46 protein-coding genes and 5 pseudogenes (1 of these 51 running past the window's edge) are annotated in these 57,671 nt (G+C 68.7%); 29 read left to right on the forward strand and 22 right to left on the reverse strand.

Annotated elements, in window-relative coordinates; all coding sequences use genetic code 11:
• Positions 1 to 194 precede the first annotated feature (194 nt).
• Positions 195 to 668 (reverse strand): annotated as a pseudogene (locus PV410_RS26925) (3'-5' exonuclease); the annotation flags it as partial.
• Positions 669 to 1,012: 344 nt separating this feature from the next.
• Entirely contained in the window at positions 1,013 to 1,411 is a 399-nt protein-coding gene (locus PV410_RS26930) for a DUF6083 domain-containing protein (protein ID WP_500328206.1), read from the reverse strand.
• 25 nt (positions 1,412 to 1,436) lie between these two features.
• Here PV410_RS26930 and PV410_RS26935 point away from each other — a divergent pair.
• A pseudogene (locus PV410_RS26935) lies at positions 1,437 to 2,041 on the forward strand (HAD family hydrolase).
• 545 nt (positions 2,042 to 2,586) lie between these two features.
• Here the strand turns inward: PV410_RS26935 and PV410_RS26940 are convergent.
• Together PV410_RS26940 and PV410_RS26945 are read right to left on the reverse strand one after the other, a co-directional pair.
• Positions 2,587 to 3,930: an MFS transporter gene (locus tag PV410_RS26940; protein ID WP_500328208.1), complete on the reverse strand. Its 1,344-nt coding sequence runs from the start codon at positions 3,928 to 3,930 to the stop codon at positions 2,587 to 2,589.
• Between the two features lie 137 nt (positions 3,931 to 4,067).
• The gene (locus PV410_RS26945) at positions 4,068 to 4,733 is read right to left on the reverse strand and encodes a TetR family transcriptional regulator (RefSeq protein ID WP_500328209.1); all 666 of its coding nucleotides are present in this window, start codon (positions 4,731 to 4,733) and stop codon (positions 4,068 to 4,070) included.
• A 129-nt stretch (positions 4,734 to 4,862) separates the two neighbouring features.
• Here PV410_RS26945 and PV410_RS26950 point away from each other — a divergent pair, with 129 nt between their 5' ends.
• Positions 4,863 to 5,741: a shikimate dehydrogenase gene (locus PV410_RS26950; RefSeq protein ID WP_500328210.1), complete on the forward strand. Its 879-nt coding sequence runs from the start codon at positions 4,863 to 4,865 to the stop codon at positions 5,739 to 5,741.
• Positions 5,742 to 5,778: 37 nt separating this feature from the next.
• On the forward strand, positions 5,779 to 7,584 hold the full coding sequence (locus PV410_RS26955; RefSeq protein WP_500328212.1) for a bifunctional sugar phosphate isomerase/epimerase/4-hydroxyphenylpyruvate dioxygenase family protein: 1,806 nt from the start codon (positions 5,779 to 5,781) through the stop codon (positions 7,582 to 7,584).
• A 166-nt stretch (positions 7,585 to 7,750) separates the two neighbouring features.
• Here PV410_RS26955 and PV410_RS26960 read toward each other — a convergent pair whose 3' ends face one another.
• The 10 genes from PV410_RS26960 to PV410_RS27005 all read right to left on the reverse strand — a co-directional run bounded on the left by PV410_RS26960 (position 7,751) and on the right by PV410_RS27005 (position 19,272).
• Positions 7,751 to 8,362 carry a hypothetical protein gene (locus PV410_RS26960; RefSeq protein ID WP_500328213.1) on the reverse strand — a complete coding sequence of 204 codons (612 nt, stop codon included), beginning with the start codon at positions 8,360 to 8,362 and terminating at the stop codon, positions 7,751 to 7,753.
• A 74-nt stretch (positions 8,363 to 8,436) separates the two neighbouring features.
• Positions 8,437 to 9,369, reverse strand: a complete 933-nt coding sequence (locus PV410_RS26965) for a shikimate dehydrogenase (protein WP_500328214.1) — start codon at positions 9,367 to 9,369, stop codon at positions 8,437 to 8,439.
• 261 nt (positions 9,370 to 9,630) lie between these two features.
• Entirely contained in the window at positions 9,631 to 10,323 is a 693-nt protein-coding gene (locus PV410_RS26970) for a TetR family transcriptional regulator (protein WP_500328215.1), read from the reverse strand.
• Between the two features lie 14 nt (positions 10,324 to 10,337).
• Complete coding sequence (locus PV410_RS26975; RefSeq protein WP_500328216.1) at positions 10,338 to 11,237, reverse strand: shikimate dehydrogenase; 900 nt, start codon at positions 11,235 to 11,237, stop codon at positions 10,338 to 10,340.
• A gap of 142 nt (positions 11,238 to 11,379) precedes the next feature.
• Positions 11,380 to 12,114 carry an ABC transporter ATP-binding protein gene (locus PV410_RS26980; RefSeq protein WP_500328217.1) on the reverse strand — a complete coding sequence of 245 codons (735 nt, stop codon included), beginning with the start codon at positions 12,112 to 12,114 and terminating at the stop codon, positions 11,380 to 11,382.
• Complete coding sequence (locus PV410_RS26985; RefSeq protein ID WP_500328218.1) at positions 12,111 to 13,946, reverse strand: branched-chain amino acid ABC transporter ATP-binding protein/permease; 1,836 nt, start codon at positions 13,944 to 13,946, stop codon at positions 12,111 to 12,113. Before PV410_RS26985 ends, PV410_RS26980 begins: the two co-directional genes overlap by 4 nt.
• On the reverse strand, positions 13,943 to 14,812 hold the full coding sequence (locus tag PV410_RS26990) for a branched-chain amino acid ABC transporter permease (RefSeq protein WP_500328219.1): 870 nt from the start codon (positions 14,810 to 14,812) through the stop codon (positions 13,943 to 13,945). The genes PV410_RS26985 and PV410_RS26990 overlap by 4 nt, the downstream gene beginning before the upstream one ends.
• Positions 14,813 to 14,858: 46 nt before the next feature.
• Entirely contained in the window at positions 14,859 to 16,016 is a 1,158-nt protein-coding gene (locus PV410_RS26995) for an ABC transporter substrate-binding protein (protein WP_500328221.1), read from the reverse strand.
• 5 nt (positions 16,017 to 16,021) lie between these two features.
• Complete coding sequence (locus PV410_RS27000) at positions 16,022 to 17,767, reverse strand: thiamine pyrophosphate-binding protein (RefSeq protein ID WP_500328222.1); 1,746 nt, start codon at positions 17,765 to 17,767, stop codon at positions 16,022 to 16,024.
• Positions 17,764 to 19,272: an aldehyde dehydrogenase family protein gene (locus PV410_RS27005; protein WP_500328223.1), complete on the reverse strand. Its 1,509-nt coding sequence runs from the start codon at positions 19,270 to 19,272 to the stop codon at positions 17,764 to 17,766. Before PV410_RS27005 ends, PV410_RS27000 begins: the two co-directional genes overlap by 4 nt.
• Positions 19,273 to 19,482: 210 nt before the next feature.
• Here PV410_RS27005 and PV410_RS27010 point away from each other — a divergent pair, with 210 nt between their 5' ends.
• From PV410_RS27010 to PV410_RS27070, 13 genes and pseudogenes are all read left to right on the forward strand, one after another.
• Entirely contained in the window at positions 19,483 to 20,250 is a 768-nt protein-coding gene (locus PV410_RS27010; RefSeq protein WP_500328224.1) for an IclR family transcriptional regulator, read from the forward strand.
• A 72-nt stretch (positions 20,251 to 20,322) separates the two neighbouring features.
• Positions 20,323 to 21,528, forward strand: a complete 1,206-nt coding sequence (locus PV410_RS27015; RefSeq protein ID WP_500328226.1) for a CaiB/BaiF CoA transferase family protein — start codon at positions 20,323 to 20,325, stop codon at positions 21,526 to 21,528.
• Positions 21,525 to 22,373, forward strand: a complete 849-nt coding sequence (locus PV410_RS27020; RefSeq protein WP_500328227.1) for a citryl-CoA lyase — start codon at positions 21,525 to 21,527, stop codon at positions 22,371 to 22,373. Before PV410_RS27015 ends, PV410_RS27020 begins: the two co-directional genes overlap by 4 nt.
• Before the next feature lie 471 nt (positions 22,374 to 22,844).
• The gene (locus PV410_RS27025; protein ID WP_500328229.1) at positions 22,845 to 24,212 is read left to right on the forward strand and encodes an outer membrane protein assembly factor BamB family protein; all 1,368 of its coding nucleotides are present in this window, start codon (positions 22,845 to 22,847) and stop codon (positions 24,210 to 24,212) included.
• A 77-nt stretch (positions 24,213 to 24,289) separates the two neighbouring features.
• The gene (locus tag PV410_RS27030) at positions 24,290 to 24,997 is read left to right on the forward strand and encodes a cupredoxin domain-containing protein (RefSeq protein WP_500328365.1); all 708 of its coding nucleotides are present in this window, start codon (positions 24,290 to 24,292) and stop codon (positions 24,995 to 24,997) included.
• A gap of 322 nt (positions 24,998 to 25,319) precedes the next feature.
• Complete coding sequence (locus PV410_RS27035) at positions 25,320 to 26,312, forward strand: ThuA domain-containing protein (RefSeq protein WP_500328230.1); 993 nt, start codon at positions 25,320 to 25,322, stop codon at positions 26,310 to 26,312.
• A 270-nt stretch (positions 26,313 to 26,582) separates the two neighbouring features.
• A complete protein-coding gene (pqqA, locus tag PV410_RS27040; RefSeq protein ID WP_500328231.1) occupies positions 26,583 to 26,714 on the forward strand; it encodes a pyrroloquinoline quinone precursor peptide PqqA in 132 nt (43 codons plus the stop codon).
• Between the two features lie 9 nt (positions 26,715 to 26,723).
• Positions 26,724 to 27,623, forward strand: coding sequence for a pyrroloquinoline quinone biosynthesis protein PqqB (gene pqqB / locus PV410_RS27045; RefSeq protein ID WP_500328233.1), 900 nt, complete (start codon positions 26,724 to 26,726; stop codon positions 27,621 to 27,623).
• A complete protein-coding gene (gene pqqC / locus PV410_RS27050) occupies positions 27,620 to 28,351 on the forward strand; it encodes a pyrroloquinoline-quinone synthase PqqC (RefSeq protein WP_500328234.1) in 732 nt (243 codons plus the stop codon). The genes pqqB and pqqC overlap by 4 nt, the downstream gene beginning before the upstream one ends.
• Positions 28,348 to 28,620: a pyrroloquinoline quinone biosynthesis peptide chaperone PqqD gene (gene pqqD, locus PV410_RS27055; protein ID WP_500328235.1), complete on the forward strand. Its 273-nt coding sequence runs from the start codon at positions 28,348 to 28,350 to the stop codon at positions 28,618 to 28,620. Before pqqC ends, pqqD begins: the two co-directional genes overlap by 4 nt.
• Complete coding sequence (pqqE, locus tag PV410_RS27060) at positions 28,617 to 29,726, forward strand: pyrroloquinoline quinone biosynthesis protein PqqE (protein ID WP_500328236.1); 1,110 nt, start codon at positions 28,617 to 28,619, stop codon at positions 29,724 to 29,726. The genes pqqD and pqqE overlap by 4 nt, the downstream gene beginning before the upstream one ends.
• Before the next feature lie 229 nt (positions 29,727 to 29,955).
• Positions 29,956 to 30,312, forward strand: a pseudogene (locus PV410_RS27065) (transposase); the annotation flags it as partial.
• A 13-nt stretch (positions 30,313 to 30,325) separates the two neighbouring features.
• Complete coding sequence (locus PV410_RS27070; protein WP_500328238.1) at positions 30,326 to 30,646, forward strand: DUF302 domain-containing protein; 321 nt, start codon at positions 30,326 to 30,328, stop codon at positions 30,644 to 30,646.
• Between the two features lie 792 nt (positions 30,647 to 31,438).
• Here PV410_RS27070 and PV410_RS27075 read toward each other — a convergent pair.
• From PV410_RS27075 to PV410_RS27085, 3 genes are all read right to left on the reverse strand, one after another.
• Positions 31,439 to 32,107 carry a hemerythrin domain-containing protein gene (locus tag PV410_RS27075; protein ID WP_500328239.1) on the reverse strand — a complete coding sequence of 223 codons (669 nt, stop codon included), beginning with the start codon at positions 32,105 to 32,107 and terminating at the stop codon, positions 31,439 to 31,441.
• 132 nt (positions 32,108 to 32,239) lie between these two features.
• On the reverse strand, positions 32,240 to 32,614 hold the full coding sequence (locus PV410_RS27080) for an AMP-binding enzyme (RefSeq protein WP_500328240.1): 375 nt from the start codon (positions 32,612 to 32,614) through the stop codon (positions 32,240 to 32,242).
• A 533-nt stretch (positions 32,615 to 33,147) separates the two neighbouring features.
• Positions 33,148 to 33,987 (reverse strand): oxidoreductase, encoded by an 840-nt coding sequence (locus PV410_RS27085; protein ID WP_500328242.1) that lies wholly within the window; start codon positions 33,985 to 33,987, stop codon positions 33,148 to 33,150.
• A 515-nt stretch (positions 33,988 to 34,502) separates the two neighbouring features.
• Between PV410_RS27085 and PV410_RS27090 the strand changes: the two are divergent.
• Positions 34,503 to 35,087, forward strand: a pseudogene (locus PV410_RS27090) (transposase); the annotation flags it as partial.
• A gap of 583 nt (positions 35,088 to 35,670) precedes the next feature.
• Here PV410_RS27090 and PV410_RS27095 read toward each other — a convergent pair.
• The 3 genes from PV410_RS27095 to PV410_RS27105 form a co-directional block, all read right to left on the reverse strand.
• Positions 35,671 to 36,423, reverse strand: a complete 753-nt coding sequence (locus tag PV410_RS27095) for a GNAT family N-acetyltransferase (protein WP_500328243.1) — start codon at positions 36,421 to 36,423, stop codon at positions 35,671 to 35,673.
• 200 nt (positions 36,424 to 36,623) lie between these two features.
• Positions 36,624 to 38,057 carry an aldehyde dehydrogenase gene (locus tag PV410_RS27100; RefSeq protein WP_500328244.1) on the reverse strand — a complete coding sequence of 478 codons (1,434 nt, stop codon included), beginning with the start codon at positions 38,055 to 38,057 and terminating at the stop codon, positions 36,624 to 36,626.
• Positions 38,058 to 38,365: 308 nt separating this feature from the next.
• On the reverse strand, positions 38,366 to 38,824 hold the full coding sequence (locus tag PV410_RS27105; RefSeq protein ID WP_500328245.1) for a nuclear transport factor 2 family protein: 459 nt from the start codon (positions 38,822 to 38,824) through the stop codon (positions 38,366 to 38,368).
• A 664-nt stretch (positions 38,825 to 39,488) separates the two neighbouring features.
• Here PV410_RS27105 and PV410_RS27110 point away from each other — a divergent pair.
• From PV410_RS27110 to PV410_RS27130, 5 genes and pseudogenes are all read left to right on the forward strand, one after another.
• A complete protein-coding gene (locus PV410_RS27110; RefSeq protein WP_500328246.1) occupies positions 39,489 to 40,391 on the forward strand; it encodes a LysR family transcriptional regulator in 903 nt (300 codons plus the stop codon).
• Between the two features lie 1,071 nt (positions 40,392 to 41,462).
• Positions 41,463 to 41,936 (forward strand): annotated as a pseudogene (locus PV410_RS27115) (VOC family protein).
• 252 nt (positions 41,937 to 42,188) lie between these two features.
• On the forward strand, positions 42,189 to 43,679 hold the full coding sequence (locus tag PV410_RS27120) for a dihydrolipoyl dehydrogenase family protein (RefSeq protein ID WP_500328248.1): 1,491 nt from the start codon (positions 42,189 to 42,191) through the stop codon (positions 43,677 to 43,679).
• Positions 43,680 to 44,103: 424 nt separating this feature from the next.
• On the forward strand, positions 44,104 to 45,300 hold the full coding sequence (locus PV410_RS27125) for an epoxide hydrolase family protein (protein ID WP_500328249.1): 1,197 nt from the start codon (positions 44,104 to 44,106) through the stop codon (positions 45,298 to 45,300).
• 493 nt (positions 45,301 to 45,793) lie between these two features.
• Positions 45,794 to 46,402: an RNA polymerase sigma factor gene (locus PV410_RS27130; protein WP_500328250.1), complete on the forward strand. Its 609-nt coding sequence runs from the start codon at positions 45,794 to 45,796 to the stop codon at positions 46,400 to 46,402.
• 17 nt (positions 46,403 to 46,419) lie between these two features.
• Here PV410_RS27130 and PV410_RS27135 read toward each other — a convergent pair whose 3' ends face one another.
• Positions 46,420 to 46,899, reverse strand: a complete 480-nt coding sequence (locus PV410_RS27135; protein WP_500328251.1) for a MarR family winged helix-turn-helix transcriptional regulator — start codon at positions 46,897 to 46,899, stop codon at positions 46,420 to 46,422.
• Between the two features lie 417 nt (positions 46,900 to 47,316).
• On the opposite strand from PV410_RS27135, the gene PV410_RS27140 reads away from it, so the two are divergent.
• The 4 genes from PV410_RS27140 (at position 47,317) to PV410_RS27155 (ending at position 53,635) form a co-directional block, all read left to right on the forward strand.
• Entirely contained in the window at positions 47,317 to 48,291 is a 975-nt protein-coding gene (locus tag PV410_RS27140) for an alpha/beta hydrolase (protein ID WP_500328252.1), read from the forward strand.
• Positions 48,292 to 49,292: 1,001 nt separating this feature from the next.
• On the forward strand, positions 49,293 to 52,073 hold the full coding sequence (locus tag PV410_RS27145) for an ATP-binding protein (protein ID WP_500328253.1): 2,781 nt from the start codon (positions 49,293 to 49,295) through the stop codon (positions 52,071 to 52,073).
• Between the two features lie 86 nt (positions 52,074 to 52,159).
• Positions 52,160 to 52,876 carry an alpha/beta hydrolase gene (locus PV410_RS27150; protein WP_500328254.1) on the forward strand — a complete coding sequence of 239 codons (717 nt, stop codon included), beginning with the start codon at positions 52,160 to 52,162 and terminating at the stop codon, positions 52,874 to 52,876.
• Between the two features lie 285 nt (positions 52,877 to 53,161).
• On the forward strand, positions 53,162 to 53,635 hold the full coding sequence (locus tag PV410_RS27155) for a hypothetical protein (protein WP_500328255.1): 474 nt from the start codon (positions 53,162 to 53,164) through the stop codon (positions 53,633 to 53,635).
• 355 nt (positions 53,636 to 53,990) lie between these two features.
• Here the strand turns inward: PV410_RS27155 and PV410_RS27160 are convergent, their stop codons facing one another.
• A complete protein-coding gene (locus PV410_RS27160) occupies positions 53,991 to 54,254 on the reverse strand; it encodes a hypothetical protein (RefSeq protein WP_500328256.1) in 264 nt (87 codons plus the stop codon).
• 472 nt (positions 54,255 to 54,726) lie between these two features.
• Between PV410_RS27160 and PV410_RS27165 the strand changes: the two genes are divergently transcribed.
• From PV410_RS27165 to PV410_RS27175, 3 genes are all read left to right on the forward strand, one after another.
• Complete coding sequence (locus PV410_RS27165; RefSeq protein ID WP_500328257.1) at positions 54,727 to 55,401, forward strand: hypothetical protein; 675 nt, start codon at positions 54,727 to 54,729, stop codon at positions 55,399 to 55,401.
• A 269-nt stretch (positions 55,402 to 55,670) separates the two neighbouring features.
• Positions 55,671 to 56,696: a helix-turn-helix domain-containing protein gene (locus tag PV410_RS27170; RefSeq protein WP_500328258.1), complete on the forward strand. Its 1,026-nt coding sequence runs from the start codon at positions 55,671 to 55,673 to the stop codon at positions 56,694 to 56,696.
• 573 nt (positions 56,697 to 57,269) lie between these two features.
• Positions 57,270 to 57,671: the start of a helix-turn-helix domain-containing protein gene (locus PV410_RS27175; protein ID WP_500328259.1), read on the forward strand. 615 nt of this gene lie beyond the right edge of the window; the window shows 402 of its 1,017 coding nt (coding positions 1-402); it begins with the start codon at positions 57,270 to 57,272; its stop codon lies beyond the right edge, outside the window.

Consider the following 57,671-nt stretch of genomic DNA (forward strand, 5'->3'; position numbering starts at 1 on the left):
TGCCCTTCCAGGGCGGCCCACTCGGCGACGTCGAAGGGCCAGCGCGTGTCGGCATAGGCGATGACGACGTGGCGGCCGTCCTGCCGGACGGTGTGCTGCGAGTCACCTGGCGTCGGCTGGCACCCCCACGACCTTCGCTGAGCAGCTCAACGACAAAGCCCTCAAGCGAGCCGGGACCGGCAGCCCGTAACTGCTCAGCCTGCAACAGCGACCAGGTCGTCGGTTGGCCAGGGATGTGACGCCGGTGGGTTTCCGTCGGGGTGGTCGTGGATCCATTCCAGGCTGCCGAGGTCCAGGCGAGTGCGTGCGCGGGTGACGGCAACGTAGGCAAGGCGGGCGTCGGCGTCGTCGATCGGCCCAGGCACAGGGTTTCCGTGCTCGTCCTTCTCGTCGCTGTCCTTGGGCGGGTAGAAGTCGTCGGCAATCTCGACCTGGGGGCATTCGCGGCCCTTGGATTTGTGCGCGGTGGAGATCGTCACCTGGGCGTCCTCCTCGCGGACGAGACGGTTGACCGCGGCCAGGACGGCGCCTGTGCCGTGGTGGTCGACGAGGTCGACCAGGGGCTGCGGGTCACTGCCGGCGGGGTCGTGCTCGGCGTAGTCCTGCAGCTGGCCCCAAGAAGTGAACAGCACCAGCTCCGGATGGGAGGTCCGGCGCCCGTCCTGCAGCCGCCATCAGGTACGTACTGAGCGTAGGACAGCGGAGCACTGCTACCAGAACCACGCGTTCGGCATGCTCATCACACAGGGCAGGCCCAGGCGGGGGCTGATCAGGCTCGGGAGTACCGACCAAGGTCTTGGACATGTGCGCCTCACAGATGGGCGGAGAACGGACTCGACAGCTACGAATGAGGCTGCTGGAGCGGCAGCGTCGACCGCAGCGGGACGCCGGTGGCCGCGCCTTCAGGCAGAGCGGCGGTTCCTAGGGATCGGGGAGCCGGTCGCGGACGTAATGGCGGTGGCGCGCCGGGTCGAAGGGCTCCCAGTCGGTGCGCGTGTGGTCCGCGGCGGCGTCATTGCCGGCGTGCGTCCACGAGCTCCAGCCGCCACATACCTGGCACAGCCCCGGTGTCCAGGACCGGCAGGCAGCAGCGACGGCGGGCGCGGGTCCGGGCCATACACTGCAGGTCCTCGACAGGACCGGGAGCCAGATAGCGCGCGCCGATGATGCGCACGACCGGCCGGACAGGCGCATCCGGCGCGGCCTGGGCTGGCTGCTCGGACCGGGGTGTGAAGAGGCCCGCATCTTGCAGGCGGCGGGAGTTCAGCGCGAGGGCCCGGCACATCTCCTCCAGCAGCGGGCTGCGGTTGGCCGCCGCACCGGCCGGGCACAGGGCGTGATGCCGCACCCGGCACCACGCGCTCCCGTCATGGGAAGCATGCGCGACACGCGTGCACGGCTGGCTGCTCATCACGCTCCGGAGGTGGCCCCGTAGGATGCCGTGCATCATTCGCGCAGTAGCGTTCGACGTCGGTGAGACCCTGATCCGAGACGACCGCAGCTGGGCTTCCTGGGCGGACTGGCTGGGAGTACCCGGCACACCATGTCCGCCCTTGTCGGATCCGTCGTAGCTCAAGGACGCGACAATGCCGACGCTCTGCGACTGGTGCGGCCCGGTCTGGAGGTTTCCGTCGAGTACGCGGCGCGGGAGCGCGCCGGTTACGGGGAACAGCTCGACGAACATGACCTATACGAGGATGTCCGCCCAGCCCTGTCCAGGCTTCTGGAGGCCGGGTTCCGAGTCATTATCGCGGGCAATCAGACCCGCGGAGCCGGCGAGTTGTTGCGTGCGCTCGACTTGCCCTCAGGCGTCATCGCGACGAGCGGCGACTGGGGTGTGGCTAAGCCCGAGGCCGCCTTCTTCGAGCGCCTCGTCGAGGCGGCCGACAGCACCCCTGAAGAGATCGTGTACGTCGGCGATCACCCCGCCAACGATGTCTTCCCAGTCCGTGCAGCCGGGTTGCGGGCAGCACACCTTCGACGCGGCCCGTGGGGATATCTGTGGGCCGACAGTCCAGAAGTTGTCGCGGCGGCGGATTGACGTATCAACTCCCTTACAGAGCTGGTCGATATGCTGACCCGCAGCCCACTGTCCGTCCTGCACCATCTGCAGCACGTCGAACGCGACGCGCGACACTGGCGCAGCCGAGCCGTTCTGTGGCACCTGGGCCAGTGGCCCTCTGAGCGCACGCCGCGTAGTCGCAGGCGACGACCGATCGAGCCCTGCCACACTGGCTGTGGGCGCAGTCCCGGACGACGAGGTTGCCCATGGTGGTCACGATCGATGTCGTTCACCGGGCCTGCCGGCTCGCTCGTCCGTGCCGTTATCGAAGTCGATCGCCGAGGCCGTCCAGCACCTTGAGGCGCAGCGAACACCCCGAGCCCAGAGCAGGTGCCGGCATGCCGGATAGCCGACGACGTATCCGGCATCCACGAGGCCAGCCTCGTCACCGGGCGCGTCATGAACCTGTCGGCGATTGGCATGAAGTGGGTTGGGTTCTCTGTCTTGGAGGTGCGGTGGCTGCCGTTCCCAGTGGCGGAGCACGGGCGGAGATTTGCCTGCCCTCCGGGTGGAGGGCAGGCGGGTCAGACCTCGACCGTCATCCGGCTGGACACAGGGTGGGCGTCGTGCAACCCGAGTCGTTCGGTCGGCACCTTGTGGGTCTCGCGGGCGGTGAGGGCGGCGAGCACCGGGGGTACGCAGAGGGCGGCGGTGAACAGGGCGACAGCGCCCCAGTCGTCGCCGTCGGGGCCGGCGATCTTGGCGGCGAAGGTGACCGCGAACCCCGCGATGGCGAAGCCGATCTGGGTTCCGATCGCCATGCCCGACAGGCGCACGCGGGTGGGGAACATCTCGCCGTAGAAGGACGGCCACACGCCGTTGGCGGCACTGTAGACGACACCGAAGGCGAGCACGCCGAAGAGCACGACTAGCGGGTACGAGCCGGTGGAGATGGCCCACAGGTAGGCGGCCATCATCACGGCGCTGCCGGCCGCGCCGGCCAGGTAGACGGGACGCCGGCCGACGCGGTCCGAGAGGTGGGCCCACAGCGGGATGGCGCCGAGGGCTACGAGATTGGCCAGGGCGCCGACCCACAGCATGTCGGAGCGGTCCAGGCCCACGGCGTCACCGGTCGCGTAGGCCAGCGCCCACACGGTGAAGATGGTGCTCACGGAGGCGACGAGGGCACCGGCGATCACCCGCAGGACGTTCGCCCAGTGGTCGCGGAGCAGGACGAGCAGCGGCAGCTTGGCGACGCCCTCTGCCGCCGCGGCCTGCTGCACGAAGGCGGGGGTCTCCTCGACGTCGCGGCGGATGAACCAGCCGACGACGGCGACCGCGACGCTCAGCCAGAACGGTATCCGCCAGCCCCAGGTCAGGAGTTGGTCCTCGGGCAGGGAGGCGACGGGGATGAAGACGAGGGTGGCGAGGAGCTGTCCGGCCTGGGTGCCGTTGAGGGTGAAGCTGGTGAAGTAGCCGCGGCGGTGCGGCGGTGCGTGTTCCAGCGTCATCGAGTTGGCGCTGGCCTGCTCCCCGGCGGCGGAGATCCCCTGCAGGACGCGGAGCAGGACGAGGAGCACCGGGGCCGCGCCGCCGATCTGCGCACGCGTGGGCAGGCAGCCGATGAGGAAGGTCGACAGGCCCATCAGCAGCAGCGTGAAGAGCATGATCCGCTTGCGTCCTAGGCGGTCCCCGAAGTGACCGAGGAAGAGCGCGCCGAAGGGGCGGGCGGCGTAGGCGACTCCGAACGTGGCGAGTGACAGCAGGGTCGCAGTGGCCGGGTCGGACTCGTCGAAGAAGACCTTCGGGAAGATCAGCGCGGCGGCGCTGCCGTAGATGAAGAAGTCGTAGTACTCCAGCGCGCTGCCGATCCAGGCCGCGAGTGCGGCCTTGCGCGGCTGGCCCTGATGGGCTGCGGGGACGGTCACGGCGGGGCTCCTTCGGGAGGGACCGGCCGGGGCGCGGACGAAGACCCCGGCTAATTAACCCACTGGATAGTTAATAGCGGGTGGCTACGGATGTTGGGGCAGCCTCTCCCGGGTGTCAAGGGGTCGCGCAGGGACGATCAGCCGGCCGGCTGTTCCGCCGTCAGATAGGCGACCACCATGTCGCCGAGCATCGTCCGGTAGTGCTCCCGGCGGTCGGCGGCGACCAAGTCGCGGTCGAACAGTGCGCCGAAGGTGTGCCGGTTGGCGACCCGGAAGAAGCAGAAGGAGCTGATCATCGCGTGCAGGTCGACGGCGTCGATGTCGGCCGTGAACACACCGGACCTACGGCCGGCCGCCAGGATCCGGCGGAGCACGTCGATGGCGGGCGAACTGAGGGCGCTGAGCTGTTCCGAGGCGGCCATGTGCTCGGCCTCGTGGATGTTTTCGATGCTGACCAGCCGGATGAAGTCCGGGTGCGCCTCGTGGTGGTCGAAGGTGAGTTCGGCGAGCCTGCGGATGGCGGCCACCGGGGCGAGGTGGTCGACGTCGAGGTCCTGTTCGGCCTGCCGGATCACGGAGTACGCGCGCTCCAGCACGGCGGTGAACAACTGCTCCTTGCCGCCGAAGTAGTAGTAGATCATCCGCTTGGTGGTGCGGGTGCGGGCGGCGATCTCGTCGACCCGGGCGCCGGCGTAACCGGCGCGGGCGAACTCCTCGGTGGCCACGTCGAGGATCTCGGCCTGGGTGCGGGCGGCGTCGCGCGCGCGTCCGCCCGTCCGCGCCGGCTGTTCGGCAGTGGCCATCCGCTTCCTTCCCTCGGTCTTGTGTTCGCGATTGTAGGGGGCCACCAGACGGCCGGTCTTCCCACTGCCGCCCCCTCCTGATATTACTAACGAACCAGTCCGTACATTAGCGGGAAAGTAGGAGCCCCGGTGCCCCAAGACTCGTATCTCGTCGGCCTGATCGGCTCCGGCATCGGCCCCTCGCTTAGCCCCGCGCTCCACGAGCGCGAGGCGGACCGCCAGGGCCTGCGCCTGGTCTACCGGCTGCTCGACCTCGACGTGCTCGGCGTCCCGCCCTCCGCGGTCGGCCGCCTGGTAAGCGCCGCGCGGGACACCGGATATAACGGGCTGAACATCACCCACCCCTGCAAGCAGCTGGTCGTCGACCATCTCGACGCGGTGTCCCCGCAGGCCGAGGCGCTCGGCGCGGTGAATACCGTGGTGTTCGAGGACGGCCGCGCCACCGGCCACAACACCGACGTGACCGGCTTTGCGTCCTCCTTCGCGCGCGGCCTGCCCGACGCCGCCATGGAACGCGTCGTACAGCTCGGCGCGGGGGGAGCCGGCGCCGCCGTCGCCCATGCCCTGCTCACCCTCGGCACCGAACGCCTCACCGTCGTGGACGCGCTCGCCGACCGCGCGGCGGACCTCGCCGCCTCACTCAACCGGCACTTCGGCCACGGCCGTTCGGTCGCCGCCGCACCCGGCGCGCTGCCCGCGCTCATGCCCGGCGCCGACGGCCTGGTGCACGCCACCCCCACCGGCATGGCCGCCCACCCCGGACTGCCGCTCCCGGCACGGCTGCTGCGCCCGGCACTGTGGGTCGCCGAGGTGGTCTACCGGCCGTTGGAGACCGAACTGCTGCGCACCGCCCGCGCGCTGGGCTGCCTCACGCTCGACGGAGGCGGCATGGCGGTCTTCCAGGCCGCGGACGCCTTCCGGCTCTTCACCGGCCGCGAACCCGACAGCGCCCGGATGCTCGCTGACATCACGGACCTGACGGCCGGCACGGCAGACACCAGGAACTGAGAGACCCGGGACACCACAGGCACCCAGGAGAAGCCCCATGCGCACGTCCATCGCCACCGTCTCGCTCAGCGGCCCCCTCACCGAGAAGCTCAGCGCGGCCGCCCGCGCCGGATTCAACGGTGTGGAGATCTTCGAGAACGACCTGCTCGCCGCCCCTCTCTCCCCCGCAGAAATCCGGTCCCGCGCCGCCGACCTGGGCTTGTCCATCGACCTCTACCAGCCCATGCGCGACATCGAGGCGGTGCCCGAGGACACCTTCACCCGGAACCTGCGCCGCGCCGAGCACAAGTTCCAGCTCATGCGGCAGCTCGGCACCGACACGATCCTGGTCTGCTCCAGCGTCTCCCCGCTCGCCGCGGACGACGACGCGCTCGCCGCCGCCCAGTTGCGCAGGCTCGCGGAGTCGGCGCATGAGCACGGCATCAAGGTCGCCTACGAAGCCCTGGCGTGGGGACGTCACGTCAACACCTACGACCACGCCTGGCGCATCGTCCAGGCCGCCGATCACCCCGCGCTCGGCGTTTGCCTGGACAGCTTCCACATCCTGGCCAAAGGCTCCGACCCCCAGGGCATCGAGGACATCCCCGGCGGGAAGATCTTCTTCCTCCAGCTCGCGGACGCCCCGCTCATGGCGATGGACGCTCTCCAGTGGAGTCGCCACCACCGGTGCTTTCCCGGCCAGGGTGGCTTCGACATCCCCGGCCTGGTCGGGCACGTCCTGCGCGCGGGGTACCAGGGCCCGCTCTCCCTGGAGGTCTTCAACGACGTCTTCCGCCAGGCCGACGCGGGCCGCACCGCCGTCGACGCCCAGCGCTCACTGCGACTGCTGCAGGAGACCGTCGGCACCGCCTCCCCGCCCGCACCCCCAGCCCCCACAGGCGTGGCCTTCGCCGAACTCGTCACCCCCGACACGGAACCGGTCGCCGCACTGCTGGGCACGCTCGGCTTCACCCGTACCGCACGTCACCGCGGCAAACCCGTCGAACTGTGGCAGCAGGGCGAGGCCCGTATCCTGCTCAACACCGCCTCCGCGGCGGGCCGGGAGGGCCAGGGCCCCACGCTCGCCGCCATCGGCCTGGAGAGTCCCGACCCCGCCCGCGCCGCCGCGCGCGCCGAGGCCATGCTCGCTCCCGTCCTGCCGCGCCGCCGCGCCCCCGAGGACGCACCGCTCGACGCGGTGGCCGCGCCCGACGGCACCGAGTTGTTCTTCGCGGCCACCGACCCCGCTGGCACCCACGGCTGGCTCGCGGACTTCCCGCCGCTCGACGCAGTCGAGGACAAGGGCACAGGCATCCGGCGCATCGACCACCTCGCGCTGACACAGCCGTGGCACCGCTTCGACGAGGCCGCGCTCTTCCACCGCAGCGTCCTCAGCCTCCACCCGCAAGAAAGCATCGACGTCGCCGACCCCTACGGCCTGCTTCGCAGCCGCGCCGTCACCACCACGGACGGCACCGTCCGCATCGTGCTCAGCGTCGGGCCCACCCCCGCCGACGACCGCACCGCCCATGCCCAGCACATCGCCCTCGGCACGGACGACCTGCTCACCACGGCCCACCACATCCGCACCGCGGGCGGCCGCCTCCTGGCCGTCCCGGCGAACTACTACGACGACCTCGCGGCCCGCTTCGGCCTCTCCCCCGACGAACTGGCGACCTACCGCGAACTGGGCATCCTCTATGACCGCGACGCCCACGGCACCTTCCTGCACTGCTACACCGAAACGGTGGGACGCGTCTTCTTCGAGATCGTCCAACGCGGCGCCTACCGCGGCTACGGCGCCCCCAACGCCCCCATCCGTCTCGCCGCTCAACACGCGGGCCGCCTTCTCCCCCCGAGCTGACGCTGACGACTGCGCGCTGCCTACCCGTGAGGAAGTATCCGAATCCTTGTGTGCGGACTGGTGTTGGGCTCTTCGTCTGCCCCTGACCTGATGCAGCCGAGCGAGTTCGCTCCGCACATAACCATCGGACGGCGCTCGGGCGAGGGCATGCCTGGAAGATGGCGGGTCAAGTTGGAGGCATTGGCCGACCGAGAGTATCCCGCCCGGCGTGCATGAATAGCCGAAGCTTTTCTTGAGCGTCATTGAAGTGGACGTCGATTTGCTCATTCATCGACGCGGCAGCCCCTGATCCCAACCCTTCTGAAGAGGCGATCGTTTCATGCCTTTCCGCACAGTTCAATAGATCACGTAGGCTGGCAATACAGTCGTGGGATCTGTCAAACACCTCATCAGGCCCTTGCAGCCCCACGCCGTAGGAAGCCATCACGGCGTCTCTGTACGCCTTCCGTCCCGCCATCCGCAGGCCGGCTACGTACTCCGACTCAAGAGGCACTTGAACGCAAGCCCTGTGGTAGTCCAGGGCCGCTCCGCGCGCCATCAGAACCTTGCCGGCGAACTCCTGGTAGATCACCATTCTGTGATCTCTGCTCCACCGGTGGTGTTCCAGGCGGAGGTCAAGTTCCCGTTGGCCCGCTTGCCTGTGGGACTGCCGTTCTTCATGTCGTTCCAGAGCCTGCTGTTTCCCACGTTCCGAGCGGAGGGCGAGGAACCCGGTAAGACCACTGCCGATCAAGGTTCCGAGGATTCCTGTGAGTGAGAGAAGCAGCGAGTCCGCCATGCTTCATATCTGCGTCGGATGCCATGCCGTTATGCCTTCGCAGCTGCTCGGCAACGCGTCAGGGGAGGCCGGGGTCAGAAAGTTGGCCTGGTGGCCGATGGGCTGATGCTCTCCCTCTCAGATGTGTCCGTGACCTCTACCTTTCGGCAACGCTCGCGGAGGAGGACGTCGACGTCGGCAAGCATGCGGCCGGCACGGGGTTCCAGACCCGAGAGGAGACGAAGGCTGTCGGATGCCTGGAAGGCGGCCGTATGGCCGCCGTGCAGGACGCGGCAGCCCGCCTCGCAGGCCGCGCGCAGTAGCGCTGTCGCCTGTGTGTGGTGCGCCGGTTCGGCCACCCACAGGCTCGGGCGAAGCGGCCCCTTGTGCCAGGTGACAGCGGGATCGGCATTCGCAGGCTCGGCGTTGACCACGCCGTCGGCACGGGCAAGGGCGCCGGCGAGGTCATCGGGGCGAGCTGCCGCGGCGCGCTCATTGCCGAAGTCCTGGTTGAGCTTGCGGGTGAGCGCGATGGCACGCGCGGGGTCGCTGTCGACGACGGTGAGCTGGTCCGTGCCGAGCGTCAGCAGGGCGTGGGCAGCGGCTGCGCCGGTCCGTCCGGCGCCAAACTGGACGATGCGGCGGGTTGATGCTTCGGGCAGGCCACGGGAGAAGGACTTCGCGAAGCCGGTGACTTCGGTGTTGTGGCCGATGGTGCGGCCGCCCCGGTAGACGACGATGTTGGCGGCGCCAAGACGGCGGGCTTCGGGAGCGAGTTCGTCGAGGTGCTCTATCACCAACTCCTGGAAAGGGCCGTCGATGTCGAGGCCCGCGAAGCCGAGAGGGTGTGCGGCCTTGAGGAGGTCTCCGACATTCTCGCCGTTTGGGTCATAAGGGTCAAGGGTGACGCCGGCGCACAACATGTGCTGACCGTGCCGGGCGGCCTCGCGGGCGCACAGGGCAGAGGTGAGTGACGGGCGCGTGCCGGAGCCGACCACTGCGATGAGAAGACAGGTGGGAAGGGGCACGGGGTCACCATCCTGATGCTGGGCGATCGGGACAGTCGGCAGCGCAGGGTGGCCGGGGGATCCGGCGTCCCGGTGGCGGATCCGTAGGGATGCGGACGGGCTGCAAGCTCGGCCGGTGGGACAGGAGCAAGTTAACGCACTAGATAGTTAATAACGTTGACAGCGATCGTCGGCGCTCCAGCGTCCGGCGTCAAGGTGTGTTCGGGAAACAACCGCTTTCAGTCCCGGCCCGATCAGCTGGCGCCGCACTCACCAACCGGCTCAGGCGGGATGCGGGAGTGAGCCCTTGGCCAGATAGGCGACCACCATGTCGCCGATCATGGCGCGGTACTTCGTGCGCAGCGCCGGATCGGTCATGTCCCGGCCGAAGATCGTGCCGAAGGTGTGCCGGTTCCCCACACGGAAGAAGCAGAACGAACTGATCATCATGTGGACGTCCAGGGCGCCCACGTCGGCTGTGAACACGCCCGCCGCTCGACCGGTCTCCAGTATCCGGGCCGTCACCTCCACTGCCCGGGCATTGGCTGCTGATGCCGATGCCGAAATGGTGATGTGTGCCGCCTCGTGGACGTTCTCGATGCTCACGAGCCGGATGAAGTCCGGATGAGCCTCATGATGATCGAAGGTCAGCTCGGCGAGACGGCGGATGGCCGCGGCCGGCTCCAGGTGCTCAAGGTCCTGGGCTTGCTCTGCTTGGCGGATCTGCGCGTACGCCTGTTCCAGGACTGTGGTGAAGAGGCGTTCCTTGCTGCCGAAGTAGTAGTAGATCATCCGCTTGGTGGTGCATGTCCGGGCGGCGATCTCGTCCATGCGGGCGCCGGCGTATCCGTTGCGGGCGAATTCCTCGCGGGCTACGGAGAGGATCTCCGCTCTGGTGCGCTGGGCGTCGCGCTGGCGCCTGTCGGGCGGCGACGGTTGCGTGGCCGAAGGGGAACCGTTCTTCGGTTCGTGCATGGAAGCTCTCGTCATCACTGTGCCGGAAGCCGGCCCTGGGTCTTGCTGCTCTCCTCGAGGATGAGCTGGTCGAGGTGGCGCAGCATCCGGTCGGTGTCTGCGTCCATGCCGGTGAACAGGCGGAAGGCGTCGACAGCTTGGTGGACGACCATGTGCCCTCCGTGCATGGTGCGGCAGCCACGCTCTTGAGCTGCTGTGAGCAGAGGGGTCTGCAAGGGCCGGTAGACGATGTCGGCGACCCACAGGTCGGCGGTGAGGAGTTCTTCGGGCAGGGGCACACCTGGGTGGGCGGCCATTCCGGTGGGGGTGGCGTGGACCAGGCCGTCTGCCTGTGTGAGGACGTCTGCAACGTCGTGGGGCGGGTGTGCGGTGATGATGCGGTGTGGTCCGTGGTGTGTGGTGAGCCTGGCGACAAGGTGCTGGGCGCGGGGCAGGTGGGTGTCGATGACGGCCAGGCTGGTGGTGCCGACGCTCAGCAGTGCGTGCGCAACGGCGGCTCCGGCGCCGCCGGCGCCGATGAGGACGACACGTTCGGGGTTGGCGTCGGGAAGGGCGGTGGCGTAGGCCTTTGCGAAGCCCGCACTGTCGGTGTTGTGGCCGGTGCTCTTGTCGCCCTCGAAGACGACGGTGTTCACGGCTCCGATGGCGCGGGCTTCGTCGGACAGAGCGTCCAGTGCGGTTACGGCGAGCTGTTTGCAGGGGTGCGTGATGTTCAGCCCCTGATAGCCGTCCGTGTGGGCGCGGGCGATGAGGGTGCTGACTGCTTCCGGCGGTAGCCCGAGGGTATCAATGTCGAACAGCTGGTAGGTGAGGTGCAGGCCCGCCGCCCGGGCTTCGGTCTCGTGCAGGCGGCGGCTGAAGGAGGGGCCGATGCCGGCGCCGATGAGGCCGGTGCGGATGGTGTGGTCGGTCATGACGGCCTTCCCGGACGCCGAGGTGCAGGGCGGAATCGGCTGGGGCCACATCTGGCGGTGGCGACGGTGGCGTAGGGACCCGAGTGGAGTTCCCTCCCGGTCGCGTGGGCTGAGACCGCGCGGCCGGGAGGGAGGCTGGGAGTCACAGGCCGAGGTAGATCTGCCGGACCTGGCTGTCGTGACGGAGGTCGTCCGAGGTGCCGGTCATGGCGACCGTGCCGCTCTCCATGACCAGGCAGTGGCTGGTGACTCCGAAGGTGAGTTTCGCGTTCTGTTCGACGAGCAGAAGGCTCAGGCCCTCCCCGCGGAGCCGGATGAGTACGTCGAGGATGTCTTCGATGAGTTTGGGTGACAGGCCCATCGACGGTTCGTCCAGGAGGAGCAGCCTGGGGCGCGCCATGAGGGCGCGGCCGATGGCGAGCATCTGCTGCTGTCCGCCGGACAGTGCTCCGGCGAGCCTGCCGCGCATCTCCTTCAGTACGGGGAAGAGGTCGTACACCTCGGCCAGGGTGCTGTGGGTGTCGGCGTTCCAGGCGTGGCTGTAGGCGCCGAGCAGGAGGTTCTTCTCCACGGGCAGGCCTGGGAAGACGTGCCGGCCTTCGGGAACGTAGCCGATGCCGTGACGGACCATGTCCCGGGCTTTGACCTTTGACAGGTCCTGCTCGCCGAGGGTGAGCCGGCCGACTTTGCGGGGGACCAGTCCCATCAGTGCTTTGAGGGTGGAGGTCTTGCCTGCGCCGTTGGCGCCGATGACTCCGACGGATTCCCCGGGGCCGACGGTCAGGTCGACGGAGCGGACCGCGCATACGCCGCCGTAGTGCACGGTGAGGTCCTCGACGACCAGGGTGTCGGTCGAGAGCGAGGAGGGCGTGGTCACTGGGTCACCTCTGTGGGGGCCGGCGTGGGGAGGTCATCGCGCATGGAGTCGCCCAGATAGGCCTCGATCACTTCGGGGACGGCGACGACCTCGGCGGGGGTGCCTTCCGCGATGACTGCGCCTGCGGCCAGGACGGTGATGCGTTCGCACAGGGACATCACCAGCCCCATGTTGTGCTCGATGAGGATGACGGTGGTGCCGTGGTCGCGGATGGAGCGGACCATGCCGGCCAGATGGCCGACCTCTTCTCCGTTGAGGCCTGCGGCTGGTTCGTCCAGGAGGAGCAGGCGTGGCCGGGACGCCATGGCCCGGGCGATCTCGATACGGCGCTGGATGCCGTAGGGCAGGGCCTGGGGTGCCGCATCTGCGAACTCGGTCAGGCCGAATTGGTCGAGAAGCCGGTCGGCCTCGTGGCGGAAGCGGCGCTCTTGGCGGATGACGCCGATCGGCCACAGCAGGTACTGCCAGATCGCGTAGGTACGGGTGCGGTCGAGCGCGACGAGGATGTTCTCGCGCACGCTCATCTGGCGGAAGAGGCGAAGGTTCTGGAAGGTCCGGGCCATGCCGAGCAGGGACAGCCGGTAGGGGCGGGCGTTGGTGATGCTCTGGCCGCTGCACAGGACGGAGCCTGAGCCGGGGCGGTAGACACCGCTGATGGTGTTGAACAGGGTGGTCTTGCCCGAGCCGTTGGGGCCGACGACGCCGCGGATCTCACCGGCGCCGACGGTGAGGCTGACGTCGTTGAGAGCGGTCAGGGCCCCGAAGCGCTTGGTGATGTGCCGTACTTCCAGGATCGGTGCCTGTTCGGACGCTTCTTCGCTGGGCGCAGTGGGCTCCCCCGCGGGATAGGGGGTGAAGGGCCGCAGGACGCTGCGCCGCTGATCCCCTCCCCTGCGGCGGCGGATCACGCCCTGCAGTCGCTGCGGGATGCCGGCGAGGCCAGTGGGGGCGAAGACCACCATGGCGACGACGACCACGCCATAGCCGAGCTGGGCGTAGGTCGCGAAGTCCACCAGGGCCTCGCGGACCAGGATGAGTCCGACCGCACCGACGGCGCATCCGATCAGGCTGTACCGGCCGCCGATGATGACCATGGCGAGGAGCAGGAACATGTTGGAGATGCTGAACGTCTCGGGCGCCACGTAGCGGATGAGCCCCGCGTAGAGGATGCCGGCCAGTCCGCCGTAGACGCTGGCCAGCATGAAGGCCGTCATGCGGAGCAGGGGGATTTCGGCGCCCATGGAGCCGGCGGCCAGGGCGTCGTCGCGCATGGCGCGCAACCGGCGGCCCAGGCCGGTGCGGACGACGAAGGCGCCGAAGACCAGGGCCAGGGCGAAGACGACGATCTCCAGGTAGTAGTAGAGGTATTCGCTGGAGAGGTCGATCCCGAACAGGGGTGGGACGGGGATGCCGAGGATGCCGTCCGCCCCGCCGGTGATCTTGGCGTTGGTGATCCAGTTGGTGAAACCCAGCGCCAGACCCAGGGTGACGATGCCGAGGTAGTGGGACTGCATCCGCAGCGCCGGGATACCCACCAGGAGGCCGACGGCCATGGTGGCGAGCAGGCCGAGCACCGCGGCGGGCCAGAACCCGAAGCCGCTGTGGGTGGTGAGGATGGCGGTGGCGTAGGCGCCGACACCGAAGAAGGCGATCTGGGCGAGGTTGATCTGGCCGGAGATGCCCATGGCCAGCCCCATGCCGACGGCCAGGAGCGCGAAGACCATAGCGATGTCGACGACGTGGATGATGTAGCTGTTGAGGCCGTAGGGCAGGGCGTAGGCGGCGACTGCGAGCGCGGCGTACAGGGGCAGCCGTGTCTTGAGGGTCTTCATGCGCGGCTCACCGTCCGCTCTCCGAAGATCCCCATGGGCCGGACCATGATGACGAGGGTGAGGACGAGGAAGGTGACCAGGACGGAGTAGCCCTGGAAGTGTCCTGCGGTGTAGGAGTCCAGGACGCCGATGGCGAGGCCGCCGGCGACGGCTCCGGGGATGCTGCCGAAGCCGCCGAGCATGGCCCCGGCGAATCCCTTGATGCCCAGGGCTCCACCGAGGCTGGGGTCGACGTAGAGCATGGGGCCGACGAGGCCGCCTGCCAGGGCTGCCAGGCCGGCGCCGATGGCGAATGCCAGGGCGTTGCTGCGGCCGACGTGAATGCCTACGGCTGTGGCCGCCTCGTGGTCCATGGCGACTGCTTGCATGGCCACTCCCTGCTTGGTGCGCTGCAGGAACAGCACGAGCAGGGCGACGGATGCTGCGGTGACGGCGATGACGAGCAGGTCGTAGGTGCGTACCTTGACGCCGAGCAGTTCCAGGGGCGCTGACCTGAGGGGCGAGGGCACCGCACGGCCCGTCGTCCCCCAGATCAGTGTGGCGGCGGCCTGCAGGACGGTTCCGAAGCCGATCGTGCCGATCAGCATCAGGTCGAAGTCCTTGTTCTCCAGCGGGCGCAGGACCCGCTCGATGACCAGGCCGATGCCGCCGGTGACGGCGATGGACAGGATCAGCGCAAGGGCGAAGGGGACGTGCGCGGTGAGGTAGAAAGTGGAGGCCGCGTAGGCCCCGATCATCGCCACGTCGGCATGGGCGAAGTTGACGAGCCCCATGGTGCGGTAGACGACGGAGAATCCCATGGCTATCAGGGCGTAGATGGCCCCGAGGCTGATGCCTCCCATGAGGGTCTGCAAAGTGACTTGCACTGCTGGCTCCTGTGGTCGGGCCCGTGGTCCCGGCTGTCGGCGTCTGCTACTGGTCGGCGGCAACGAGCTTGCCGCCGGTGATGGTGCCGATGGAGGTCTTGAAGATGCCGACCCCGGTGTTGTCGTAGGCGAACTGGCCCAGCAGTCCGTCGTAGCGGGTGGCGCGGATGGCTTCGGCGAGCTTGCTTCCGGTGGCCACGTTGGTGGTCTTCAGGGCGGTCAGCACGATGTTGGCGCCGTCGTAGGCCTTGGCGCCGTGCAGCTCGGCGGTCTCGTTGTAAGCCTCTTGGTAGGCCTGGGCGAAGGCCTTGCTTGCTTCGCTGGTGTCGTTGCTGAGGTAGGGCGAGCTGACGATGGTTCCCTCGGCGGCCTTCTGGCCGGCGGTGTCGATGAACACGGGAGTGCCCTGGGGGGCGGCGCCGGCGAAGGGGGCGCTGATGCCCAGGTCGCGTGCCTGCTTGACGATCAGACCGGCCTCGACTTCCTCGGAGCCGATGAAGACCACGTCCGGCTTCTTCTGGCGGATGGTGGTCAGCGCCGCGGAGAAGTCCTTCTGGTCGGTGGTGACGATCTGGTCGGTGACGGGGGTGACGCCGAGGGACTTGGCCGCGGCCGTGAAGGCGTCGTGTTCTCCCTTGCCGTAGGACCCGTTGTTGGTGATCATGGCGATCTTCTCGAACTTCCTGGTCTCCACCAGGTACTTGGCCAGCGTGGAGTCGTAGGTGGTGCTGGTGGGGCCGTTCAGGAAGAGGAAGGGGCTCTTGACGTCGACCAGGGCGGTGGACTGCCCGGAGGTAATATTGGGGATCTTCGCCTGCTGCAGGACCGGGGCCATGGCGACAGTGACGGCGCTCTCGGAAGTGCCGATCATCGCGATGTAGTGCTGGCTGGCGATCTTCCGGGCGATGTTGGTACCGGTGGTGGGGTCGCCCTGGTTGTCGAAGAGCGTCAGCTTGATCTTGCGGCCGTTGATGCCGCCCTTGGCGTTCCACTGGTCGACCGCGAGCTTGGCGCCCTTGTACTCCCACGCGCCGAGCGAACTGAGCTGCCCGCTCTGGGCGTTCACCACGGCGATCTTGATGGGGCCGGAGTCGGCTGCCGCATCGGAACCGGATTCGCCGGGGGCAGCGCAGGCGGCGGCCGCACCCAGGGTCAGGGCCGTAGTGATGGCGAGGAGGGTTCTGGCGGGGAGGGAGGCAGACATGGCGGTCATCCTTCGTCGGGGAACTGGCCCCGGTAGATGTCGGTGATGTTCCAGTGGCCGGGGGTCGGGACCGGCTCGTTGACCATGGGGATGTCGATGACGGCGGGACGACGGCGCTCCACGGCCTGGGCCAGCGCCTTGGCGAGGTCGGCGGCGCTGGTCACCTCGTAGCCGTCGGCGCCACAGGAGCGGCCGAAGGCGGCGAAGTCGGGGCTGTAGGGGCGGCCTTGCGGGTCGGTGAAGTCGCAGCCGTAGCCGCGGCCGAAGTTGGAGACCTGCAGGTCGGAGATGGTGCCGTGGGCACGGTTGTTCATCACGGCGAAGATCACCGGCAGGCCCTGTTCAACGGCCATGGGAACCGCCGGCAGCTGGGCGCTCATGCCGCCGTCGCCGATCAGGGCTACCACGGTGCGCTGGGGCTGGGCCATCTGGACGCCGACTGCGGCGGCCGGGCCGAAGCCCATGGTCGAGGCGCCGCCGGGGGTGATGAAGCGGCCTTGCTCGGGCAGGTCGTAGCACTGGGCGACGCCGTTCTTGTTCCAGCCGACGTCGGTGACCAGAACCGCGTCGGCCGGCAGTGCGGCGCGCAGGTCGGCCAGGATGCGCTGGGGGCGCAGCGGGTAGCGGTCGCTGATGCCGTCGTCGGCGGCCTTGTCGAACAGGGCCGAGCGGGCACCGGCGATCGACTCGCGCAGTCCAGGCCGCACCAGGGGTTCGGGCCGGGTGGCGCGGACCGCGTCGGCGATGGCGGCCACGGCATGGCCGACATCGGCGACGGCCCCGATCTCCACGGGGTAGTTGCGTCCGATCTCTGCCGGGTCCAGGTCGATCTGGATCAGCCGGCTGGGCGGGAAGTTCCAGGTGTGCGCCGGGTCCCACGAACTGGCGTCGGTTTCGGCGAAGCGGGTGGCGAGCGCCAGGACGACGTCGGCCTGCTTGGTGTGGGCGTGGGTGGACTCCAGTCCCCAAAAGCCCGGCATGCCCAGCAGGAGAGGGTGGCGGTCAGGGATGGTGCCCTTGCCCATCAGGGAGTGGGCCAGGGGGATGTCGAGGTGTTCGGCCAGGTCGAGGAGGGCCTGGCGGGCCTGCGGGGTGCGCAGGCCGCCGCCGAAGTAGATCAGGGGGCGTTCTGCGGTCAGGAGTGCGTCGGCGATGCGGCGGGCGGTTGCCTCGTTCAGGCCGGGCAGGGCGCTGTCGGGCAGGGGGTGGGAGCCGACGGCGTAGGGCTGGACCTGGCGGGAGAACAGGTCCATGGGGATGTTGACCAGGACGGTTCCGGGCCGGCCCGAGGTGGCGGTGTAGAAGGCGCGCTCCATGGTCCGGTGCAGGTCGAAAGTGCGCTGCACGGGCCACACCCGCTTGCAGAAGGGCCGGTAGATGGCCGTCTGGTCGGCGTCGGCGTGGAGGTTGACTTCCTGGTGGGGGTGGCGTCCGTAGTAGTAGGTGGGGATGTCACCGGAGATGACGATCATGGGGATGGAGTCGAGGGCTGCGGTGGCCACGCCGGTGACGGCGTTCATCATGCCGGGGCCGACGTGGGTGAGCAGGACCCCGGGCTTGCCAGAGGCGCGGGCATAGCCGTCGGCGGCGTGGGCGGCGGCCTGTTCGTGCCGGGCGATGACGAAGGTGATGGAGCTGGGGCCGAGTGCGTCCAGAAGGGCGATGTTGGTGTGGCCGCACGTTCCGAAGATGTACTCGACGCCGTAGGACTCGAGCTGGGCGACGAGGGCCTCGGCCGCGGTCACCGTCATGATCCGTTCTCCTTCGTGATGTCTCGGGTGTCTCCCCAGACGGACAGTCCGCGCAGGACGAGGGTCTTCACCGTGGTGAAGTCCTCGATGAGCCAGCGGGGCGATTCGCGTCCGAAGCCGGAGTCTTTGACGCCGCCGAACGGCAGGTGGTCCAGCCGGTAGTTAGAGGTGCCGTTGATGATCAGGCCGCCGACCTGCAGGTGCCGCCACGCGGTGATGATGCGGGAGATGTCCTGGGTGAACAGGCCGGCCTGCAGGCCGTAGCGGCTGTTGTTGCAGGAGGTGATGACCGCCTCGAAGTCGTCGTAGGGCAGGACCGCCACCAGGGCTCCGAAGACTTCGTGGACCACGACGGAGGCATCCGCCGGGGGGTTGGCCACGATGGTGGGTGCGGCGGTCGCTCCGTCGCGGGTTCCGCCGCGCAGTACCTGGGCGCCGCGTTCGGCGGCTTCGGCGCTCCATCGCACGACGCGTTCGGCGGCGTCCTCGTCGACCATGGATCCGACGTCGGTGCCGAGGTCGAGGGGTTCGCCGACGACGAGTTTGTCCACGGCGGCGGTGAAGGCGTCGAGGAATTCGGTGTAGCGGGAGCGGTGGACGTAGACCCGCTGGACGGAGATGCAGCTCTGGCCGGAGTTGCTGTACCCGGTGCGTGCGCACATGGTCGCGACGGTGGCGATGTCGGCGTCTTCGCAGACGATGGTTGCCGCGTTGCCGCCCAGTTCCAGCGCAAGTCGCTTGGCGCCTGCTGCCTGGGCGACTGCGGTGCCGGTGGCGTGGCTGCCGGTGAAGCTGATGACGTCGACCTCGGGGGCCGCGCACAGTGCGGCTCCCACGTCTCCCCCGCCGTGCAGCAGCTGGACTGCTTGCTGGGGCAGGCCCGACTCGAGCAGCAGCGCGATGATCGCGGCGGAGGCGGCGGGTGCCTGGGGTGGCGCCTTGACCAAGGTGGCGTTGCCGGCGGCGAAGGACGCGCCGAGTTTGTGGGCGAGGAGGTTCGCCGGCGCGTTGAACGGGGTGATGGCGAGTGCGACACCGGCGGGGGCGTGGTAGGTGAAGGCGGTGTTGCCGATCCCGTTGTCCCATCCGGCGACGGGCAGGGTCTCCCCGCCGATACGGCGGGCCTCGGCGGCGCACACGGCGAAGGTCGAGGCCACGCGGTCGATCTCACCCAGACTGTCTCGCAGGGGCTTGCCGAGCTCGAGGGCGAGCAACCGGGCGAGGCCCTGGCGGTGTTGGGTGGCTGCTTCGGACGCCTTCTGCAGGATGTCGGCCCGCCTGGCGGGGGCCAGGGAACCCATGGCAGGCGCGGCGGAGCGGGCGTGAGCCAGTGATCGCGCGATGTCCGCAGGGGTCGCGTTGCGGGTACGGCTGACGGTCCGTCGCAGGTAAGGGCCCCTCCGCTCGGCCGGCGGACCATCGTCGTCAGCCCACTGCCCGGCGAGGAACCCCGGGGCGTGAATGACCTCCGCGTTGGCAGCGGCCGTGAGGATGTCTTGCAGCATGAACCCACTCCCAAAAAACCATCTAGCGGTTTGCGTGGACTGCTCTGTGGACTGGCGTGTAACGTACGGGCGCCGCAGACTCGTGGCAAGAGGCCGAGCGGGAGAAGTTGTCCGGGCCGTGAAAGCAGTGACGGGGCCTTATCGCGCACGGGAGTTGACCAGCCTGCTGTGCCGGTCAGAACATCACCGGACCATCAAAGAGGGAGACCCATGGACAACGAACCGGGTACGAGCGGTGTACGCAGTGTGCGCCGGACCCTGGACATCCTGTCGCTGCTGACGGAAGATCAGCCGACCGTGCCCCTGAGGGACATCGTGGAGGCGACGGGTCTGCCGAAGACCACGGTGGTCCGGCTGGTGCAGACTCTGGAACAGAGCGGTCTGTTGTGGGCCACCTCCGCGGGCTACACCGCAGGACCGGGACTGTGGCGCTGGGCTCACCTGGCACACAGGAGCTGGGATCTTCCCCCGGAGACGCGCAAGCTCATCCGGCTGCTGGCCGAGCGCCGAGGCGAGACCGTCAACGTGATGATCCGGCGTGACATCCACCGTGTCTGTGTCGCCCAGGCGGAAAGCCCCCACCCGCTGCGCCATGTGGTCCGGGTCGGTGACGAACTGCCCTTGTGGGCCGGCGCGTCTTCCAAAGTCCTGCTCGGTGACGCATCGGACACTCTCGTGCAGCGGGTGGCCCGCGATTCCCCCCACGGCGCAGGTGAAGCAGACCGGCTCCGGGAAACGGCCGAGGAGGCCGCCCGGCAGGGCTGGGCGATCAGCCGCGGAGAACGCGACACGGACCTGACGGCGGTGGCCGTGCCGATTCTGGGTCGGTCCGGCTCGGTGATCGCGTCGCTGTCGCTGAGTGGGCCCACCACCCGGATCCCTGACTCCGTGGTGGAGGAGTTCGCCGAGGACCTGCGCGAAGTGGCCGCTCAGGTGATGGGACACGGTTTTCCCCCCGCCCTGGCAGAGGGTTCGTGACCCCGTCAACGCCGCCCCGGGTGCACCCCCACAAGCGCAACTTACCCATGGCACCGCGGAAGGGATTGATACATGCAGGACCTACCGCTTAACGGCGTCCGCGTCCTTGACCTGACGAACGTCCTGGCAGGCCCCTACTGCAGCTATCAGCTCATGCTGCTGGGGGCCGAGGTCGTCAAGATAGAGCGTCCAGGCCAAGGCGACCTGGCCCGGGCCCTGGGCCCGGACCCCGAACTGAACCGTGCGGGTCTGGGCGCGTCCTTCCTTGCCCAGAACGCCGGGAAAAAGTCCCTGGAGCTGGACTGGAAGGACCCCGCCGACTTCGAACGGCTCGAGAAGCTCATCGCCGGGGCGGACGTGCTGCTGGAGAATTTCCGGGCGGGGGTCCTGGACCGCATGGGCCTGGACCGGGATCGTCTGCGCGAGCTCAACCCCCGCCTGGTGAGCTGTTCGATCAGCGGTTTCGGGCAGAGCGGGCCGATGAGCAATGCTCCCGCCTACGACCAGATCATCCAGGGCCTCTCCGGCATGATGAGCATCACCGGCACCCAGGAAACCGCCCCCCAGCGTGTGGGTTTTCCGGTGTGCGACACCAGCGGGGGATTGGCGGCGGCACTGGCCATCAGTGCCGCTTTGCTGCGCCGTGAGCGCACCGGCACCGGGGCGCAGCTCGACGTATCCATGCTCGAGGTCTCCTTGTCGACCATGGGCTGGGCGGTGTCCAACTACCTTGTCAGCGGCGTGCCTCCGCAGCCGATGGGCGACCAGAATGCGACCGCGGCACCATCGGGCACGTTCGAGACGGCCGAAGGGTCGCTGAACATCGCCGCGAACCAGCAGGCGCAGTTCGAGTCCCTGTGCCGCCTGGTCGGCGTCCCCGAGCTGATCAGCGATCCACGGTTCGCCGAGCGCGAGAGCCGCAAGCGGCATCGCGACGCCCTCAACGAGGAACTCAACCGGGCGCTGCGAGCCAAGCCCGCAGCAGAGTGGGAGCACATCCTGTCGGCCGCTGGTGTGCCTGCGGCCAGGATCCTGAACGTTCCGCAGGCCGTCGACCTGCCGCAGCTGGAGCATCGCGGGTTCTTCACCGATCTCCAGATTCCCGACGGCACCGGGCGCCAGCTGCGTGTTTCCGGCAGCGGCGTTCTCTTGGACGGTCTGCCGCTGCGGCCCACCACGTCGCCGCCGCTGCTGGGCCAGCACAACGACGAGCGCGATCAGTTGGTGGCGGGATGGACCACCACCGCCCTTTCCTGCACGGAGGCACCCGCGCCATGACCTCTCCGACCGCACCGACTCCGAACCCGACCGCCGCCGCCGCCGCCGCCGAAGCAGCGCAGTGGTGGGCCACCGCCGTCAGCCATATCGAGCCGGGTTCCATCGAGCTGCGGGGAATCCCCGTGCAGGACCTCATCGGCTCGGTCGGTCTGGTGGAGATCGCCTGGCTGCTACTGCGTGGAGACCGTCCCACTCCTGTGCAGGCCGCGCTGCTGGAGGCCGCTTTGGTCGCTGGGGTCGACCACGGACCGCAGGCCCCGTCCATCGCCGCGGCCCGGATGGCCGCCACGTGCGGCGTCGGCCTGAACAACGCGATCGCCACCGGGGTGAACATGCTCGGCGACGTCCACGGCGGAGCGGGCCAGCAATGCGTACAGATGCTCACGGACATCGTGGACGAGCACCGGTCCGGCACTGCGCTGGACGCCGCCGCCGCACGTGTCATGGCCGCCTGGCAGCAGCGTTCGCGGTATCTGCCCGGCTTCGGTCACCGCTTCCATCCCGTCGATCCCCGCCGAGACCCTCTGCTGAGGCTGGTCGAGCAGGCGGTGCAGGGAGGTGAGGCCGAGGGCGAATTCCTGCACGCCGCACTTGCCGTCGAAGCGGCCCTGCAGCAACGACGAGCCGGAGCCCGTCCCGTCCCCATGAACATCGACGGCGCTACCGCTGTCATCTATGCAGAGCTCGGCTTCCCGGCTCCGTTGGCCCGGGGCCTGTTCGTACTGAGCCGGTCCGTGGGCATCCTGGCGCATGCCTGGGAGGAGAGCGGCCAGGGCCGCCGCAACAAGGGCCCCATCCCCCGTTCGGTCCTGCCTGCCCGCCTGGATCCCGCCCAGCCTGCCTGACCACCCTGAGCGTCCCTGCGCTCACCGTGGCGTACCGCAGTCGCCCCTTCCTCTGAGACCTGCCTCGCAATCGCACAGGCCCTGACGCCGGCTGTCGGCACAGCACGGTGCCGACCGCCGGCCAGGGCTGCCTGCGCACCCGCGGATAAGCCGCCCGGCGGCCCAACGGCCCACCCGACAGCGGGCGATGCGTGCTGCCCTCTTCCACAAAGGGCACCCAGCACACCGGGTCAGCTGGCTGCGGCGCCAACTCCCCCACTGACGTGGGAAATCACAGAACCCCTGTCACGCCTCTTGTCAGGCCATCACACCGTGCCTAACGTATTGCACCGCCTCGCGGTAACCACCGTACGGATTCTCCGAACCACCTAGCGGACCATGATCCGCAATTCGGCACCCTCCACCCCTGTCGCCGACGGCGGTACGTCCTATGCCGCCCGCCCGGCCCGCAGAACAACGAAAGAGGGATCCATGGACAGGCGCAGGTTTCTGGTCAGCGCGGCGGCCGGCAGTGCCGGCACCGTCGCCCTGATCAACGGCTCCCCAGCGCAGGCCTCCCCCAGCTCCTCACCACCGCTGGCGCTGCCGGTTCCGCCTCAGTCTCACGCAGCCACCCGAGGGGACTTCCCCAAGGCCGGCGGTAACCTGGGCAATCACAACTACTCCGCCCTGGGCGACATCTCCAGATCCAACGTGCACCGGCTCGGCGGGGCATGGCACATCAACCTCGAGGGCGGCGACACCCGCTCCTCTCAGCAATGCGCCGTCATCGCCGACAAGGGCGTGCTGTACCTCGCCACCACGCAGCAGAACGTCTTCGCCATCGACGGCCGAACGGGCGCGGTGAAGTGGAAGACGAACGTCGGCACCGAGACCACCAACATGCGTGGCATCGCGCTCGGCAAGGGTCTGGCCTTCACCATCTCAGGCTCCAACACCGTCTATGCCCTCAACCAGAAGACCGGCGCGGTCGTCTGGCAGACCGAACTGCTCATCGAGGACCAGGGCGACCCCGACTGCGACCCCGCCGGCGGCCAGTGCGGCGGCAGCAAGGGCGGTCTGGCCGGCGCAGTCGTCTACTGGGACGGGCTGATCTACGTCGGCACCCAGGGCAGCACCGCCGGCGCCCGCGGCCGCGGCTACGCGATCAAGGCCGACACCGGCGAGGTCGCCTGGACCTTCTGGGGCACCCCCGGCCCCGGAGAGTTCGGCCATGACACCTGGGAAGGCGACACCTGGAAGACCGGTGGCGCGGTGTGCTGGATCCACCCGGCCGTCGACCCCGACCTCGGCATCGTCTACTGGACGTTCGGCAATCCATATCCGCGCACCGACGGCTCCACCCGGGGTGGCGACAATCTGTTCGCCAACTGCCTGGTGGCCATTGACGCCAAGACCGGAAAGCGCCGCTGGCACTTCCAGTCCGTCCACCACGACATCTGGGACTACGACGGCGTCATGTCCCCGGTGCTGGCCGACCTCCTCATCGACGGCAAGCAGCGCAAGGTCGTCGTCTACGGCAGCAAGACCGGGATGTACTACATCCTCGACCGGGCCACCGGCAAGCCGATCCACGGCATGGAGGAGCGGCCCCCCCCCAGCACGCCGCTCAGAAGACCGCGCCCACCCAGCCGTTCCCCGGCGGCGAGCCGTTCGTCGAGACCGAGCCGCGACTGGACAAGGCAACCCGCCCGGTGCCCTTCTACCCCACCGGCGGGATCTTCGAGGTCCACTGGGACCGCGCGACGATCATCTTCCCGGGAGCCGGCGGCGGCGCCGACTGGTCCTTCCCGTCCTTCAGCCACCGCACCGGCTACGTCTACGTCGGATACGGGCTGATCAACTCCGCCTACTCCAACACCCACGGCGGGCGCGTCAACACCGCACGGCCCCTGGGCGAGTACTTCGCGGGTGGTCTGGTCGCCGTCGACCCCCGTACGAACACCGTCGCCTGGCGCCAGGAAGGCGACTGGTCGCTCGCCCATGGCAACAGCATCCTGAGCACCGCGGGCGGCGTGCTCTTCCAGGGCCGCCCCGACGGCGTCCTGACCGCTCTGGACGACCGGGACGGCACCGAGCTGTGGACCTGGCAGTGCGGCGCCGGCGTCAACACCAGCCCCCTGACCTACGAGGTCGACGGAGAGCAGTACGTCGCCGTCCTGGCCGGAGGCAACGGACTGCCTTACCCGGACATCCCCAAGGGCGACCACCTGTGGGCGTTCAAGATCGGCGGCAAGGTGGCGCCCGCCCCTGCGCCCATCCCCCCGTCCCGCCGCAACCAGATCCGCACGGCCCCCGTCACCGGCGAGGTCGCCGGCAACACCGTGACCCTGGGACGTATTTGGGACGCCACGAAGAAGGCCCCTGGCACGACGGAGAACCTCGTCGCCCAGAACGCGATGTCACCGCAGCACCTGACCATCGCCAAGGGCACCACGGTCACCTTCGTCAACCCGGCCGACAACAAGTCAGGGCACGGCGCCGCCGCCTTCTTCGACGCCGAGTTCGACACCGGCCTGCTGATGCCGGGCCAGTCCTACAGCTACACCTTCAACACCGCGGGCGAGTTCTTCTACAACGACCCGGTCGCCCCGCAGAACACCGGCAAGATCGTCGTCCAGTAACCGACCACCCGCCGCCCCGTACGACGACACCCTGTCCCGCAGCCGCAGAAGCAGCGCGCCGAACCTCACGGTAGGTGGCGCCCCACACGCCGTGCTGCAGGGCAGTGCCCCGTGAGCCGCTCCTCCCGTGACCCGGACCTGTGAGCGCGTGCCCGGCGGGGCCAACGCGGGCCACCTGCGGGAGACGCTGCGGCGTGGGTTTCACCGGCCGCGGCGCCACCCGGACCGTGCGTCACGCTCCCCCGTCCCACGGGAAAGTCCGTACCTCTTTGCCGCGCCGAGACACGGCGCGCCCGCACCCGACGTGAAGGGCACGTTCACCATGGCCATCACCCCCCTGAGCAGACGGCGTATACGGCCGCTGCACGCGGCGCTGACCACACTGGTCGGCACACTCACCGTCATTATCGCCCTGATTGCCACCGGCACGCTCAGCGTGGCTCAGGGCCGGATCGGGCAGGGCGCCAAGGAACTCGGCGACCCCGACTACGGCGTCTGCCGCGGCACCGACCCCGACTGCTACCACGACTGGGGCAACTTCGACCCGGCCAACGGCTCCAAGGTCTTGCTGTTCACCCGCACCGCCGGCCCGCGGCACGCCAACCTGGGCCCCGCGCTGGCGCCCGGGATGAACCCGCCGCTCACCGACGCCAACGTCGTGCAGAACGCCGTGGTGAAGATGGGCCAGGCCAACGACTTCCAGGTCGACTACACCGAAGACGTCACGCAGCTGGCTTCGCCTGCGACCCTGTTCCGGTACAACGCCGTGATCTTCTACTCCACCAGCCGTGACACCCTCGACGACGCCGCCCAGACCTCGCTGCGCCAGTACATCCGCGGCGGCGGCGGCTTCGTCGGCATCCACAACGCCTTCGGCACCGAGTACAACTGGCCGTGGTACGAGGGGCTGCTGGGCAACGCCAACTTCTACGACCACGGCCCCAACCAGACGGGTACGGTGCGGACCGTGGACCGCAAGGACGTGTCCACCAAGTCCCTGCCGTCCTCGTGGACCTTCACCGACGAGTGGTACAACCTGGTTCCCGCCCCCACCCGGGTCCGGGTGCTCGCCAAGGTCGACGAGAGCTCTCTGACCAGGGGCGTGGCCGGCAACTACAACCACCCCGGACACGGCGACAACCACCCGGTCGCCTGGTGCCAGTACTACGACGGCGGCCGCGCGTGGCTGACCACCCTGGGGCACGACGCCAAGGACTTCAGCACCGACGGCTCCTTCGCCGGCGCCAAGGAGTTCCAGAACCTGATCCTGGGCGGCATTCAGTCGGCCATGGGCAAGACCCCCTTCTGCAAGTAACGGACGGCACCTCCTGCAACACCAGCAAGCCGCCCTGCCCGTGGTGTTGAACCGCCGGACGTCTTGCCAGCCCCACTCGTCCTGCCTAGCGTAGCCACGGCAAAACCATCACGTGGTTTACGTGGACCACTTAATGGACCTCACTCGTTTGCGGGACACAGGCCGCCCCCGTGGCGCAGTACCGCGAACACCCGGGACGGCCGTGCACGGCCGCCAGCCGATCAGGGCCGTCCCGGCTGCCGCCTCCACCTCATCCAGAAAGGCAGTTCCATGAACACCGAACACCAGACCCAGCACCAGGACCAGGACCAGGCGACCGAGACCACCGGCTGGCAGGCGCCCGACTTCACCGTGGTCGACACCGCGCTTGAGGTCACCGCCTACTCGCTGCGCAGCAAGTAGCAGCCGGCCATGCTGCTGCGGGTTCTCGGCACAGCAGCAGGCGGAGGCCTCCCCCAATGGAACTGTGCGTGCCCCGGATGCTCCGGGGCACGCCAGCACCCCACCCGGCGCCGACTGCACGACGGCCTTGCCGTCCACGCATCCGACACCGGCTCGTGGTTCCTGGCCAATGCCACGCCTGACATCGCCGAACAGATCGAAGCCGATCCCGGGCTCCGCCCCAGCCCCGGGCACCAGCGCACCCCTGTGGTCCGCGTCGTCCTGACCGATGCCGAGCTCGATCATACGCTCGGCCTGCTCCGTCTGCGGGAAGCGGCCCACATCGAGGTCTGGGCAACCACTCAGGTGCGGCGGGCCCTGGAAACGCGGCTCCACCTCGACGAGATTCTCGCCCACTACACCAAGCTGACGTGGAACGATCTGCCACTCATCGGCGACGGCGCACCCGCCGATATCGCGGGGCTGCACGTCAGCGCGGTGCCCCTGTCGAGCAAGCGTCCGCGCTACGCCGCCGACGCCCCGGCGCATCGCGCGTGGAGCGTGGCCTTGCGCGTCCGCGACCCGCTCACCGGTGGCACAGCGCTCTACGCTCCTGCACTGGCCGCATGGAGCACGGCTCTCGCCGAGCAGACCACCGCTGCTGACTGTGTCCTGATCGACGGGACCTTCTTCGACGACGACGAACCGCGGCGCACCGGCATATCGCAACGAACCGCGTCCGGCATGGGCCACCTGCCGATCGACGGCCCCAGGGGCACCGCCATGCATCTGAAGCGCCTGGCAGGTCGCTGCTACTACACCCACCTCAACAACACCAATCCGCTGACCGACCCCGACGCTCCGCAGCACGCCTGGCTTGCGCGACTGGGCCTGGCGGTGGCCGAGGACAGGATGGTGATCTCGCTATGACCACAACCGGGCCTGAGCATCAGATCCCGGCCGCATGGAGTGCGGAGGAGCTGGAGAAGCAGCTTCGCGACCTGGCCACCCGCCGCTATCACGACCGTCACCCCTTCAACCTGCGCATGCACGCCGGCGACCTGAGGCCGGCCGAGCTGCGCACCTGGGTGGCGAACCGCTTCTACTACCAGTGCAACATCCCCATCAAGGACGCCCTGATCCTGGCCAAACTGCCGCAGTCCGCCCAGCGCCGGTCGTGGCTGCGGCGCATCCAGGACCACGACGGGACCAGCGAAGGTGACGGAGGCATCGAACGATGGCTGCGACTGGGGCAGGCGGTGGGCCTCGGCCGCGCCGAGCTCCTTGCCCATCAGCACGTTCTGCCCGGTGTCCGGCTGGCCGTCGACGGCTACGTCAACTTCTGCCGGCTGCGCAGCCCACTGGAGGCCGTGGCCTCTTCGCTGACCGAACTGTGTGCGCCGTCCATCATGCTCACCCGGCTGGAGACGTTCCCCCAGCACTATCCCTGGATCGAATCAGGCGGGCTGTCGTACTTCCGCAGCCGGGTCCCACAAGGACGTCGCGACGGCAGCGAAGCTCTGGAGTGGGTCAAGCAGTGGGCCCTGACCCGAGAGCAGCAGGATCAGGCTCTGGCGGCCCTGTCTTTCAAGTGCGACGTGCTGTGGTCCCTGCTGGACAGCGTGCAGCTTGCCGGAGAACCGGAGAGCTCCCGGTGAGCGGCGGCCCCGCAGCCGAATGGCGCCCGCGGCTGCGGTCCTCCATCGTGCTGCGCCACGACCGGACCCGCGGCAGCGACGTGCTGCTGCTGCCCGAGCGTGTCGTCGTGCTACACGGCTCGGCCCGGCCCGTCCTCGATCTGTGCGACGGCACCCGCACCGTCGACGAGATCTCCGCTCGCTTGGCCGAGGGGCATCCCGCAAAGACAGTGCGGCGCGACGTCGAGGCGTTCTTGAACCGCATGCGCACGGAAGGCTGGCTCCAGTGACCCTCCCCCCACCCCCGTGGGCTCTGCTCGCCGAGCTCACCCACGCCTGCCCGCTGCACTGCGGATACTGCTCCAACCCGCTGGAGCTGACCCGCCGTTCCCGGGAATTGACCGCGCCCCAGTGGGCGGATGTCTTCCAGCAGGCCGCAGATCTCGGCGTACTGCACACCCACCTGTCCGGCGGGGAACCGTTGCTGCGACCCGACCTTGCGGCCATCACCGAGGGAGCGACCGACGCCGGCCTGTACACGCAGCTCGTCACCAGCGGTTCCGGCCTGACCAGGGACCGTCTTCAGGTTCTCGTCGATGCCGGGCTGCGCAGCGTCCAACTGTCGGTGCAGCACTCCGACCCCGACCAGTCCGACAAGATCGCCGGCAGCCGGGCCTTCGCCGCGAAGGAGCACGCGGCAGCGCTGGTCAGGGAGGCGAATCTCCCGCTGGGGGTCAACGTCGTTCTGCACCGCCACAACCTCGATGCCATCGACGATCTGATGGCCCTGGCCGTGCGCTGGCAGGCCGACCGCATCGAACTCGCCAACACCCAGTTCTACGGCTGGGGACTGCTCAACCGGTCCGCGCTCATGCCGACCCGAGAACAGCTCACCACTGCCGGCACCGCCGTGGAACGCTGGCGGGCGCGTCTCGCCGGCCAGATGGAAATCGTGTGGGTGGCTCCCGACTACTTCACCGGCACACCAAAGCCGTGCATGGGCGGCTGGGGAGCCGTCTCCCTGACCGTCACCCCTGACGGAACAGTCCTGCCGTGCCCCGCCTCCGCAGCGCTGCCCGGCCTCAACCCGCCGACGGTGCTCCAACAGCCGCTGCGGTGGATCTGGGAGGAGTCGCCCGCGTTCAATCTCTACCGCGGCACCGACTGGATGCCCTCCCCCTGCCGTACCTGCGACCGCCGAACCGAAGACTTCGGCGGCTGCCGGTGCCAGGCCCACGCCCTGACCGGCGACGCGTCCCGTACTGATCCTGCCTGCTTCTTGTCACCCGACCACGCAGAGCTCACCGCACTCGCTCTCGCGCCACCGGACGACCGGATAGCTGTCATCCCCCGCAGGCCATCCCACAGCGTCCCACGAAAGGCGACACGGCTGTAATCAGCTTCTCCCCACAGGAGTGTCACCGGTCCAGCCGTGCGACTCCACCGTCGGTCCACGCCGCAAAGCGGAAGAGTGGGCCATCGGCACATGAGTCATCATCGGCCCGACTGCTGCATTCAGGCCGGCCAGCCCTGGCACCGTCCACGGGCTGATGCCTCAGCCTGGCGAACGGAAGGTTGGGGGTGTGTACGACAAACGGTGGAACTGGATCTTGGAGTGACACCGAATGAGTGATGTTGTACGTGCGTCGGAGACCACGCCGTCGGCAGGACCTGAGCCGGAAGCTGTTGTCGGGGCTGCGGCCGTTGATGACCAGTTGGTCGGCAGGCTGGTTGAGCGGGCTCGAGCGGAGGGCCTCCAGGTCACCGGTGCCGGAGGCCTGTTGCAGTTGCTGACCAAGCGGGCGCTGGAGTCCGCCCTGGAGGGTGAGCTCACTGATCACCTCGGCTATGAGAAGCATGATGCGGCCGGGAAGAACGAGGGCAACTCCCGCAACGGGAAGAGGTCCAAGACCGTGCTGGCCGATGTCGGCCCGGTCGAGATAGCCGTGCTCCGGGACACCGACGGCAGCTTCGAGCCGCGCACCCCTGGGGTTCATGATCTACTGGAAGTTCGACGCCCAGCCGCTGTTCGGCGTGGCCGGCGACCAAGCCCGCTGCACCGAGTACCTGATGGGCAATCACACCATCGCCGAGCGCATGTACCGGCACGACGCCGGAGCCCTGATGTACGCACCCCTGCGCACCACGATCCACGAATCCCCCACAGGCGAGGCGATGTTCGCCATCGACCGCCCCAGCGACACCGTGAGCGCCCTCGGCCAGCCCGAGATCACCGAAGTGGGGCGCGAGCTCGACCGCAAAGTCGGCGCACTCCTCACCCACCTCGGCCTCCCCGTACCCGACGAACTCACCTGACCTGCCGGCAAAAACCCCCTGGGCATCCCGACCGCCACGCTGGTGGCCGACCCCGGCTGCCCGCGCGAGGAGTCTGTCCAACGAACGGCACCTCTCTGATCGCCCCCGCTTGACACAGAGAGGTGCCGTTCCACTTACAGTCCCCCCACACCAATGCCGGTACGGACACCGAGGCGGGCAGCCCGTTCCCGGCTCTGTTCGGCACCGCCGACCCCGGCCGGATCCACCTGTCACGGCGACCCTTCCTTCCGCCTCTGGCCCGGCGGCGGAGCCCGGCTCAAGCCCCGCCGGAACGCCGACGCGCTGTGCACGGCGATGGACCCAGCCTCGCCATGGGCGACCCGCACGCTGCAGTCACGGTTGCCGGAAATCCGGGCCCGCCTCGGCGTGACTCCACAGGGAGAGCCGTACCTGCCACGTCCCAAGGACGGGTACTGCTTCCACCCGTCGATCCGTTCTCGTACGCGGCTGCCCGTTCGACGGCCAGGAGTACCCGTGGGCCGGGTCGGTGCAGCAGGACATGCTGTCCCGCATCATCGACGTCGTGCACACGCTCGCCGCCTGGCACACCGCTGGTGACGCACCGGACTGGGGCGCGGCCCGGGCCGCGGTGCTGCATGGCGGCCCCCGGCCCACTGCCGAACAGATCCGTCAGCGGGCCAGGGAAGCAGGCGCTGAGCTGCCTACCCCGTGGACGCAGCCCAGTTGTGAGGAGCAAGGCCATCTGACAAGAGACTGGCCGCAGCAGCCTCGCTCCTGCGGTCACTCTCTGTGCCATGCCTGCCTGCGGTTCTAGAAACCGCCGGCCCCATAGATCTTCCTGGCGTGCGACGCGAAGGCTCGCGGCCCCAGCACGGGCATGATGATGCGCGGCACGAGGGGAGCGCTGGCCAGCATCAGCGTGACGACCGCCGGTTCGGCAAGAGAAGCCAGCATGCCGAACACGATGGGCAGCTTCCTCTTGGGAAGGCCGTTGATGGCATGGTCTCCTAGCGCGTGCCACTCGGCCGCGGTGATGTACCGGTCGACGATGGGCAGCACCTCCGTCTCCTCGACGGCCAAGTGCGCTGTCAGTTCCTCACCGAGCGCCCGCAGCGCCGCAGCGAGCTGGTCGCGGTCGGATGCGGCGGCATTCCTTCTCCACCGCACAAGACTGGAGGAGCATGTGGCGATCAGGCCGTCGATCTGAGTGTGCTGCTCTTCCATGAGCGCCAGCGTCGGGGCCACATCCTGCGTCGCCCGCGCTATGAGCTTCGGCCACAGCAGCTCGTCCTCGCCCTTGTGATGCAGGTGCAAGAACTCCTTGATCAACTCGATATGGTCTGCCACAACGGCGGCCCTGGCCGTGTCGCCAGAGGAGACGGCCAGGACGAGGCTGGGCATCTTGCCGTAGGCCCTGCGGAAGGCTTCATGGACGACGAGCATGTCGCGGATGTCGGCGCGGCCGTGGGCGTTGGTCATTGTTTTCCTTCGGGTGTCAGCAGCGTCTGATCGGCCTGCATCCCGGCCAAGGGAGGCGCCCAGGTCGACCGCAGCCGCATTCGGGATTTCAGGGGACTCCGGCGCTCGGCCTGAACGGAACTGCGATGGAGTTCAGCCCCCCTCTGAGCCAGAAGACAGGGCGCGAGTGCGCGCGAGGCCTGCACGCTTCTGGGATGTGGGGGCAGGCTCGCTGCGAACGATCGTCTCTACGCTCGTCCACCGCTCAGGCACCTGCCACCCGGCCACGCGAGTGGCAGGAAATGTGGAGAAGTTGGAGTAGGCGGCGGGCACGCCGGTCTTCCCCACCACGATGGCCAGTGGCCTTTCCCTCCACCGATCGTCGGCGACCCCGATGACGGCTGCTTCCGCGACCGCGGAGTACACCATGAGGTCCTTCTCCAGTTCGACGGAGGAGATCCACTCACCACCGGACTGGATCACATCCTTGACCTCGTCCGTGAGGGTGGGATAGCCATCCGGGCGCACCGGCCGGGGTCCCCGGTGCGCAGCCAGCCGTCCAAGCTGAACTCGTCCTCAAGGGCAGGTTGTCGGCGCGCCTGCGCCGCCAAAGCAGGAGCCCGCGATCCACGAGCGGCGCCTTGCCATCGTGGGCACGTACTTCACCCTCGGTGCCAAGCAACCTGGCCTGCGCCAACGCCGGGAAACAGCCCTGCGTGATGCGGTAGGCCATTCCTACTCATGATCGAGTCCGGCCGGTGGAACTGCCAGAAAGCCGTCATGCCCACGCGTGGAACAGTCGCATCCCGCGACGCTTTTCGAGGTTCCTCATGAGCGGACGGAGGGCAGGCCGAACCGCCTACGACGAAAGCCCGCCGACTGCTCACATCCCGTGGCCGGGCGTCGAGCTCGCTCAGCAGGGCCGTCCCAATGCCGCGGGCCGCCCGAGCCGGCGCGGGCCGGCCATGCGCGATCATCTCCGCCAAAGCAGCGGGCTGCATCCCGCGAGCTGTTCCGCGTGATGGAGGATACGGCCCGCCGCGGTCAGTGCCCGCTCCTGGTCACGAAATGTCTGTCGAGCGGCTCAACGCGTCCCAGGTGACCATGTCGGACAGCAGGGCCTCGTGGTGCTCACGCATGGCGTCGACCGCATCACTGCCGAGTACGAGACGGAGGGGCGGGTTCTCGGCGTCGAGCACATCGAGAATGGCCGCCGCGGCCTTCGCAGGGTCACCCGGTTCATTGCCCTGCACTCCCGCGACCATCTGGCGGAGGCCACCCGAAGTCGCGGCGTAGGCCGGGTTCTCGGGAGCCAGGACCATGTTCTTGGTGATCTTGGTGCGGAACATGCCGGGCTCCACGATCAGTACCCGAATGCCCAGAGGCGCCAGCTCACTCGACAGCGACTCGCTGAGGGCCTCAACCGCGTGTTTCGACGCGTCGTAGCCGCCCAGCCCCGGGTAGGTCATCCGGCCGCCCTGGGAGCTCATCTGCACGATCGTCCCGCTGCCCTGCTCGCGCATCATGGGGACCACCGCCTTGGTGACCTCCGCCGTACCGAAGAAGTTGACCTCCATCAGCGATCGCAGCTGCTCCATCGAGGTTTCCTCGACGGAGCCGAGCATGGTGAACCCGGCGTTGTTCACCAGGACGTCGATGCGGCCGAACACGCCCTGCGTCGCCTTCACCGCGGCCTGGATGGATGCCGGATCCGTCACGTCGAGTGCCGCCGCGCTGACCCGGTCACCGCCGGCCTGCACGAGGTCGGCGAGCGCCTCCGGGCGGCGCGCGGTGACCATGACCCGGTCACCGGCGGCCAGCGCTGCCAGCGCGATCTCTCGGCCGAACCCGGTCGAGCAGCCCGTGATCAGCCAGACGCGGCCCTGCGTGTCGTTCGTCATTCGCATGCCTTTCAAAGGGGTGTTTACCGAGGTCAATCGTTGTCTCGGCACCCAGCGCCGTCCAACATCGGCTACCTGTGGCGGCCATAGGCTCTACCTGTGACCCCTGATCTCCGACAGTTGAGAACTTCGTAGCCGTCGCCGAGGAGTCACGCCACACGCGGGCAGCGAGCTGCTGATGATCAGCCGGCAGCTCCTGGCGCAGCAGATCACCTTGCTGGAGTGCATGGCCGGGTGTGAAGCACTTCGACCGTGCATCCGGGCACCAGGCTGAGCACTGTCGGCGTCCTGCCGGTTGACCGATCGCTCGACGGTGTTGCGTTTCTTGTAGCGGTCGTCGCCGATGCCGGGTGACCGTCTGCTGCGTGAGCCTTTGCGTAGGCGGGCGGCTTGCCTGTCGGTCTTCTCCTGGTTGGTGTGCCGGATGCCCCCGCGCCGCAGGTATGGGCGGCACGGGCCGTTGCTGCAGGTCTTGTCCGCCACGAACTGTCGGGTTTCTTGCGGTCTCTGCCCGGTCCGATTTTGGGGCCGGCCGCGTCGACGCCGTCGGACCCGTCCTGCCTGGGGCTTCGTGGCAACGCTGCCGCACGCATCATGCCCGCGATCTGCTCTCCCAGGTACCGAAATCGGCCCAGCCATGGGTGGCGACGCTGCTGCGGACGGTCTTCGAACAGCCCGATGCCGACGCCGTCCAAGCCCGGATGCGGCACGTACCGGACACGGAGGCAGAATTCCCCAAGGTCGCCGAGCACCTGGATTCCGCCCGCCACGACCTGCTGGCTTTCACTGCCTTCCCGCGTGAGACCTGGCGGCGGATCTGGTCGAACTGTGAGAATTGTCGGGCGTTGCCCGTGTCCTGGCCTGGCCCGTGGTCCAACTGGCACCCGTGCCTACGGATTGATCTGCCGACCGCGGCATGGGAGCGGTCGCCTTCCGATCCGGCCGGACTGCCGTGTCCCGATAGGGGCCTTGCCATCGACGGCGCCATCACCGCTCTGACAGGCAGTCCGCGTCGCCCGTGCGTCTTCGATGCGATCAAGGACTTCCATGCCCGTGACGGGCGTCCATACGAACATCGTGCCCACAATCATCGGGCCTGAGATCGTCTTGGGGGCGACAAGCACAAGGACATCCACGTGGCGGCCCTGATCACCCGCACCGGAGTCCTGCTCGAGCACAAGGCATTCCCAGCCGACTCGACCGGCCATCGCATGCTCACCACCTGGGCCCGCTCGCAAGGGCCGGTTCACAAGGCCGGAGTGGAGCTACAAGCTCGCCAAGGGTTCCGCGGTCAAAGCTCGCACGCAGGCCATCAATCAGCTCAAGGCCGTCCTCATCACGTCCCCGCCGATCTGCGGGAACAGCTGACGCCACTCAGCAACCCCAAACTCATCCAGGCATCCCCCAACCGGCAAAACCCAGCGCAGGCGCCTCAACCGCGGGGGGGCGACTGCCAAGCCAACGCCGCCCTCTACCGCATCATCCAAAGCCGCCTGCGCTGGGACAGCCGCACCCAGATCGGCGCCCTCCTGGCCGAATGGAACGACGAGTGGACAGAGGCCCGCCGCCGCGACCTCCTCGCCAAGGCCCAGCTCCACCCGATCGAGTCAGTCACCGAGTGGCCGTCAATACACCACTCCAACGGACGTGACCAACGCGGGCCAAGCTGGCTACAGGGAGGGCTCAGGTGGTCAGGTAGGTCCAGGTCTCTACGTGACGAAATCCCAGTGACTCATAAATGGGCCGGGACATGGGCGAGTTCTGTGTGAACGCGAGCTTGGCGCCGGCTTGGCGGGCATCGTGCAGGCGCGTCAGCACGAGGGCGCGGTAGTAGCCGTTACCGCGGTGCTGAGGAGGGACCGAGCCGTTGAACAGGCCGACCCGGTCTCCCATCAGAACGTTGAAGCCGGTTGCTACGGTCTCACCGTCCCGCTCAACAACGTAGCCAGCCATGCCAGGACCGTCGAGCATCGCAGGGGCTGCCATGACGGCTGCGACTTCGGCAGGCATTCCAAAACCCTGCACAAGTGCGTCGGCGTAGCCGCGCGGGTCCGGTCCGGAGAGCGTGCGGACCACGGCCCCTTCAGGCAGTTGCGGCGCAGGCAGGGCGATGTCCTCTTCGAGAGCAAGCAGGGGCAGCCGGATGGTGTTTGCCAGTCCGTACCTCGCCGCGAAGGCGGCTACCTCCGCAGACGGCTCGCCTCGCACCTGTACCGACCAGGGCAGCTGCCCGCCCGCCAGCTCTCCGGCAAGTTCCGCGGCTTCCACGAAGTCCGGTGCAGCTTCGAAGCTCAGTCCGTTCAGTGTCGGAATCGGCATGGCACTGACCAACAGCCTCGTCCCACTGGCCCCTTGGCGCATGTACGCCCCGGGAATCACCCCGACCAGCCTCTCGACCACCTCGAAGAATCCCTCAACAACCTGGTCTGAATGCATCCTATTCATTCCCGCACCCCAACAGTCTCAGCCATCTCTTCCGACCGCCATGCACCACACTTCAACGGTGTCCAAATATTCCCGGTCGAGGTCGCCGAAACAGGGCGCGTCGAATTTCATTCCTATGGAAGTCCGCCGGAAGGATTCGGCCGGATCGCCCGGACCTCCGACTTCTCACGACGACCACCGACGGGGCGCGGTCAGATATTGATCGTTTTGTGCTCAACGTATTCGCTGAGGCCCGCCGAGCCAAATTCTCGCCCGATGCCGCTGGCCTTGTATCCGCCGAAAGGGCCTTCAAAGCTCACCGGCGCGGCGTTCACCATGAAGAATCCGGTACGGATTCGGCGGGCGATGTCAACACCGTGGTCGGTGTCGGCCGTCCAAACACCGCCGCCGAGGCCGTAGGGCGAGTCGTTGGCGATCCTGATCGCGTCTTCCTCGTCCTCGTAAGGGATCACCACGAGAACGGGACCGAAGATCTCCTCCTGAGCGATCCGCATGTGGTTATCGACGTCGGCGAACAGGGTGGGCTTGACGTAGTTTCCGCCCTCCAGTCCTTCCGGCACATCCGCTCCGCCGGTGACCAGGCGGGCTCCCTCCGCGATACCCAGCTCGATGTACGACCGTACCCGCCGCTGCTGGTCCGCCCTGACCATTGGGCCAACGAAGGTGGTTGCGTCAGCGGGATCTCCCACCACGAGATTTTCCACTGTCACCTTGAGCGCCGCGACGACTTCCTCGTAACGGCTTCTCGGAGCGAGGACTCGGGTGTGCGCCTGGCAGTTTTCCGCATTGTTGGCGAACGAGGCGAACTTGATGCCGTCCGTGACGGCGGAGAGGTCCGCGTCCTCAAGGATGATCGTGGCCGACTTACCGCCCAGCTCCAAGCTGACCCGCTTGAGCTGTTCGCCCGCGATGGCTGCGATCCGCCGTCCGGCAGCCGTGGATCCGGTGAAGGAAATCTTGTCGATGTCAGGGTGGGCGACCAGATACTCGCTGGTCTCGCGGTCCGCGGGCATGATGCTGACCACGCCCTCGGGAAATCCCGCCTCTGCGATGATCTCTGCGAGCATGAACACGCTCAGGGAGTTCTCCGGTGAGGCTTTGAGGATGACCGTGTTGCCGGCCAGCAGGGCTGGGACGAGCTTGGTCAGTGCCGACTGATGGGGAGCGTTCCACGGGATCACGGCGGCGACCACCCCAATTGGCTCCCGGCGTACCAAGCCCTTGGCCGCACCGGACGGGTCGAGGGCTTCCTCCCAGCCGAAGGCCGCCGCGGCACGCAGGTAGGCGTCTGTCTGGCCTGCGAGCGCGGTCTGGAGGTAGCTGGTGAACCAGATAGGGGCGCCCCGCTCCGCGCTGATCAGTCTGGCGGCTTCGGCGGCTCGCGCCGCGTGGAGCTCGTTGAAGCGGGCGACCAGGTCCTGCCGCTCCTGGGGGGTGGTCAGCGGCCACGGCCCGTGGTCGAAGGCGTTCCGAGCGGCGGCCACTGCCTTGTCGACATCGGCCGAGGTGGCCTGCACGGCACGTCCGACCAAGGACTGGTCGTGCGGTGACCGGATGTCGAGCAGCTCGGCCGAGCTGGGCTTCACCCACTCGCCGCCAATGAAGAGTTTGTCATAGATGATCACGTTGGCACACTTTCCGAGCCTCAGGCTCAAAGCAGGTGGGGGGCTATCGATTTGAGGCGGGTAACCGCCTTGTCACCTGAAACGGTCAGGCGTCCTGAAGGTGGAGCATTTCCACGGGGCCGCGGGCCGAAAGCGCGGGACCACGGCCTGCCGCGCAGGGTTTGCGGGTCGATACCGGCTCGTGCCGCTGTGTGGAGGATTAGCACCCGGTCGCGCCTGACAGATTGACTGCCGGGTATGCCGGCGGTGCTGCCATGAGCGGGTGGGAGTTGTCGTCTCAGGGACGCTGCGCGGGCCAGGCCCCGGGGTCAGGCGTGTGAGGTCCGGCTGTCGACCCAGTCGATGATCAGTGCGCGATCGTCGAATTGCCAGGTGCCTTCGACGCGGACGAATACGTCGAAGTATCGGATTGCCATAACCATGAGTGTGCGTTCGCCCTCTTGCTCCGAGAGGTGATGTGCGAGGCAGTAGGTTTCGCCGGTGGCACGATCGCCGTCCACGGCGATCGTGCTTTGACCGTTGAGGTGGGTCGTCGCAGTGTGGTTTTTCAGGCTTTCAAAGGCGTTCTGGAGTTCGGTGCGTCCGTTCAGCTCCACGTCCGGCGAAGTCGTCGCGGGGTCGCCGGAGTAGGTCGCGAGATGGGCGTTCTTCGTGAACAGTGCAGCTTGCCGTGCGGGTTCGCGTCGGTCGGCGTGGTGGGAGTAGGCGTCGACGAGTTCGCGGATCGCGATCCGGTCGCTGAGTTCTTGAGGAGTGCGAGTAATCATGGTGCGACTTTCTTGAGTAGCGGTTGACAGGCAGAAGCGTGTGGCGCTTCCTGAGGCTCGGTTCGACGCGGGGTGCAGCGCTGCTCACGCGGCAGGGCACCTGGTGGCCGGCGTTCCACGCTCGATACGCCGTTGCTGCCGTTGCGGCACGGGCACCAGGGGCCGCACAGCGCACCGGACGTGATCCAACGAGCTGCGGCGTGGCCGTGGTCACAAGGGACCGGCGAGGTGGCTGAGCAGGCCCGGCAATCGGAGAGTGACGTGGCGGCCCCGGTCACGACCGGAATGTCGAGCGGCTGAGGGGCTCCCAGGTTGCGATGCCGGTTGTCGAACACGGACAGTGTTGTCGTGACCGCGACAAGGTGGAGAGCGGGTCCCTTACGTTCGGCATCACTGTGCTGACACCATCACCGCCGGTGTGCGCAAAATCGGCAAGCCTTTCCGACAGCGTGCAGTGACCATCCCCCAGTCGCCGGGAGGCCGGTGTTGCCAGGGCATCTCCCGGCCGATTCCCACCAAGCAGCCCGTGATCGACCAGCCGCTTTCCTGTGTGCCGCGTGTCATTCCTGTGTCCTTCAATCCGGCATTCACCGAGGTCAATGGTTGTCTCGGGGCCTCGTGGCCGTCCAACACCGATTACCTGTCGCGGTTGTAAGCTCTTCCTGTGACACCTGATCTTCGGCAGCTGAGATACTTCGTCGCCGTCGCCGAGGAGTCCAGCTACACGCGTGCCGCCGACCGCCTCATGATCAGCCAGCAGTCCCTTTCCCAGCAGATAAGCCTGCTCGAGCGGATGCTGGGCGTGAGGCTCTTCGACCGCGGCACCCGGGGCACCAGCCTGACCCCGGTCGGAGCCCTCTTCCTTCCTGAAGCCCGCGCGGTACTGGACCGGGCCGACGAAGCCATCGACGTCGTGGCACGGGCAGCGCGCGGCGAGATCGGCACCCTGCGCCTCGCCTTCCTCGCCACCACGACGAACCACCTGCTCCCGCCGGTGGTCCGGGCCGTACGACAACGCCTGCCGAGTCTGACGCTGTCGACCGAGGAGACCACGATCGCACCTCTGGTCGACGGCCTGCTCAAGGGACGCTACGACGTCGCATTCACCCGGCCTCCGCTGGTGGACGGCCTGAAGACGAGGACGCTGGTGGTCGAGCCGGTGTGCGCGGTCCTGCCCGAGGACCATCCGCTCGCGGGGCGCACGGAACTCGCCTTGGGGGAACTGGCGGACGAACGCTGGGTGCTGACACCACGCAGCTCGTGGGAACCCTGGCACCAGGCATTCGACAGCTCCTTCCGTACGGCCGGCTTCACCCCCGACGTCGTTCATCGGGACGCGAGCGTGCAAGGGCTGCTCGGCCTCGTGGCGGCCGGCGTCGGGGTGACGCGCCTGGCCCGGTCAGCAAGCAGTCTTCGCCGCACCGGTGTGGTGTTCGTACCGCTGACCGGAGAGTTCGCCCCCACTGAGATGGTCTGGTCGCCCGGAAACACGTCACCCGCATTGAGCGGGCTACTGCGCGTGGTCACGGAGATGGCCGCTTCCACCGACCTCACCGAGTCCGGCTGACTGGCGCAGTGCCGGGGGCTGACGTGGGTTCCACGTCCGGCGATGCTCTCGTACACCAGGAGTCTGCACCCGGCGATGCAGACGGAGCCTGATGCTCTCCGGCACGGGGACGAAGCGGGGCTGTCGGCGGCCTGTCCCGGGGTGACGATGATCGATGCTGGCCAAGGCCCCTGTCCGCCGGTCCAGAACCGCCGGATCACGCCCTCGGACTGCTGCCGCGGCCACACGGGGCGGGCACGGACCGTACGCGCCGGTCGGCAGGTACGACCGATGAGCCCGTTCCTCACAGGCCAGGCACTCGCGGCACGCAAGAAGATCTACCGCCCGGACCCGCCGCGAAGGCGTAGTCCGCAGACCGATCACGACTCGATGCGCGTCCTGGTCGTCGGCGGGACGCTCGGCGTCGACAAGACGGCCGCTGGGTGTACGAATGGCGGTCACCTCTTCAATCCCGGTGACCACGACGGGCGTTGCCGGATCGTCGTACACCGTCCCCAGGTGCTCCCTGGCGTGAACGCCGTCTCGAGGTACCAGGTGGCTTCCGGGCCGGCCGCAGAGCCAGGCAGCCAGACCGCAGGTCAGCGCGGGCCGGCCTGGGGAATCAAGCCGAACGACTTTGAGATCACCTGCGCAAAGAGCCCACCCACCCGCCGGCTACACCGAACGCGCCGACGGCCGGATGCGCCGCACACAAGGGGCCCATGTGACGTCAGGGGTCAGTGCTCACGGTCGCATGAAGGCGCGGGAAGGGTGTGCCGCAACGGGACGCATCCGCTGCGACCTGCGGAAACCCGAGGCATCACCGTCCGGTGAAGCACTTTTCGATCAAGGAAATACCTTTGACAATCGTTAAGTTTGCAAGCGTTGCTTGCGTCAAAGTTAAAGGCCGGGTACCTTTCCGGTGTGGGTCGGAGCCGGCGGTGATCGGCTGGCCCCCTTGCCTGATCGCATGCCCGTTGTGGCAGCCGGGCTGTATGCGCCGCTGTGCAGGCGCCCTCACATCGATGAACACATGACGCAGCGAGTGCTGCCCTTTCGCCGTTCAGGAATCACCATCTGAAGGACGCCCCCATGGACTTGAAGCTCGAAATGGTCGTGCTCCCCGTCTCCGACATCGATCGGGCCAAGGCCTTCTACGAAGAGGCCGGCTTCCGTCTCGACGTCGATTGCACGGCCGGCGACGACTTCCGGGGTGGTGCACTTCACCCCGCCCGGCTCCGAGTGCTCGATCATCTTCGGCGAGGGGATGACCGGCATCCCCGCGGGCGCGTTCCAGGGCCTGTATCTCATCGTGTCCGACATCGACGAGGCCCGCGCAGAGCTACGGGCCGCGGTATCGCCGTCAGTGAGATCTTCCACGACGAGGGTGGTCTCCTCCACCACGGCCACCAGGGCGGCGGGTGCGTCCACGACGGTGAGGGCCAGCGGCGTATCACCGGCCCGCACCCCGAGCGCGCCTCCTACGGTTCCTACCTGGCCTTCAGCGACCCGGACGGCAACGGCTGGGTACTCCAGGAAGTGAGCAAGCGGCTCCCCGGCCGCTGAGCTCGCCCCAGCCCGGCCCCCCACCCGGTGCCGGACCGGGCTGTGCGGCCGCCGGTCCCCCCTGCCACGTCCGGCGCACCACCACCGGCACAACCCCACGCGCCCCGCCCCGGCGGCCATCACGGGAGTCCGCCGACGGGCTGCCCGCCCCCCCATTCGCTGCAGGCGACGGCGAGCGCGCGTGCCGGCAGTCAGCAGTCATCCGGGCCCTGCCATTTCCGACCCGATTCCCCCCACCCGTACGGAGCAGTGATGAACGAGACCACCCGCACTTACGACGTGATCGTCATCGGCGCGGGGCCGGTGGGCGAGAACGTGGCCGAACGCGCTCGTGCCGCCGGGCTGAGCACCGTGATCGTGGAGCGTGAACTGCTGGGCGGCGAGTGCTCCTTCTGGGCCTGCGACCCCAGCAAGGCGCTGCTGCGCCCGGTGGTGGTGCAGGCTGACGCGCGCCGGGTGCCCGGGCTTGACCGGGCGGTCGCCGGGCCTTTGGACGCCAGGGCGGTCCTGGCTCACCGCGACAAGATGGCCTCCTACTGGAAGGACGAGGCCCAGGTCGGCCGACTGGAGTCGGCCGGCGTCGATCTGATCCGCGGCCACGGCCGTCTCGACGGCCCCCGAACCGTCCGCGTCGAGACCGCCGGCGGGGACCCGATCACGCTGTCGGCGCGGCATGCCGTGGCGGTGGCCACCGGCACCCATGCGGCTGTGCCCGCACTTCCCGGCCTGGACACCGTCCGCGCATGGACCAGCCGTGAGGCAACCAGTGCCGGCCAGGTCCCCTCACGCCTGGCCATCGTCGGCGGCGGCGTTGTGGCCGTCGAGATGGCCACCGCCTGGCAGGCGCTCGGCTCCGAGGTGACCCTGCTGGTCCGCGAGGAAGGGCTGCTGCAGCGGATGGAATCCTTCGCCAGCCGGTTGGTGGCCGACGGCCTGCGCGAGGCCGGCGTCGACGTCCGGTTCACCACCTCCGTGGCCCGCCTGGCGCGTGAGAACGGCGAGGTCCAGATCGCCCTTGCCGACGGCGGGCACGTGGTGGCGGACGAGATCCTTTTCACCACCGGCCGGGCCCCCAACACCTGGGACCTGGGGCTGGAGACGATCGGTCTCACCCCGGGCGACTGGCTGAAGGTGGACGACACCTTCCGGGTGACCGGCGTCGCCGACGGCTGGTTGTACGCCGTCGGCGACGTCAACCACCGCGCCCTGCTGACCCACCAGGGCAAGTACCAGGCCCGCATCGCCGGCGCCGTCATCGGGGCGCGCGCACGCGGCGAGGTGGTCGACGACACCCTGTGGGGTGCGCATGTGGCCACCGCCGACCACATGGCCGTACCACAGGTGGTCTTCACGCATCCGGAAGTCGCCTCCGTCGGCATGACCACTCGCGACGCCATCGGTTTCGGGCACCGGATCAAGGTGGTCGACTACGACCTGGCGCACGTGGCGGGCGCCCACCAGTACGTCCAGGGGTACCGCGGCCAGGCCCGCATGCTCGTCGACGTCGACCGTGGCACCGTGGCCGGCGTGACGTTCGCCGGGCCCGGCGTGGCAGAACTGGTGCATTCGGCCACCGTCGCCGTCGCCGGCGAGGTACCGATCGACCGGCTCTGGCATGCCGTGCCCGCCTTCCCCACGATCAGCGAGATCTGGCTGAGGCTGCTGGAAACCCACCGGGGCCAAGGCGCCAGGGCCGCCGGACGTGAGCGCCCAACGCCTTTGGCGTTCGCCGCCGACCGTTGATCACCCCGCGTTGCGCCGCCCCGCGCCAGGGACCCCTCCCGCGGACCTCGTCCCGCTCACCTGCCGCAGGATGCACGCCCTCCCCATACGCCGCGCCGGGCGACAGCTCGGCAAGGAACGCGCCGCCGCCCGCAGGTCGCGCATCGCGGGTCGCGGGTCGCGGGTCGCGGGTCGCGTGACTGTCATGACGGTGGCTGCCGGTACCGCGTCACGTTACCTAGGAACGACGCCACCGCCGCCACGGAATCTAGGTCACGTTCCGGATTACCGCACTTACAGCCCGCGCCCATGATTGAAGTGCGCCGGAAACCGGGAGCGGGCCACACGGCCTCAGCCGACCGGCGGGATCTCGATTCGCGGAAATCTCGGCGACTTCGTGTCGCCCGCCTTTCTGCTCATTCATTTAGACCTTTGGGAGACCATCATGTCCATCACCACCGACCGACACGCCATCCGCCCGTTCACCGTCCAGTTCTCCGAGGCGGAGCTCGCGGACCTGCGGCAGCGCATCCAGGCCACGCGCTTCCCCGAGAAGGAGACCGTCGAGGACCAGTCCCAGGGCACCCAGCTCGACACGGTGCGCAAGCTCGCGGAGTACTGGGCGAACCAGTACGACTGGCGCAAGGTCGAGGCGAAGCTGAACTCCTACCCGCAGTTCATCACCGAGATCGACGGGCTGGACATTCACTTCATCCACGTCCGCTCCAAGCACGAGGACGCACTGCCGGTCATCGTCACGCACGGCTGGCCGGGCTCGGTCGTCGAGCAGCTGAAGATCATCGAGCCGCTGACCAACCCCACCGCCCACGGCGGCGACGCCTCCGACGCCTTCCACGTGGTGATCCCCTCGATGCCCGGCTACGGCTTCTCCGGCAAGCCTGCCGCCAAGGGCTGGGGCCCCGAGCGCATCGCCCGCGCTTGGGGTGAGCTGATGGAGCGCCTGGGCTACACCAAGTACGTCGCGCAGGGCGGCGACTGGGGCGCGATCGTCACCGACCTGATGGGTGCGCAGGAGCCGCAGGGCCTGGCCGGCCTCCACACCAACATGCCCAAGGTGATTCCGGCCGACATCGACGCCGCGCTCGCCAAGGGCGACCCGCTGCCCGAAGGCCTGTCGCTGTCCGAGGAGGAGCAGGCCGCGGTCGAGCAGCTCGGCTTCGTCTACCGGCACGTGTACTACGCCTACATGATGGGCGACCGCCCGCAGTCCCTGACCGGGCTCGCGGACTCCCCTGTGGGCCTGGCCTCTTTCATGCTCGACCACGACGCGAAGAGCCTGGCCCTGATCACCCGGGCTTTCAACGGCGTCGACGAGGGCCTGTCCCGCGATGACGTCCTGGACAACATCACGCTCTTCTGGCTGACCAACACGGCGATCTCCGCGGCACGTCTGTACGCGGAGAACACCACCTCGTTCTTCGGCATCAACAACGTCAAGCTCCCGGTCGCCGTCAGTGCCTTCCCCGACGAGCTCTACCAGGCCCCCAAGAGCTGGACCGAGCAGGCCTACCCCAACCTCGTCCACTACAACCGGCTCCCCAAGGGCGGTCACTTCGCCGCCTGGGAGCAGCCGGAACTGCTGGTCCGCGAGATGCGTGCGGGCTTCCGCTCGATGCGCTGACGCATCGGCCCGTGCCCTACCGCGTGCACAAGCCGTAGCCCGACGGGGCGGCCGGGCGGCTCGACACCGAGCTGCCCGGCCGCCCCGGGCCACCCGGGGGCCGTGGACTGCCCCACCGAAGCCCTGCGGGCGCCGCACACCACGCCCCTGCACCCGATCACTGCCCCGTGACCGCCGCACCGAGTGAGCGCAGCGGGCCGCCCCCTTCCGCCGAGAAAGGGGTCTGTTGTCAGTTTGGAGAACCACATGTCCTCAGCAACAGCGGTGCCCGGCGACACTGCATGCCTGCCGGCCACAACCGACCACGTCAAGGGCCGGCATCGGGGGAAAGCGGCATCCGAACGCCTGCGAGACCTCTGGCCGGCCGGACACGGGCGGCACCGCCGCACCGCAGCGGCCCTCCGCGTACCAGGGCGGACAGGAACCGCTCCCGCTCCCGCATCGATCCCGTCCACCCGGTCAGGTGCACGGGCGAAGGCGACAGTGAAGCGCCGTGATCCGGCAGCCGGCCAGCAGGGAGACCGCACTCGCGCGGTTCGACCGAGAGGCCACGCCCTTCCTCGGCCGAATGTACGCAGCCGCGACAATCATGGCCTGCGGCCATGCCGATCCCGGCGACCTGGTTCAGCGCACCTACCAGCAGGCATTCCAGGCGTTCGAGACGCTGCCCGAGAAAGCCGGCGTGAGAGTCCGGCTGTTCCAGATCCTCGCCGACACCGCGCTCGACACCTCCGGCGACCCGAACCGGCCCGGGGACATGGTCTTCCAGCCCGCCGCACAACGCCCCCAGGAGGTCCCGTGTGAGCGGGCTTTGGTCCCCGACGACCACGCGGCCCGGGTCACACAGGCACTGGACCTGCTGCCCGACGAGGAAGTGTCCGCCGCGCTGCGGCGCCTGCCCGCCGAGGTGCGGATCGTGGTGTACCTGACCGACGCCGAAGACTTCAGCGCCGCCGACATCGGGCAGATCCTGGACGTCAGCCCGGGTAGTGTGCGATCACGTCTGCGCCACGGCCGGAGACTTCTCCTTGAAACGCTCACAGCCGCCGCCCAACGGTGCGGGCTCCTCGACGAACTGCGTGATCGCGTCCCTGCCAACTGACATCCCCTCACGGGGACTTAGCGGCTTGCGGTGACGTTCGCCGTCAAGCGCTCCAGAACAGCCTTGACATCCGCGGCCTCCGCCGCGGTGAGGCCCGCGGCCTGCCCGATCGTGGCCGGAATGACACGCGCACGCTTGCGCAGTTCCGCGCCCTGCTCGGTGAGGCTGATCTGCACCGAACGCTCGTCGTTCGCCTGGCGCTCGCGCCGCACCAGACCATGGGCCTGCAGGCGCTTGAGCAGCGGCGTCAAGGTGCCGTAGTCGAGTTGCAGGAGCTTGCCCAGCGATTTGATGGGCAGCGCCCCGTGTTCCCACAGCACCAGCATCACCAGGTACTGCGGATAGGTCAGGTCGAACTCTTCCAGCAGGGGCCGGTAGCGGTTGGTCAAGGCCCGCTGCGCCGCGTACAGGGCGAAACACATCTGGTCGTCGAGGAGCAGGCTGACCTCGTCAGCCTCCGCCGCCGGCCGCTCAGCGGCGGGCTGGTTCTCACTCATCGCAACTCCTGTCCGCACAATACTCGCGCACTAAACTGTACACCCCACAACTTCCACGCAGGCCATTATATTGCGCACACCTAAAATTGCGACGCTGGGTCGCGGGACCGGCGCGTGGAGTACACGGCGCCCAATGGCGCCAGCGGCCGAGAGGGCACTACCGAGGGCGCTGGTGTCACCAAGTGCGGCACGGGCATTCCGCGCCCCTTGAGGCAGGCCGCTTCCCAGCGGTACACGGCCGCAACCGGCGTCCACAGTCACATGCCCGATGCCGCGGGGCACGCTTTCGCAGTTGGATCGCAGGCAGCGTCTGTGCGTGCGCGGGGCGGGCCCGGGAGGCCGGCAGCGGACGCGGTCCGCTACACGTCCGCTCCCCCAGCCGGCACGGATGCCCTTCTCCCCCACCAGGAATGCGTGATGCCCCAGTACGTCCCCTTGCAGCAGCCGGTTCTCGAACCGGCTGCCCGCGACTTCACCGAAGCCACCGCCGCCCCGCCGTTCCCCTTCGATCTGGGACCGGCAGCAGGCCGCAGGGCGCTGGAGAAGGTGCAGGCCGCAGAGCACCACCACCTTGAGGTGGAGGACAGCTGGATCGCGGTGTCCGGCGGGCCGAAGGGATGCGTCGCGGTGCGCCTTGTGCGCCCGAGGCACGCTGACGGGCCGCTACCCGCCGTCTTGTACCTCCACGGCGGCGGCTGGGTCTTCGGGGGCACACGCACCCACGACCGCCTGATACGCGAACTGGCCGTCGGCACGCGGGCCGCCGTGATCTTCCCTGAGTACAGCCTTTCCCCCGAGGCCCGCTACCCCCAGGCGCTGGAAGAGTGCTACGCGGTCGCCCAATGGGCCACCCGCCACGGCAGTGAGCGCGGCATCGACCCCACACGAATGGCCGTGGCCGGCGACTCCACCGGCGGCAACCTCAGCGCAGCCCTGACGCTGCTGGCCAAGGAACGCGGGGATGTCTCCTTCCGCCATCAGGTGTTGTTCCATCCCGTCACCGACGCGGACTTCGGCACACCCTCCTACCGTCAGTTCGCCGAGGGCTACTTCCTGCGCCGCGATGTCATGCAGTGGTTCTGGGACCAGTACACGACCGACGAAGGACAACGCGCACAGATCACGGCCAGCCCGCTGCGCGCCACCGCGCAGGAACTCGCCGGCCTGCCCCCGGCCCTGGTCATCACCGCGGAAGCCGACGTCCTGAGGGACGAAGGCGAGGCCTACGCCGAGAAACTGCGCACTGCCGGAGTTCCCGTGACCGCGACCCGCTACCAGGCGACCATCCACGACTTCGTCATGCTCAACGCGCTGTCGGCAACCGATGCGGCCCGCACGGCGGTCGCCCAGGCCGTAGCCACCCTCCGCCAGGCGCTTGGCACCGATATCTGACTCCAGGCGGGGGCCTGCGACGCCGTCGCGGTTTGCCACAGCAAGCGTTGCCTCACACAACCATCACTCGGCGTTGCCGCTCCGAGAGACCAAGCGAACACGGGACGGGGCCTCGCACGGCATGGCCGGCATGGCGGTGCTGCGGATGCCCGGCCGACAGTCCATCCAGCAGTCGCGCAACCGCCCTGGTCTCGTCGGGCACCGGGACCCGGACGTTCATGTCGCTACCGGCCACGGCGCCGCAACACCCGGCCGGAGGCGGCCACGGACCCGGCCGACGGTGACCAGACCACCGGGGAGGACAGCCGGCCGTCGCCGGCGACCGCAGGTCGCGCCGGCGGAGCGGGCTTGGTCCTCCGCAGCACCACATCCCGCGTCCATGTATTCTCCTAGTGCAAACGACGGTATGAACTAGTTCAAAGGTCTCTGAATATTTCTGTCTCGCTCTCCACTGCCGATGCGTACGCGGCCGCCGGCCGCACCGTGCCGACCCGGGGCCGAGGACGGACCTGCTGCGACCACGACCTGGTGCCCTCGATCCCCGATGCGGACCGCCTCCGCCGCGTTGCTCCCGTCCGCGACGACGCGGCGGCCGCGCCGCCGGTCCTTCACGCCGGCGCCGGTGAACGGCTCTGCGTGCACGGCCCCACCGGTTCCCCTCCGCCGGGCAGCACCGGAAGGGAGGCCGGGCTCCGCAGGCCGGGCCCGCCGGCGAGAGCCGGCACCCATCGGGCACCCGGGGTTGTCTGCGACCTCGACATGCCGGTCACCGGCCCAGGCCACCACGCCGGACGCTGACCGTAGTCCGCACACAGGCCCCGCCCCTGGCCGGCGAACGGCCGGCTGCGGCCGCACACCACGTCGGCCGGCACGCTCAACCGGCCCCGCCCGCCGTACCCCCGTCCAGGCGCTGCACGCCGGCCCCCGCGCCGGGCGCCGCCGGGCGGGCAGCCCTGCCCCATGCCCATCCCCTGGCTCACGAGAAGAAACGGAAGCAAGCAGTGATCGGTAGTGACTCTTCCCAGCGCGATACGGCCCATGCGCTGATCGGTCGAGACCGCGATCTGCACACGATCCGTGAGCTCGCGGGCCTGGGCACCGGAGGCGGAGCATTGCTGGTCTCGGGGGATGCCGGGGTCGGGAAGACAGCAGTGCTGGACGCCGTCGCGGCGGGAGCCCGCGCCGAGGGCGCCCGGGTACTGCGAGCCGCCGGTGTGGAGTTCGAGGCGAACTGCAGTTACTCGGGTCTCAACCAGGTCCTGTTTCCCTTCCAGCGCGAGATCGAGGATCTGGAGGTGCCCTTCCGTGACGCCCTGCGCGTGGCACTCGGCTTCGAAAGCGGCTCACCGCCCCAGATGCTGATGGTCTCCAACGCCGTGCTGCTCCTGCTGCGGACGGTCGCGGCCGGAGATCCGCTCGTCCTGGTGATCGACGACCTGCCCTGGCTGGACCAGGCCAGTGCGGCCGTCCTGGGCTTCGTCCGACGACGGGCGGCCGGCATCGGGGTGAGCTTTCTCGCCGCGTCACGTACCGGAGCGGCGAGCCTGAACGACTGCGGTGCCCTGCCCGAATACCGGCTGCAGCCGCTGGACGAGGAGTCGGCCGCCCGCCTGGTCGCCCACGCCTCCCCCCACCTGGTTCCCAGCGCCCGCCGGAGGCTGCTGACCGTGGCATGCGGCAATCCGCTCGCCTTGCTGGAACTGCCGTCCGCCCTGCCGGCCACGCCAGGGCCGGCAGTCGGCGACGTCCCGGCCGTACTGCCGCTCGGCCGGCGCCTGGAAACGGTGTTCGGCTCCCGCGTCACCAGCCTGCCCCAGCCCACCCAGCGCCTGCTGCTGCTCGCCGCGCTGGAAGGCGTCGGCGACCTCGGCGTCCTGCAGGCCGCCTCCCGGCAGACCGATGACGGCTACGACCTGGAAGACCTCGGCCCCGCCGAACGCGACCAGCTGGTCTACATCGACGAGGACGCACGACGGCTGAGGTTCCGCCACCCCCTCATCCGCTCGGCCGTGGTGGAGAACTCCACCAGCAGCCGGCGGCGCGCGGTCCACACCGCCCTGGCCCAGGTCCTGGTGGACCAGCCCGAGCGCCGGGCCTGGCACCTGGGCGAGGCCACCTTGGAGCCCGACGAGAACGTCGCCGCCCTGCTGGAAGACGCGGCGCGCCTCACGCTGCGCTGCGGCGACGCCATCGGCGGCATGCGCACCCTGCTCCGGGCCGCGGACCTCACACCGCCCGGAGCCGGCCGCAGCCGCCGCCTCGCCACCGCCGCCTACATCGGCGCCGAGGCCACCGGGTCGCTGCACAGCGCCCAAAAACTCCTGGACGATGCACGGCACACGGCCGCGGACCCCAAGAGCTCCCTGCACTCGGCCGCGGCCGCCGCCGTTCTCATCCTCAACAGCGACAGCGACATCGACACCGCGCACGCCCTGCTGGTCGACGCGATCGAAGCCGGAACCCACGAGTACGACGCCGCGGACAAGTCGCTCATCGACGCCCTGCACACCCTTGCCCTGGTGTGCTTCTTCGGCGCCCGGCCCGAACTGTGGCAGCCCTACCACCGCGCGCTGGACAAGCTGACCCCCAAGGCCCCGCCGGTGCTGTCCGCACTGGCCAAGACCTTCTCCGACCCCGCCCGCACAGGCGCCGCCGCCTCGGGCGAACTCGACGAACTGATAGCACAGCTGACCGACGTCACCGACCCCGTCCAACTCCAGCGAACCGGCTCGGCGACCCTGTACGTCGACCGCCTCGGCGACGTCCGCGAAGCACAGTGGCGCATGGTCCGCATGGGACGAGACGGCGGCCCGGCACGCCGGCACATGGCCGGACTCATCCACCTCACCCTGGACGACTACCTCACCGGGATGTGGGACGAGGCAGCGCAACTCGCCGAAGAAGGCGTCCAGTTGTGCACCACCCACGGCTACACAGGATTCGCCTGGTACTTCCACTACGCCCAGGCCCTCCTGGCCGCCGCCACCGGCGAGGCCGACCGCGCCGACGCGGCAGCCGAGCAGGTCATCCACTGGGCGACCCGCCGCAAGGCGTTCGGCGCCGCCCACTACGCGCACCACGCCGCAGGGCTGGCGGCCCTGGGACGCGGTGACTTCGCCGACGCCTACGAGCACGCCACCGCCATCAGCCCCGCCGGCCACCTCGCCTCACACGCCCCGCACGCACTGTGGGCAACGATGGACCTGGTCGAGGCAGCCATGCGAACCAACCGGCACCAAGAGGCAGCCGCCCACGCCCAGGCCATGCGGGACGCCGGCATCACCGAACTGTCCTCACGCCACGCCCTGCTCACCCACGCCTGCACCGCCCTGACCACCACCGACGACAACCAGGCCCTGCAGCTGTTCACCCACGCCCTCGACGTACCCGGCGCCGGGCGGTGGACCTTCGACTACGCCCGCGTCCAGCTCGCCCACGGTGAGCGGCTGCGGCGCGTGCGGGCCACCACCGAATCCAGGGGGCCGCTGGCAGCAGCACTGTCCGCCTTCCAGCACCTGGGGGCCACTCCCTGGACGGAGCGCGCCGAGAGCGAACTACGCGCCGCCGGCGCAGCCAAGCGGCGGCCCGGCACCACCACACCGCACACGCTCACCCCCCAGGAACTGGAGATAGCCCGGCTGGCGGCCTCGGGCCTGACCAACAAGCAGATAGCCGAGCGCCTGTTCCTCTCCCACCGCACCGTGGGCGCCCACCTCTACCAGATCTACCCCAAGCTGGGCATCACCTCCCGAGGCATGCTCCGCGACGCCCTCGAGGCCTGACCCCCCTCGTCCTCTGCCTCCGCACACCACCCGAGCAGCAAACGGCAGGGCGGGCCCTGTCACTTCACCTCAGAAGGACCCAGCACGTGAGCACACTTCCCACCCTCGTCCTGGTCCACGGCGCCTGGCACGGCACCTGGTGCTGGCAGCCGCTGGCCGAGCAGCTCCCCGACCTCGACGTACGCACGGTCGCCCTGCCCAGCAGCGGACCGGACCCGGCAGCACTGGGAGGCCTGTACGACGATGCGGAGGCGGTAGCCAAGGCCATCGCGGTCGTCGGCGGACCGACCGTGGTGGTCGGCCACTCCTACGGAGGATGCCCCGTCACCGAAGCCGCCGCGGCAGCCGGCAACGTCGAGCACATGATCTACCTCAGCGCCCTGATGCAGGACACCGGCGACTCGGTCCTGTCCCTGACCGGCGGCGTCTACCCGCCCTACTGGGACGTGCACGAGGACCCCCAGGGCCACGCCGGCCACGGCTACTTCGAAGCGGCCCAGGCTTCGCACGTGCTCTACAGCGACGTCGAACCCCACCTGGCACAACAAGCCGCCGCCAGACTCGCCCGCCAGTCCCTCGCCTCGGTCACCCAGCCCCTCACCCGGGCCGCCTGGCGCACCGTACCCAGCACCTACATCCTGTGCGAACAGGACCTGGCCATCCCGCTACCGCTCCAGCAAACCATGGCCACCCGTGCCCAGCGCACCGTCCGCCTGCACTCCGGGCACAGCCCGTTCCTCTCCCAGCCGGCCGAACTGGCCCGCATTCTCCGCCACGAACTCGCCCACCGGCCACCGCAGTAGTGGGCACCTGCGGTCCGGCAGACTCCGGCCGCCGTACCCGGCGATCTGGTCTGCGCAGGTCCGCACTTCCCCACGTCGCAACTATTCGGCCGGGTGTCACTCCACCCCGGTTTCCTCTTCCGGCCCTGCGAACTGGCGGTGTCTGCCGCCTCCTTCACGGTCCAGCGCTGCACGTGGGAATCGGCTGACCGGGCAGGTTCAAGCGCCCTGTCGAGCAGGTCCTCGTACCGTCACACTGGGTGTGTGAGCGAGTGATGGAGCATGCTGGCCGCGCCAGGCGGAGCGGTGGCGACCACGCTGATCGGTGTCTTCGTCGGCAGTGTCAGCAGGCGCGCTCAGGACCGGCACTGGGTCCGTGAACAGCAAGCGGCTGTTTGCGCACGGGTGCTGCGGGAGTCGTCAACGGTGCTGGTGGATCTCAGCGACATGGAGTCCTCCCGTCCCGAAAGCATCCCGCAAGGTGTGGTCGTGGCGACCAGCATCGACTGGCGGCCGTGGAACGAGGCACTGAGCATGGTGAACCTCGTCGCCGACAAGGACATCGCAGAGGCGGCCCATGCCCTGGACGAGCAGATCTGGCGCGTCCACATCGCCGTCAAACGCGGCCTGGCCCCCGATGAGGACTGGTTCGCACTGCGCTCGCGCATCATTGCCGCACAAGGCGACTTCATCACCGTTTCCCGCCGCAGACTGCCCCTGACAGGGGACCCACTCCCCCGGCTGTCCGGCAGGCCGGCCCCAGACGTCTGGACCCCATAGGCCGCACAGCCGGGGCCGACCGGCGCCAGCCGTACCCGCCCGATCGGGAGGTACAGCCTCGGCGGTGGTGACGGAGTCCTATCAGCGTCGGAAGTGAGGCTTGCGGTGAGCACCGCACCGGGCGATGTCCAGAACATGGAACGACGTCAGAGGTGTGCCGCTATTCCAGAATCCGAGCAGGTCGGTGCCGATGAGCTTCAACTGCCGCTTGCTCGCAAACGTGCAGGCCGGAGAATTATATGTGCAGGAAGCGGCGAAGACCGGCAAAGTCTGGCCCGTATTCGGCGCGGGTGGTGCCGTTGAACGTCTGGACGTCCCGGCTGCCGACCGAACGATGCCGGGCGTAACGCACGCACTAGATCACCAGTCTCCCGCCATCGGGCAGGTAGCCGATGACGTCGCCGCCCAGGCCGCCGGCGCCGCCTGCCCGGCGGACATCGGTGCAGCCATCCCGGCTGTACAGCATGGGCACGTACTCCTCGAATTCCTGGTCGGTCATCCCCCAGACAGCGTCCAGCGACTGAACGGCTTGTAACTGTGCCTGTTCTGCCAGTCGGATCCGCTCGGCAGGAGCCTCGCGGCGGCCGGCCCGCACCAGCCGCGCCGCCACCACAACCATGACCCACCCCCTCCCCCATTGCGGTCCCGGCCTACCCCAGGAGGACCGCGCCGACCACGGCCTCGACAGGGCCGGCTCCGCCGCCAGGAGACGCTCGTGCTGCCATCACGCGCACTTGCAAGAGGCGCAGACCCCTGCGCAGGCGCCGGCCAATCCCCTGGATGGTCACGCGCCCCAGTGCCCACGTTCGTCCGTCCGGCCACGAAACGGAGGCCGCCCCCACAACTCCGCGCAATTCCACGTGCCTTCGTGGCACCGGCGTCGTTGTAAAGGAGACCTCGAATAGTGACGGGGATCCAGTACCCCCAAGGGCACCGGTCACACTGCTCGACGGCTTCCTCGCCGCTCTACAGAGGCCCAACAAGGCTGCCACAAGAGGCTCGATACGCGCTGCCGGCACGCAACAACAACACACATTGACTCACGGGTAGGTACCATCCGGCAGCACCACCCCATACACACGAGGAGTGTCGTGACCGACAACAACACCATTCAGGACCGGTATGCGACGCGTCTCGCAGAGGACCTGGACAACAACGCCGGCGAACAGGAAAAGGTCCGCACGCAACTCGCGGAACTCCAGAACAGGCTGGCTCAGCTCGAGCAGGAGCAGGCGTGGCTGACCCAACTGCAAGGAACCGTGGCCGGCGCCTCAAGCGTGGTCGTGGAGGAAGAACCGGCAGGTGAAGCGTCTGCAGACAAGGCCGAAGAGCCGAAGGTGACGCCCACCGCCCAGCCAGTGCCCCGTCCGCGCGGGCGAAAGAAGGCGGCCGGTGAGCCAGCGCCCCGAAAGGCCGGTAAGAAGACGCCTGCCCCCAAGTCGGCCGGGAAGCCGAAGCCCGGCAGCTCACCGTCGAGCATGGAGCCGACGCTGCGCAGCCTGGTCGCGGACATACTGGCGGGAAGCAGCGAACCGCGCATGGTCAGTGAGTTCGTCGACGCCCTGGCCAAGCAGCACCCTCAGCGCGCCACGCCGAGCGCCCCGGTCGTGCGTAACACCCTGGAGGCGCTGGTGGCCAAGGGCCTCGCCGAACGCGCCCGCCGGCAGGGCAGCGTCTTCTACACCCCCATCACACCCCCGGCCACCGACGCCGCTCACGCGGCGGTCGCGTCCGGGGCCGCAGAACCCGTCCCGGCAACAGGCTGACCTCAAACGCGTGTGGCAGGAGGTCGCGGGCCTTCTGCCACGGGCTGGGGCGGCCGATCTTCTGCGGAGCACCGCCCTCCCCATCGAGGTTCACCCAGGAGAGCACCGCGAATCCGAGACCGTTCCCCATGCCCCGCGCTGCCGACCGCAAGGCCGCACGAAGATAAAGGTGTGCAATACAGCAAAAGCCGCAAAATGCAGCACTTGCCGCGGTACGGTGGAGATCTGTCCCAGCGCGCAGCCCGCGACCGGTTCTGGAGGGAGCCCGCATGGCAGATCGACTCGACGTGGCGTCGCTGGCTCCCGGCGATCGCGCGGACGCGATCCGTGAATTCTCGTGGGCCATCAACGGCCGTATAGAGGTGGACCTTCCCCCGGACCCGCATCTCCTGAGGGCCAGCGCAACCACCAACGCGGTGGGGTCGGTGAAAGTCTCGGAGATCGGCTGGAACGTGGCCCGCCTGCGCCGTGCTACTGCCTCGGTGGACGAGGACTTCGTGCCGCACGTTCTCGTCCATCTCCAGGAAGCGGGCGTCTCCGCCTTCCACCAGGGAGGAAGGCGGGGTGTGATCCGGGCGGGAGATCTCGCGGTGCTCGAGAACGCGAAGCCCTATGAGGTCTTTTTCCACGGCACGATGCATTCGGTCCTCGTGCGCGTTCCCACGCACCTCCTGGGGCTGCGGCCGTCCCTGCTCGACGAGGTCACAGCTGTACGACTGAGTTCGCAGCGCCCCGTCGTGGGTGCCACAGCAGCGCTTTTCACCCGGTTGGCCCGCAACCAGGCCGCTGTCGGCGAGGCTGAGGCCGCCCTGTTCGCGCAGCCCTGTGTCGACCTGATAAGGGCTGTGGTCAGCATGATCCCGGGCCGTGACGATCTGGCCGGAGCACCTCTGAACAGCACACTGCTGTTCCGTGTTCAGGAATACGTCCGCCTCCATCTGGCAGAACCCGACCTGACTGCGGCACGTATCGCCGCCGAGCATCACGTTTCCGTACGGCAGCTCTACCTGACCCTGTCCCGAGCGGGAATCAGCCTCGGCGAGTGGATACGGACGCAGCGCCTTGAAGAGTGCAGGAGAGAACTCGCATCGTCGGTGCATCAGTTCATGACGATTGAGGCGATCGCCCACCGGTGGGGGTTCGCCAGCGCACCCCACTTCAGTCGGGTGTTCAAGGCGGCGTACGGTGTGAGCCCCCGCGAGTTGCGGTGGCAACCATGCGACAGGCAGAGCGGGCATTCACCGGCAACGGGGCCTTCCCGCCCGGGCACTTCGGCCTCATCTCGCGGACCGTAACTGGGCACGGCCGGCGGCGGAGAACGAGCCGCCCGCTGGAGCAGCCCGAAGCCACCAGGCACCCGCCCTGAAGGCCCGGGCACGTCGAGCGGACAAAGCGCGGCGCTGCCGCCTCTTTCACAGTAGGCAGCACACGGGTCGTCGCCTTGCCTGTGCGTGCACGATCTCTCCTTGCCCTTTCGTGCACGACATCAGCTCCGGTTCCCGCCCCAAGGAACCGGCCGCCGGAGTCCGGCCCATTTCTGCCGGCGGCACGTACCGCCGGCACCCGCGGGCCACGAGGATGAATACGCGCAACCTCGCTCAGCGCGATACCGAAATTACAGAGCGTGTCCTCCCCGCCTCCCGTCACGGCCGTGCGATCGAGGGGGCTCCGGCCAGGGCGGGTTACGTCCACGGAACGTGCAACGACCTTCGGAGTCGCACACGGCTGCACGGCGGGAATCCCGCACTATCCGGTTCGCACAGCTGCGGATATCCCACGGACCTGCCCGGACGGCCGCCGGCGATCGCAGGGGGAAATTACGGTGGCCGCAGAGACCAGATGCCTTCAGTGCCGTTCAGGAGGACATCGTGATCGAAGCATTCTGCACGGACATCCAACCGCCCGCCGAGCGGGACGAGTACTGGAGGGACGCCGTACGCAGGGCGTTCATTCGCCTGGAGATCCGCACCCAGGGGCCGGCCGAGCTCCACGGGGCGATACGCCGGGCCTGCGTCGCCGGCGTCCAAGCGGGCTTCCTCGAGGCGAGCCCGCAACGGATGGCGCGTACCGCCCCGCTCATCGCCGCCGACGGCGACGGCGACGGCGACGGCTCGCTGATCGTGAGCCTGCAACACACCGGCGGCAGCGTCGCGGCCCAGGACGGCCGCGAGACACCGGTGGCCGCCGGCGAACTCGTGATCCTCGACAGCCGCAGGCCGTACGTCCTGGACTTCGCCGGCCCCGTGCGGCAGCACGTGGCCACGGTCCCA

This window comes from Streptomyces sp. PA03-5A, assembly GCF_033792725.1.
Taxonomy (GTDB): Bacteria; Actinomycetota; Actinomycetes; order Streptomycetales; family Streptomycetaceae; genus Actinacidiphila.

Coding starts and splice junctions, on each gene's coding strand:
- PV410_RS26930 (WP_500328206.1), bottom strand. CDS start 1,411: ATGAGCAGCCAGCCGTGCACGCGTGTCGCGCATGCTTCCCATGACGGG.
- PV410_RS26945 (WP_500328209.1), bottom strand. CDS start 4,733: ATGGCCACTGCCGAACAGCCGGCGCGGACGGGCGGACGCGCGCGCGAC.
- PV410_RS26955 (WP_500328212.1), top strand. CDS start 5,779: ATGCGCACGTCCATCGCCACCGTCTCGCTCAGCGGCCCCCTCACCGAG.
- PV410_RS26960 (WP_500328213.1), bottom strand. CDS start 8,362: ATGGCGGACTCGCTGCTTCTCTCACTCACAGGAATCCTCGGAACCTTG.
- PV410_RS26970 (WP_500328215.1), bottom strand. CDS start 10,323: ATGCACGAACCGAAGAACGGTTCCCCTTCGGCCACGCAACCGTCGCCG.
- PV410_RS26975 (WP_500328216.1), bottom strand. CDS start 11,237: ATGACCGACCACACCATCCGCACCGGCCTCATCGGCGCCGGCATCGGC.
- PV410_RS26985 (WP_500328218.1), bottom strand. CDS start 13,946: ATGAAGACCCTCAAGACACGGCTGCCCCTGTACGCCGCGCTCGCAGTC.
- PV410_RS26995 (WP_500328221.1), bottom strand. CDS start 16,016: ATGTCTGCCTCCCTCCCCGCCAGAACCCTCCTCGCCATCACTACGGCC.
- PV410_RS27000 (WP_500328222.1), bottom strand. CDS start 17,767: ATGACGGTGACCGCGGCCGAGGCCCTCGTCGCCCAGCTCGAGTCCTAC.
- PV410_RS27005 (WP_500328223.1), bottom strand. CDS start 19,272: ATGCTGCAAGACATCCTCACGGCCGCTGCCAACGCGGAGGTCATTCAC.
- PV410_RS27010 (WP_500328224.1), top strand. CDS start 19,483: ATGGACAACGAACCGGGTACGAGCGGTGTACGCAGTGTGCGCCGGACC.
- PV410_RS27015 (WP_500328226.1), top strand. CDS start 20,323: ATGCAGGACCTACCGCTTAACGGCGTCCGCGTCCTTGACCTGACGAAC.
- PV410_RS27020 (WP_500328227.1), top strand. CDS start 21,525: ATGACCTCTCCGACCGCACCGACTCCGAACCCGACCGCCGCCGCCGCC.
- PV410_RS27025 (WP_500328229.1), top strand. CDS start 22,845: ATGGACAGGCGCAGGTTTCTGGTCAGCGCGGCGGCCGGCAGTGCCGGC.
- PV410_RS27035 (WP_500328230.1), top strand. CDS start 25,320: ATGGCCATCACCCCCCTGAGCAGACGGCGTATACGGCCGCTGCACGCG.
- pqqA (WP_500328231.1), top strand. CDS start 26,583: ATGAACACCGAACACCAGACCCAGCACCAGGACCAGGACCAGGCGACC.
- pqqB (WP_500328233.1), top strand. CDS start 26,724: ATGCTGCTGCGGGTTCTCGGCACAGCAGCAGGCGGAGGCCTCCCCCAA.
- pqqC (WP_500328234.1), top strand. CDS start 27,620: ATGACCACAACCGGGCCTGAGCATCAGATCCCGGCCGCATGGAGTGCG.
- PV410_RS27070 (WP_500328238.1), top strand. CDS start 30,326: ATGATCTACTGGAAGTTCGACGCCCAGCCGCTGTTCGGCGTGGCCGGC.
- PV410_RS27075 (WP_500328239.1), bottom strand. CDS start 32,107: ATGACCAACGCCCACGGCCGCGCCGACATCCGCGACATGCTCGTCGTC.
- PV410_RS27085 (WP_500328242.1), bottom strand. CDS start 33,987: ATGACGAACGACACGCAGGGCCGCGTCTGGCTGATCACGGGCTGCTCG.
- PV410_RS27095 (WP_500328243.1), bottom strand. CDS start 36,423: ATGCATTCAGACCAGGTTGTTGAGGGATTCTTCGAGGTGGTCGAGAGG.
- PV410_RS27105 (WP_500328245.1), bottom strand. CDS start 38,824: ATGATTACTCGCACTCCTCAAGAACTCAGCGACCGGATCGCGATCCGC.
- PV410_RS27120 (WP_500328248.1), top strand. CDS start 42,189: ATGAACGAGACCACCCGCACTTACGACGTGATCGTCATCGGCGCGGGG.
- PV410_RS27125 (WP_500328249.1), top strand. CDS start 44,104: ATGTCCATCACCACCGACCGACACGCCATCCGCCCGTTCACCGTCCAG.
- PV410_RS27135 (WP_500328251.1), bottom strand. CDS start 46,899: ATGAGTGAGAACCAGCCCGCCGCTGAGCGGCCGGCGGCGGAGGCTGAC.
- PV410_RS27140 (WP_500328252.1), top strand. CDS start 47,317: ATGCCCCAGTACGTCCCCTTGCAGCAGCCGGTTCTCGAACCGGCTGCC.
- PV410_RS27160 (WP_500328256.1), bottom strand. CDS start 54,254: ATGGTTGTGGTGGCGGCGCGGCTGGTGCGGGCCGGCCGCCGCGAGGCT.
- PV410_RS27170 (WP_500328258.1), top strand. CDS start 55,671: ATGGCAGATCGACTCGACGTGGCGTCGCTGGCTCCCGGCGATCGCGCG.